Genomic DNA, 57,671 nt, shown 5'->3' with positions numbered 1-57,671 from the left:
TTTTATAATTTTTACTCCAGGGACTCGTTTCAGTATAATCAGTGGGCCCAAAAACAGCCACAATTGGCACATTGTAAGCCGCCGCTATATGCATAGGCCCTGAATCGTTCGTAACAAAAAGACTAAGTCCCCCAATATATTGGCAAAGCTCTTTTATATTGAGCCTTCCACATAAATTTAAAAAATCCGGATGGTCTAAATTTTTTTCTATATCTTTTGCAATTTCCTCTTCCCCGGGACCTCCAAAAATTATCAGTTTATAATTTTTAAAATAGTTTCCGACCTCGGCAAACTTTTCGGGATACCATCTTTTGGCACTTCCGTATGTAGCCCCGGGATTAATGCCGATTGTGGGTTTTGCAAATTCAAAAGGTTTAAAATCAAGTTTTGGATTATATATTTTATTTTCATTTATTATAGAATTTACATATTTTGAATATTTCTCCACCATATGACCTGAAAAGTTATTGTCAAATGTAAAAGACTTTTTTGCTTTTAATCCTAAAACTTTTGAATATAAACTTCCTCTAAAACTTATAAATAAATCGGCACTTGGAATTTTAAAAAACTGCCTAAACCTGTGTTTTCTATCATCTACAATAACCTCATCAAATTTTTCTTTAAAAAGCTCAGTACTTACAAAACTTCCAAAAAGAATAGATTTTTTAGGTTTAAAATATTCAAGAAGCCCCTCTATCGACCCGCTTGCCATTACGGCATCGCCAAGCCATGTTGGAGATTCAATTAAGAGTTTCATTTATAACCTTAAGTGTTTTTTTCACATTTTTTTCTATACTGAAATTTTTTGAGATATCTTTCATTTCTTTTTGTTTTTCTTTTAATATTTTATCATTTTCTAAAAGAAAATTTATTTTTTCAACAACACTTAAATCATTGGGATTTTCCATTACATTAAATTCAGGCAAAATTTCACTTGCCCCGTTTTGCTTTGTTGTAAATACCACACATTCAAAATTCATAGCTTCTAAAACTACATTGCTGAAAGGTTCATATTTTGTAGGAAAAAGAAAAATATCTGCCATAGAATAAAATTTATCCACATCTCTTCTTGGCCCTGTAAAAATTACTTTTTTTTCAACTCCTAATTCTTTAGCATAATTTTTATAATAATTAATTTTTTTTTCTTTCCCCACAACTAAAAATTTAAAATCTCTTTTAATTTTAGAAATAATTTCAAGCGCTTCTTTTACCCCTTTTCTTTTAAAACCACTGCCAACATAAAGAATAATTTTTTCTTGTTTTAAATTAAATTCTTTTTTTATATTACTAAAATCAGCCTTTTCTTTTAAAGGAATTCCGTTATAAATTACTTCTATTTTTTCAGGACTAATATTATAATATTTAATAATTTGATTTTTAACCATATTAGAATTTGCAATAATTTTTTTAGCATTTTTAAACATTCTTTTTTCTATAAAAAGATAGACTAAATGCAAAGGATTAATTGATTTTTTAGTTTCTAAAAACGCTTTGTGTACCCCATCTCCAGCCCTATAAATATCAGGACATGTGATTCTTTCAAGAGAAAAATAAAATTTATTTTTTTTATTTAAGCAAACCTGCAGGTTATACCAAAATGCCTTTAAAAAGCTAGGCATTATTTTAGGACAATTACAATAAATTACTTCATAATCAATATTTTGTTTTTTAAGCTCATTACTAAGTCTTTCCAAATACCTCTCAGCCCCGCCGAAAGGATTTTTTTTAAGACGAAGAAATGTTAGTTTTTTCATCAATTTCCTTAATAAAATCAACTATTTGTTTGGCCCTGTTTTCCCAAGTAAACTGTTTTCCTGTTTCATAAGCATTTTTAGAAATTTTTTCCAATTTTTCTTTTGGCAAAGATAATATATAATTCAATTTATTTAAAAAATCTTTTTTATCACCTGCTTTAAATAAAAAACCATTTACTCCATCTTTTATTATTTCCTTAATAGGTTCAAAATCACTGGCCAAAACAATATTAGAAGTCATTAAATATTCATAAAGTTTGATAGGTGTAGAAAATTTATTATAATGAGAACTAATATTAGGAATTACTGCTAATTTTACTTCATTTAATAAAATATGTTTAATTTCTTCAGGTTTTTTAAAACCTAAAAATTCAATATTGTTAGCAGCTTTATTTAGCAATTCTTTTTTTCTATTTCCATCTCCTATCATTTTAAGTACAATATTTTTTTTATTTAACACATCTACTAAAAAATCAACTCCTTTCCATTTTTGTAAACTTCCAATATAAAAAATTTCTTTAATTGAAGTAAAATCTTTCTTTTTATATTCAAAAAAATCACAACCATTATGTATAACTTTTTGTAAATTTGAAACATTAAAACTATTATTAATTTCTTTTTTTAAACTTTTATTTATAAAAGTAAGCCCTAAAGTATTTTCATAAACAAATTTTTCTATTTCTCCTATTTTTTTATTTTTAAATTGAAAAATTTCATGACATTCAAAAATAACATTAGCTCCATTTTTTATTAAAAATTCTGCTGTTTTTAAATGTCTTACATAAAAATAATCATATTTTTTTATTTCTTTTTTTAGGTTTAAATTAAAAATTTTATTACTTCTTATAATAAATTTTCTTGGCAACTCTTTTAATTTTAAATTACAACTAAGTTCATAAAAATCTAAAACATTATTCTCACTTTTTTCATAAATTAAAGTAGTATCAACAATTTTAGATAATTCACAAGCTGTATTAACAACAGAAATAGCCCTTGCTTTTTTAGATGGCAATTTTTCAGGATATACGTAAGCTATTTTCATCTTTTTCCTTAAATATTAAATAAAGCATAAAATAAAAAATCAAATATTTAAAATTCCTACCCTCAGCTAATCCTCTTACAAAATAATATCCAACAAAAGACACTAATATTGCCAAAGTAAATAAATTTAAATTTTTATATAATTTAAAAATAAAAACTATACTAAAAGCTAAAAAAGCAATTAATCCCAAAATACCTTCTTTATAAAAAATTTGAAGTAAAAAAGGTTCATCAGACCAATAATGAAAGTTATTTCCTTCTTGAACGCCATATTTTTTAGGCGCATGATAAAAATTAAGAAATCTGTTATATTGATAATTATCAGGACCGCCAACCCCTATAAACAAATTACTATGTTTTAGAAAAATTGGCAACCTTGTTTCAACAATTTTATCCCTTCCGTTTGGATTTAACCCCTGATGAATCTTAGTTTGTATTAAATAAGAATTTTTATAAATTAAATATCCGCCCATTATCAATAAAATAAATACAATTCCTAAATAAATAAACATTTTTTTATAATTAAATTTTAAACTTAATACTACTGCAATTAAAAATATTTCAATAAAAACTGTACCCCATGCACCTCTTGCCCCTGTTAAAAATAATTCAAATAATCCAAATAAAAAAATTATACTTAATAAAAGTTTAAAAATTTTATTTTTTATTAAAAACAAAGAAATAAACACAAAAGGAATCAATATATCAAAATATACAGCCGCTATTCTTTCAAGCCTTATAGAAAAATCTAACTTAGGATTAATTTTAATATACTCATACGCAAATTTAAATACATCAAATACAAAAGCACATATTGTAGCAATAAACAATATATTTTTTAATAATTCTTTTTTTTCTACACTTAATGAAACTAACATAAACAAAAATATATTTAAAAACTCAACTCTAAACTCTTTCCATGATGGCAAAGAATTAGAAAAAGAAAAAATAATAGAAATAATAATTGAAATTAAAATAAAACTAAAAAGAATAAAAAGAGTTTTTTCATCTTGGTAATACTCAATATAAATTTTTTTTATTTTATCAAAATTTAAAAACAAATCTATCAAATAAAATAAAACAGCCCCTGATAAACCAATATATTTTATTGGAGTATATCCATTTATTAAAAATACAAATAGAAAAAGGCTTAAAAAAAATATTTTTATATAATCTAACTTATTTTTCAACACCAATCCCCTTTAATAAATTATCTACCGTATTTTCCCATGTAAAATTATTTTTAACATATTCTCTTGTATTAAATGTCATATTCATAGCTTTTAATATTTTTTCTTTTAATTCTTCTTTATTGTTTATTTCAAATAAAAATCCGTTTTCTCCATTTTTTACTATTTCTTTCATACCCCCATTATTGCTTGCAATTACAGGTACTCCACAAGCCATAGCTTCAATTAAAGTTATTCCAAAAGCTTCTTTTCCAATACTTGGTTGAATAAATATATCAGCTATATTTATATATTTATAAAGCTCTTTATTTTCAATCTCACCTAAAAATAAAACTTTATTTTCTACATTTAATTTTTTTGCTAATTTCTTTAAATTTTCTAATTCTTTTCCTTTACCTATTAAAACATATATAAAATTTTCTGGTAATTCAGGCAATATTTCAATTGCTAAATGAAAACCTTTTAATCCAACAATTCTTCCAACACTTAATAAAATTTTTTTATTTTCCAAATTAAATTTTTTACGCATATCGTTTCTAATTTGTTTATCTGCTTTGAATAATTCTATATCAACACCATTATATAAAACTTTCACTTTTCTTTTGTATCTGTTTTCAATTATTTTTTTATTTGATTTACTTACTGCAAACATATAATCTACATATTTTGAAAAAAATTTATCAAATCCATAAAAATCTTCCCCACCGGAAACAAAAACAGTTTTTATTTCAGGATTTATTTTTTTCATAAAATAACATGTAAAAAAATCCAGTGGTTTATGAATTAAAAAAATATCATATTTTTTATTTTTTAAATAAGAATATGCATTTCTAAAAAAACTTACCCTTTCCCACCATTTCCTAAATCTGTTTCCTAAATCAATAATTTTATCTCTTGGAATAAAATCAAACATTTTCAAAGGAATTTCAACATATTTTATATAGTCTCCTTTGCCTGAGATTATTTCTACTTCATGTCCCTGTCTTATTAATTCTTTAGCAACTTCCCAGTAAAAAGTTTCAATTCCGCCAGTTTTTATGGTTGTAGTTATGTTATACATACAAAATTTCATTTTCTGCTCTTTAAATAATTATTTAATTCCTCATATTTTTCAAAAACCTCATTTACATCAATTAATTGCATTGCAGAATTGTCTCTTTGTTTTTTAGGCAATTTTTGGACAAAACTGCCATTTTTTTGAATAACTTTATGAAGTTCTAAATCCTGATAAGGTCCTATAGTTTTTGAATCTGTAGCTGAAAAAAGTGAAACCGTAGGAGTTTTAAGTGCAATCGCCAAATGCATTGTGCCTGTATCATTTGTAATTAACATCTTTAAATTATTTACAATATTTGCTAACTCTATAATATTTGTTTTTCCGCACATATTTACAATATTTTTATTGCCAACATTTTGTATTATTTTATCTCCCAATTTTTTTTCGTTTTGAGTGCCTAATATTACAATTTTTTCATTATTTTTTAATAATTTTTCAGCCAATTTGCTAAATCTTTCAATCGGCCACATCTTATAAACATCAGCAGCCCCTACTTGAAAACCAATATAATTCTTAAATTGTAAATATTCTTTATTTAAAACATTTCCTATTTTCATCTCTTTTTCAATTATTTTTCCACCTATTTTTTTGATTAAATCTAATCTATCTTCTATAGCATGTTGGTTTTTTTTTATAAAATCATACGATAAATATTTTTTTAAATAATTTTTAGTAGGGTGTTTTAAAATATATTCACTGCCACTTAAAACAGCTAATTGTATATCCTGTGGAGAATTTGAATGAAAAATTAAAGTAATTTTTGGATTATATTTTTTTATTCTAAACATTATTTTAAAAAAATCATTATATTTGCCATTATATTCAATTATTTCATCTATATATTCAAAATTTCTAAATAATGGTGAAAAATTGCTTTTTAAAACTGCAATAATTTTATTATTTGGAAAAGATTTTTTAAGTGATTTTATAGCAGGAGTTGATAGTAATGTATCTCCTAATGCGGTATTTGATATAACTACAAAATTATCATTATCATTAATTTTTAAATATTCTATAGATTTTGCAGGAGATAAAAACAGATTAATTATTTTTTCAAACAAACTCAAATATTCTCCTTAATTTTCTCAACAACAATTTCAGGCTCAATATTTCCAGCAATTTTACTTTCATCCTGAGTTACCAAATCTTTATATCCCCAAGGATACCATTTATTCATATTTGTTTTGCCACTAATTGCAATTGTTTTAACTCCAAGAGCAGGTCCTATATGCATAGCCCCGCCATCAAGACTAACAAATAATTTTACATTGCTGATTAACCCGGCTAAATCTAAAAGACTTTCAGTTTTTATCCATTTAGCTTTACTGTTTTCTTCAAGCCATTTTGCATTTTCAAAATCACTTGGTTCTGCTGTAATTATAATATTTTCATCTAATTTATCAATAACTGCTTTAAATTTTTCTTTAGAATATCTATTTTCTTTAATTCTTGAAGAGATGTGAAACAAAATATAATTTTTATAACCTTTATATTTTTTCTTAAAATTCTCAGGCATATAAAAAAACATTTTTTCATCACCTTGTTTAATTCTCAAAGGTTCTAAACATCTATAACAAAATTCAACTTCATGCTCATTTGGATTTGGAATAATGTGATGTGTAAAATTATCCCTGTTTTTAATATCTTTTACACCAATTCTAATTTTAGCTCTACTTATATTACTAAACTGCTCAGCCGAACTTGAATATCCGCTTCTAAAAACAACTGCCGCGTCATATTTTTCAAAAAAAATTTCACTCATAATTTTTATCTTACCGCCTAATGCTTTAATTTTATCAGATAAATTTTTTTTATGCTTTGGTTTTATGTAAACATAAATTTTATCCACAAAAGGATTTTTATTAATTGCTAAAAAATTATAACTGTTTACCACTATATCAATTTGAGCATCAGGATATTTTTTTCTTAAAGCTTCAATAGCAGGAGTTGTGCAAATTAAATCTCCAATATTATCATTTCTAACAAGCAAAATTTTCATTCAGGTTTTACCTTTGAATATAAATATCCAAAAATTGGATTAGAAAAAATTTTTATCTGTTTTTTTAGCCATCTATCATCTTTTTTTATTGCTATTCTTTTTATTTCATCTAAATTATTATCAGCTAAATTAATTCCTCTTTTTGTAGTATAAAAAATTTTAAAATTTTTTTTTACTAACATTATCAAATTATTATCATATTTTCCTCTTGGCCAGCATAAATGTTTTGAATCAACACCAAGCCTATTTTTTAAAATTTCTTTTGATTTTTCAAACTCTTCTTCCCACGAATATTCTTTACCAAAATAAAAATCCCTATGCGAATGAGTATGTGAGTGAAAATCTAAAACATCACTCATTTTTTCTATTTCATTCCAATTTAAAATAACTGATGAAGGATTAATCTGGACTTCTTTTTTAGCCTCATTATGTTTTAGAGGTTTAAATTCTGATTTTTTTTCACTTGCTTTTTCAATCCATTCAGTTACTAAAAATATTGTGGCTTTTAAATTGTATTTTTTTAAAACAGGATATGCAAAATAGTAATTATCCCTCCATCCATCATCAAATGTAATAAAAACAGCTTTTTTAAATTTTTTTTTGCCCTGTTTAAATTCTAAAAATTCTTTGCTTGTAAGAGTTTTATAATTATTTTCTGCTAAAAACTTCATCTGTTTTTCAAAATTTTCTATGCTACTTGCAATAAAACTATCTTTTTCTAAAATATGATGATACATTAAAACCGGCACACTATTCATTTATAATTCTTTTATACAAATTTTCGGTATCTTTAACCATTTTTTGAGTTGAAAAATTATTTTCTATCCATTCTATTGCATTTTTTGAAAATTCATATCTTAAGTTTTTATTCTCTATTAACTTGATTAACTTTTCTCTTAAATCATTTACATTTTCTTTTTCAAACAAAAACCCTGTCTTACCTTCACTCACACACTCTGGAATTCCACCAACCCTGCTTGCCACAACAGGCACACCGCAAGACTGAGCTTCTAAAAGAGCGGTCCCAAGAGCTTCAAGATTTGAAGGCAATACAAAAATATCAAAATTAGGTAAAATTTTATCTATATCTTCTCTATGACCAAGCATCAAAACTTTATTTTCTAAATTATTTTCTTTTATAAAATTTTTAATATTCATCTCCTGCGGACCATTCCCAACTATTACAATTTTTATATTTTCTAAAGGTTTTATAGCCTCTAATAAATCTATATGTCTTTTTGCAGCCCTTAAAACTGCCACAATTCCTATAATTACAGTATCATTATTAATATTATATTCACCTCTTAAATCATAACCGCTAAAAGGTTTAAACTTATCTGTATCAATACCTGTATAAATAACCTCTAATTTCTCTTTTTTAACCCCTACACTTTCTAAATATTCTTTTACTTGTCTGCTAACACAAACAACTTTATCTGATAAATTATAACTTTTTGCACTTTTTATCGGAGTTAAAAGATGTCTTGTGCGAATTACCTTTACACCGCATAATTTACCTACAATGTTTCCAATCCAAGCATCTTTTCCAGAATGAGTAGAAATAATATCTATTTTTTTATTCTTTACAAAATTTACTAACTGATAAATAGTTTTTAAATTATAAATCTTATTTAATTTAAAATCAAAAAATTCACCTCTTATTTCTTCTTGTCTTTTAAATAAAACGCTATCTTTCTCCACTCCCCAAAAAACTTCAAATTCATCTGAGAGATTATTATTAAGCCTGACAGTCCTTTTTTCCTGTCCGCCCCAGCCTTTTGACGATTCAAGTTCAAGTATTTTCATTTACTTCCTCTATATTTTTTTTGATAAATTCAAAATCAAGTCCGCTTATTAAACATTCGCTTATCTTGCTTCCATTACATCCATCCTGCCCACAAGGAGCACAATCCCAATCTACCTGAATAACTCTATGTTTTCCCATTTTTTGAAATCCGTTTTTTTTATTATATCCACTCTCCATTAAATTATTATCCCAAGGCCCCCAATTAAAAGCCCCGCTCGGTCCAAAAAATGCAATTACAGGGATATCGTTGGCCGCACTTATATGCATTATGGCAGTATCAACTCCTATAAAAAATTTAGCCCTTTTATTAAGAGCAGCTGTCTGTTTTAAGCTAAGTTTTCCACTTAAATCAATTGGATTTGTTTTACATAAAGATTTAATATTTTCTATTTTTTTAATTTCTGCTTCAACAGGAGCTGCCGTTAAAACTACCCTTAAATTTAGCTCCTCTTGAATAAAATCAATAATTTTTGCTGAAATTGTATCATCTATACATTTAAAAAGCCATCTGCTCACCGGATGAAAATGAACAAATTTTTTAGGTAAATTAAAACTGTCAATAAACTCATCATCTTTTTTATCCCAAAAAATTTTAACTCTTTTTTCAAAAATTTTTTTATTTAAAATTCTTATAGCATCTAAATTATTCTCTATTATATGTCTCATTAAAGGAGGATTTTGTAATTTATGAGTAAATGTATTTTTTAAAAAGATATTTTTTTTTGGAGAAAATCCTATTTTTATTTTTGCCCTGCTAAATTTTGCAATAAAAGCCCCTCTATCGCCTTCTGTTGTATTTATTATAATATCATAATTTCTAAAACTTCTTAAAAATTTAAATTCTTCTATTATTCTTTTTAGTTTTGGAAGGGATTTAAAATAACTTCTATCATAAGTAAAAATATTATTAATATTTGGATTTAGCGTTAGCATCTCTTCTGTGCCTTTATTTACTACACAATCAATTTGTGAATCAGGGTAATTTAGTTTTAAATTTTTAATTAAAGGAGTTGTAAGTAAAACATCTCCTATGTTTCTAAATTTTATTACCAATATTTTCAATTTTCCATTTTCCATTTTCAATTATCCATTTTTTTAACATATTTCCAAAAAGTATATTCACTATAAAGTTTAGCAATTACAAAGCCACTCCATCCATCAATAAAACCTAACTTTAAAAAGTATATCTTAAAAAAAGTCCAATATGGTGAAAATATGGCTTTTAATTTATTAGGTTTTGCACCAAGGCTTGAGTATCTATTTTGCTTTTCAATAAATTCTTCAACACTCTCATATGCATAGTGCAAAAAATAGTTTTTAAGCTCTCCTACCCTTTCACACTCTACACTTTCATGCACTTTTCTTTCATTAAATTTGCACTTTTCTTTGTTAAAAAGCCTTATAGAATAGTCAGGGAAAAGGCCGCAGTGTCTAATCCATTTGCCAAAAAAATTATTAAGTCTTGCAACTTTATAAGCATTATATTTTGGATTTTTAATAGTTTTTAAAACCTCATTTTTAAGACTTCCAGTAAAGACTTCATCGCTATCTAATACAAACACCCATTTATTCGCAGCTTTATTAACAGCTTTTTGTTTTTGAACTCCAAAACCTTCCCAGTTCTTATCAATAAAAATTTTAGTGTTTTTAAACTTTTTAGCAATTTCTGATGTATTATCGGTGCTTTCATTGTCATAAATAATAACTTCATCGGCAAATTCCACACTTTTTAATACTTCTTTTAAATACTTTTGGGAATTTTTTGTCAAAATCACTACACTTAATTTTTCATCGTGGCCGCTTTTTAAGCAGCCAGATGAGTAAAACCCACTTTTCATTTTACACTCTACATTTTTTATTGTATTCATTTTCATAAAAATGTTTAAATCTTCTATGCATCCAATACCAAAGTTCTGGATATTGTTTCACCTCTTCTTCAATAATTTTTGATTGTTTATCCACGCATTTTTTAATATCATCCGCATAAAAAATTTCTTTAAAATCTATAATCCATTTATCCTTTTCTTTTTCAACAAAACCCATAACAATTGGGATTTTAAATTTCTTACTTAAAAGACATGCCGAAGGTGTATGTAAAACTTTTTTGCCAAAAAAAACTGTTTCCACCCCTTCATTTTCAGCCGTATTCTGATCTACCAAAATTCCAATACTTTTATTGTTTTTTAAATCTCTCATTAATTTTTTAAGAGCGCCTTTTTTATTATAAATTCTAACTCCGAATTTTTCCCTTGTTCTTTTTATTTTTTCATTAAGCTTAGGATTGTCTATATTTCTTACAACTGCGCTTATAGGCGTCACAAAAGCACCTATTGCAGATGTAGCTATTTCCCAGTTACCAAAATGTGCCCCACTGAATATTACAGGCCCTTTATTTAAATATTCTTTTATTTTATCTAAATTTTTAAACTCAATTCTCTTTCTGAGTTCTTCTTTTGAAATAAATGAAAGTTCGATAAATTCAAAGAGATTATTTATAAAATTCTCATAAACTTTTTTTGTAATTTCTTCTTTTTTTTCTTTACTTAATGTATTTCCATATGCCAAATTTAAATTTATGCAAATTACTTTTTTCCTTTTATTGTCCAAATGATACACACTAAACAGAAGTATTTTTTTTAAAAAATCAACAAAGGGCATTGGGGTATATTTAATTATAAATTCTAACATATTAAATCCGTAATAACTTAAATCTTTAAAATTCATCTATTTTCTTTAAAATTTGATTTAAATCCATTTTATCCATTACCATTAAGCCTTTTTTTATGCTTTTTTGCATTTCTACACTTTTAGAAAACTTGTTTTCATAAATTTTGTTATTATATGTACAGCCGTATAAAATCACATTGTTAATATTGTTTGCCCACGCTATAAAGCTAGGACCAGTATCGTTTCCAATAAGTAAATCACACTTATCAATTAATGCTTTTAAAGCATTTAGATTTAAGCTAATCGGCAAAATGTTTGAATTATTTTCAGCCAAAAAAAATGCATCTTTTTTTTCGCTTTCCCCATAATAAGGAATAATTATATTTTCATTTTTAAAATGTTTTGCCAGTTTATCCCATATTTTTAAAGGCGTTTTTTTACACTCCCAGCTTGCCCCTATTATAAAAACTATGTTTTTTTTAGTTTTGCTTAAAAATTCAAACTCTTTATCTTTATAAAACAAAAGTTTTGGATGATTTTTTAAATACTGAGTATCATCAAAGCCGAAAAGATTGATATATCTTCTAATAGCAATTTCGCCTAAAACATCTTTTTTTTCATCATAAAAAAACCTGGCTATTTTCTCCCTTGGATTTTTAAAACCAACCACTATATCACCGACAAGTCTTGCCAAAAGAGCACTTTTAATCAGCCCCTGCAGGTCATATACCCTCTCATACGCATCCATTGATTTAAGTCTTACAAATTCTTTAATATATAAACTTTTTTGTTTTTTTGCTTGTCTTAATTTAACCGGCACAATATTTTCAATAAAAGGATTATATTCTAAAATTTCTTTAAAAACATTATCCACAAAAAAATCAACTTTTTTATTAAGTTTAGGCAAAACAATAAGTGAATGAATTATATCTCCAAGAGAACTGAGTTTTATTATTGCTTCCATTATTTCCTTTTGGTAAAATATGTAAAATTATAACAAAAAGGAAATAAGTGTTTAAATTTTTAAAAGAGTATATGCCTTATTACAAACATTATAAAAAACAGATTTTCTTATCCGTAATAGGAATGATTTTGGTTTCTCTTGCAACTGCCGCAACCGCATATTTAGTAAAACCGGTACTTGATAAAATATTTATAGAAAAAAACATCCGTTTATTATATTTATTACCGTTTGCAATTGTACTTGCCTATTTTTTAAAAGGTGTGGGCTCGGTTTTGCAGCAGTATTATGTAAGCTTCATAGGAGAAGATATTGTAAGGCAAATCAGAGATAAATTTTTAAAGCATATTTTAAGTTTTGACCTGCTCTATTTTAAAAAAACCCACTCAGGAGAGCTGGTCAGCAGAACAATAAATGATATAAACAGAATCCAAGGAGCGGTTAGCCATTCTTTGGCCAATTTACTTAGAGATATATTAATGGCTGTTTTTCTTTTGGCGGTGGTAATATATCAAAACCCGAAATTGGCTTTTTTTGCACTGATTATTTTGCCTTTTATTATTTACCCTGTTAGCATTATTTCTAAAAAACTGAAAAAATTATCCAAAGAAGCTCAGAATCAAACCGCAAAATTAAATAAACACCTAAGTGAAATTTTTAAGAACATAGAAACAATAAAAGCATTTAACGCAAAAAAATATGAAATAAAAAAATTTGAAGAGCTGAATCTCAAATATTTAAAAATAAATCTTAAAACCATACGGACACAGGCTGTTTTGATTCCGGTGTTGGAAACCCTTACCGCGGCAATAGGCGCAATTGTAATTATTATCGGAGGAAAAGAGGTAATTGAAAATCAAATGAGTGTCGGAGCGTTTTTTTCTTTTATGACGGCACTTTTTATGATGACAGACCCGATTAGAAGAATAGCAAACACATATTCAAGATTCCAGGATGCAATTGCCGCAAATGAAAGATTAAAAGAAATATTTAATCTAAAACCTGAAATCATTTCGGGCAATAAAAAATTAAGCTCTATTGAAAAAATAGAATTTAAAAATGTAAATTTAAAATACGGAAACAAAAAAGCTTTACAAAACATAAACTATGAAACAAAAAAACCCAAAATTATAGGTCTTGTAGGGGACAGCGGAGGGGGGAAAAGTTCTTTTGTATCAATGCTTGAAAGATTTTATGATGCAAACAGCGGCGAAATTTTAATAAATGAAAAAAATATAAAAAAATATAATATTTTTGATTTAAGGGGCAAAATTGCCTATATTCCGCAGAATGTTCACATTTTTAACGACACAATTGCCGCAAACATCTCCTACGGAAGAGAAATTAACGAAGAAAAAATAATCGAAGCACTTAAAAAAGCAAATTTATGGGATTATGTAAAAAGTTTGGAAAATGGTATATACACCGTTTTGAACGAAGGAGGAAGCAATCTAAGCGGAGGGCAAAAACAAAGAATAGCAATAGCAAGGGCTTTATATAAAAACCCGGATGTTTTAATTTTAGACGAAGCAACAAGCGCACTGGACAATAAAAGCGAAAAAGTAATAATGGATAGTATTTTAAAACTTAAAGACAAACTTGTTTTTATAGTGGCACACAGATTAAATACCATTGAAAATGCAGATGAAATTTTAGTTTTTAAAAATGGACAGATTGTATGTAAAGGAAAAAAAGAAGAATTATTAAAAAACTGTGAAGAATTTAAAAAACTATACGCTAAATATTAATTTCTTCAAGTCTTTTTATAAGTTTTATAGGGGTCAAGGCATAATTCGGTTCATAATTTCCTGCAACCGAGTGGGCCAAACTTGCATTAATTGTAGCATCAAGCAAACTTTCTCCCTGAGCCAATAAACTTCCTATCATTCCGGCCAAAACATCTCCGCTCCCGCCTTTTGCCAATGCAACGTTTCCAAGAGGGTCAATAAAAAGTTTTTTATTATGCACAATTATTTTGTTTGCGCCTTTAAGAAGCAATACAACTCCGGGATATTTTTTACTGAATTCCAATGCCAAATCAAACCTGTTTTTTTGAATTTCTTTTACGCTGTATTCTCCAATACCGGTTAATTTAAGAAGTGATGAAAACTCTTTTGGATGAGGGGTTAAAACAACATCTTTTTTTAAAAATTTTAAAATCTCTTTTTTATAAAACATATCCGCATCTATTATCATCGGTATATCAAGTTTTGCAATTTCTTCAAGCTCATCATCAAAATAATTGCCAAGCCCCATACCAAATGCAAGTGCTGAGAAATTTTCAATATGGTGTGTCTGCATAATTTCATAAGGGGCATTAACCTCTTTATGAGTGACTAAACTAACAAGTCCGCACCCGAAATTAAATGCGGCCATACCCGCCATTATTGAAGCGCCTTTTTTCTCTCCGCATAAAATACCTAAATGGCCATAACTTCTTTTGTGAGTATTTTGTTTATTTCTAAAAGGAAGTTTTAAGTCATTTTTTTCCAAAACAAAAAAACTGCTTTTTTCAATATAGTTTGAAAAAGAAACACCCAAATTTGCTATTTTAATCTCACCCACATAATCTTTTGCCATGTCTGAATATAAAGCTAATTTTTCAGCACCCATTGTAACGGTCACATCTGCCCTGAAAGACACAGGTCTTAAATTCCCTTTATCATCAATTCCGGTTGGGATATCACAGGCTATTTTAAAAGAATCCATTTCATTCATATTTTCAACTACATCCGCTATCCCGTCATCTAAATCCCTTTTTAACCCGCTTCCAAAAATTGCATCCACCAAAACATCAGCTTTTTTTATCTTTTTACTGACTTTCCCGCCAATTCTTAAAAACCTTTCAAGCTGGAGTTTTGCCATGGCGGATTTTGCATTTAGGGGTAAAAACAGATTAACCTTATAATCCCCTAAAAGGATTCTTGCAAGTGTTATCCCGTCTGCCCCGTTGTTTCCGGGACCAGAAATTATAGTTACACTGCTTCCTTTCTCAAATCTTTTATATATTTCAAGAGCCATTTCGTAAGCTGCGTGTTCCATTAAAATATCTTCTCTCAAGTTATATTTTTCATAACATTTTTTATCCAAAAAATAGACATTCTCAAACACTTCTCTCATCACTCTCTCCTTAAAATTTTCTCATATATAAAATCGACAAAAGGGTTTTCACTGAATTCCGATTGAATTTTATCCCTGTTTTTTTCAGCCCAAGCCATAAAATCATTTTTACCGTCATATTTTGAAAAAAATTCCTTAATTCTTCCGGCTTTACTTAAACTTATAAAGCCGTATTGCAATTTAAGTTCTTTTTTGAGAGCCTCTTTTGGAGATTCGCCTTTAAGTATTCTATAAAATGTTGCAACAAACCCGCTCCTGTCAGCCCCAGCCTTGCAGTGAAAAAGAAGGGGTTTTTTGTTTTTATTCATTAAAATATCTTTTAATTTTTCCATCTCTTCTATTTTGGGAAGTGTTCTTGATGAAATTGGAAGCTCTATATATTCAACCCCTAATTTATCGCATATTTCTTTTTCTTTTTTATATAAATAATTATCGCTGCCTCTTAGATTTATTACAGTTTTTATATTATATTTTTTAATTATTTTTTTAAGCCTCCAGGGAAGTATCTGGGCGCTTCTGTAAACGCCTTCGTCAATTTTGTGAAAATTATTCCAAAACAGATTTATAAAATTATGTTCTTCTGTTAAAATTTTGATAATTTCTTTCATCTTTTCCTATACTTTAACGCTTTTAATAAATCAACTTTTTTTATTTTATCTCTTTTATCTAAATTTGCAATGGTTTTTGCCACCTTTAATAAATTAAATTCGCTTCTTTTAGAGAGTGCAAAATTTCTTTTGGCTTTATTTAAAATATCATAAGCTTCGTTTTCTAAGTCAAATTGATAATTTTCTTCTAAATTGGCATTAAATTTACCTTTTTGCATTTCAAATGCAGTTAAAACCTTCTCAAACATCTCTTTGCTTGAAATTGTATCTTTTGAGTCGTCTTCAATCATCTGATGATATATTTCAATCCTGTCATAAAGAGGCTCGCTTATCCTGTTTTTATACCTTCTGATTTCAAGGTCCGTGCATCTGCATTCTTTAAGAGGACTTAACAAATTTCCGCAGGGGCATGGATTCATAGCCGCCGCAAATAAAATATCCGTTTCATACTCTATTTTTGAATTTACCCTGCTGATTAACACTTTTTTATCCTGCAGTGGAAGACGCAGATTTTCCAAAACATCTTTTTGAAAATAAGGAAGCTCGTCAAAAAACAAAATCCCCTTGTTCGCAAATGCAATTTCCCCAATTTTAGCCCCCCTGCTTCCGCCTCCGAATATTGCTGCTTTTGTAGATGAATAATGCGGCGCTCTATAAGGCCTGACAGGCTTAAATGTAACTTCTTTCCCCTCAAGTGAATTATATTTTTCAACTTCAAGTATCTCTTCCAGACTCATAGGAGGCAGAATATATTTCATTCTGTTTATTATCATAGATTTACCGACTCCCGGACTTCCCTCAAACAAAATATTATGAAACCCAGCCGCTGAAATCAAAGCCGCTTCTTTTGCCTCGTTTTGACCTATTACATCTTTAAAATCCTCTTTAAATTCATTTAAATAGTAATATTTTTTACCGTTAATATTTATCGAGTCATAATTTAATTCACTTTTTTCACTTTTTTTTGGAGCAAATTCTTCAAACTCTTTTATATGCGAAAAAGCATATATTTCAATTCCTGGGATTTTAGACACTTTACCTGCACTCTCAAGCGGAATTATCACTTTTTTAGGCTTTAAAGATAAAATTATAGGAAAAATTGTATTTGTATCTTTAAGTTTACCGTCAAGCCCAAGCTCGCCCAAAACCAAAAATTCTCTCAAATCAATATCTTTTTTATGATACAGAATACTTAAAGCTATCGGCAAATCAAAATGGCTTCCCTCTTTTTTTAGAAATTCTAAGTATTTACTTAACAACTCAATTAAAAAGAACTCCTTAAATAAGGCAAATTTTAGTAGTAAATAATTAACCATATCCTATTAACTTTTAAATAATATTAACTATTAGAATGATACAAAAAAAGAAGACAAAAAACAAATTAACAATAATGATAATTAATTAAAAATAAATTGACGAATTTAACAACTATAAAAAACTTATCTATCATTTTTAATTTGACACATATAAATAATTATGCAATAATTGCACATACAGTTAACATTTATGCTAATTAAGGAACGTCGATGAAAATAATTCAAATAAATCCTTATGATAAAAAGATTGAAATAGCTAATTTAGAAGATATTGATAATAATTTCTCAAAAAATTTAGAAAAAGAGGCAAAAGAAGTGGAAGAAGGTATTAAAATCGTAGCTCATCCTATAATCGGAGAAGAAAGAAATGGATTTTTTTATTATGTTACGCAAGAAGGAAAGGCAGGGAGTATATATACTTTTAATGGTATAGGAGTAGTTTTTGGAAAAATTAGTGAAAAAGTGATTGAAGAAATAAAAAGGAAAATTGTATGGTAATATTCAATTTTCATTTTTATAAATAAAAATTAAAGGAAGAATTTTATGAATTTAATAAATTTTAATGACAAATTAAAACTTTTTTTTAAAAGCTCTGAAAATATGCAGGAAATAGAAAATAATAATATTCATTTAATAGTAACTTCTCCTCCATATTTTAATTATGTAGATTATAACAATGAAAATGGAATAGGAACAGAAAAATCATATGAAATATATCTAAACAATTTAGAAAAAGTATTTAGAGAATGCTATAGAGTATTATGTAAAGGTGGAACCATTGCAATTAATATAACAAATATGAAATCAAGAATTAAAATAGAAAAAAAAAGTTTCTTATACCCTATTGTTCCTGATATTATCAAAATTATGCAAAAAATAGGATTTATTTTTTTTGATGAAATCATTTGGGTAAAAGGTAATGCAAATAATGGTGCTTTAAAAGGGAAACCTTTATTTGGTAGCTATCCATATCCTCCAACTCCTAAAATATTAGACAGTATTTTTGAAAATATTTTAATTTTTAGAAAAGAAGGAAAGCGTAAATCTATGCCAAAAGAAATCAAAGAAAAATCAAAATTATCGAAAGAAGAATGGAGAGAATATACTAAAGGTATATGGTTTATAGAACCAGACAGAAAAGCAAAACATCCTGCTACATTTCCTATAGAAATACCAAAAAGATTAATCAAACTTTATTCTTTTGTTGGAGACAATATATTAGACCCTTTTGCAGGAACTGGAACTTCATTAATTGTTGCTTATAATCTCAACAGAAACTCATATGGATATGAACTTAATCCTGAATTTAAAGAAGAATTTTTAGAAAAATTCAACGAATACTCTCAAAAAACATTATTCTAACTCAAATTTTTCAAAATTATCTAAATTTAATTTCTCTTTTTCTGTCTTTTCTAATGCTATTATCAATTTAAATTTTTTTCCTATATTAATAACAAACATTTTTCCAATTAATTTTTTGAAATTTTCAGTTACAAAATTATTTAATTTTTCATATGAATTAAAAATTTTAGAATAGAAATTATACTTGCTATTTAAAAATTTAATAAAATCTTCTCTAATTTTTTCTTTAAAATTAAAATTAATATCTTTATTTAAAGCAAATGATTTCAAAATATATAAATAATTTACCTTATAATGTAAAATATAAAAAGTATCTCTATCAAACAGCCTATTTGGAAAATGATAAAATTTATAATCATTTATCATTTTCCATTTTATATCACAATAACTAACACTTGTTATCTTTTTATATGGAATATATCCTTGAATAAAAAAATTTGGTGTAATATTATACCCTTCTGTTAAATCATCTCTATACAAAATATTTTCTTCATATTCAGTAGAATTATTAATCTTCTCTATATGGTAATTAATAATATTCCTTGCATATGTAACTTGCTTATATATTGAATACTCACCAATTTTATCATCTGTATAATATTTAGAATCAGCAATATAATATATTTTTTTGTTTTTATCAATTAAACTATTATATAAAAATAAATGGTCAACCAATTTGCCATCTTTTTGATTTTTTAACTTTTCAATTTCTTGATTTTTATCCGAAATCAATGAATCAACCATTTTTTCAAAAATAATGTAATAATCTTTAGTTAATATAAATTCATTTTTTAAATTTTTCTTTGATTTTTTATGTATATTATAATAGTTTTCTAATAAATTATATAATTGTTTTAGCTTATCAGAAAAATATTTATATTTTATTAACTTTAATATTCTTAAAATATTCTTTTTTATTCTTTTAAATTCTTTAGGAGAATAGACAAAAAAATCTTTTATAATATCTGGTATTGTGAGATTTATAAAATATTCTTTATTTAAATAATAAATAGTAGAATAAAAAATTTTCAAAAGTTTTTCATCTTTATCAATAATTTTTTTATTATTTACAAAAGAAATGTAAATTGGTTTTTTATTCGATATAAAAGGAATAGTTTTTAAAATTGTTTTATTCCAATTAGTTTTACTGCTACTTTGATGTTCTAGCAATATTTGTTGAGCATAACTAAAAAGAGTCTCTTTATTTTTTTTATAAAAATCAATTAAACTTATAATAGCCTCTAAATGAGTAAATTCTTTCTCTTTTAAATTACTCTCAATAAATGAAAAATTACATTTATTTTCCTCATTATTTATCCTCTTTAAACTTTTAAAAAACAATATAATAAAATTATATAATTCTTTCTCTTCAATTAAAATACCATCCAATAATTTAGGTAATATAAAAAAATGTTTATCACTTCTACTTTCATAAAAATAACCAACTTTAATAACTTTTTGATTATAATACAACTCTTCTGGTACATTTTTTATTTCATCATTTGTTAATGATTGATTCTCATATAAAATTATTAACTTTTTCATAATTATTCTATACTACTGTTTTCACTTAATTCATTAATTTCCAAATTTTTTAAAATTTTTATTACTTTATCAGAATCTATTGTTGACGTTTCTGTATTAAACAAATCTTCAAAAATAATATATTTATCATCTATAATAAATATATTTTCCTCTTCATCTTTAAATACATCATTCCATAAATAAAACAATACCTTATTTACAAATAGTTCCTCATCAATTATTTTTCCATTTAAAGGTTTCACAAACCAGTTACCTAATTGTTTATCAGAAGAACCTGTAACATCCAAAATTTTTTTATTAACTTTTTTGATAAAATCTAACCATTCGAATTTGTTACCTCCAATATCTATTATAAAAGCACTTTTTTCATCATTATAATTGATAGGAATATGTTCCCAAATCCATCTTCTTTTAAAAGCACTATCCATTGGGAATAAAGATTGGTCTGAAGTATTCATAGTTGCTAATATAATTAAATTATTAGGAAGTTTTATTTTTCCTTCTTGTATAGCTGGATGAGTAAAATCTTTAAATTTATTTAACAAATAATATTTCATTTCTTCATTTATATCAATTGAATACTTACTAAAACCATTCTCATCTCTATCTAATAATTGAAAAATATCTCCAAAAATACTTGCACAGTTGCCTCTATTTATTTCTTCTATCACTAAATAAACCTCTTCATCCATATGTTCCCACGCATATTCATATGCTTTTAAAAATACTTGAGGAATAAATTTATATTCTATCTCTTTCTTTTCAGTAACGGGTTTAAACCCTCCAACAAAGTTATGATAGTCATATTCTGGATGAAATGTTGTCCTAAATACTTTTTTGTTTTCTGTTATTTTGTCTACTTTAAAAGATTTTCCAGTCCCTGGGGCTCCATATATTATTTTATTATAACCTTTTATATTATTTTTTGGTATTAAAGTTAAATTTTTATTTTTTTCCTTAAACATATATTGATTATAAAGTGATTCAAAAGAAGACAAAGAGCATAAAAATTCTATATCAAAAATTTCACTTTCTTTTTTCAAATCATAAAGCAGTGTTTCATACATATATACTTTTTTTCTAACAATATTAATATATTCATCTTTAATAGTTATTCGACTATGAGATGTATCAAAATAATAAATATTTTCCAATACTCTATTAAATCTTGTTTCTTCAAAATCAACGTGCGATATAAAATTCCTCTTAAAAATTTCAATGAAATTTTCCTTTACCCTATTTTCTCTTATTAACAAATAAGTATCAATAAATTCTTCATATTTTTTTGAGGTAGCCAAAAAAGTTTTAAATTCATCCAAAGAAATACTATACTTTCCTAATGTATCTCCTACCATTAAGATTATTTTATATGTAAACATAATAGGATGAATTTTAAAATCTCTTCTCTCTTGTGTTCTTCCATCAACAATTTTATTCCAAATAAATACTTTTTCAACTTGATTAACCATTATCTCTTTATAAAGATCAATATTATCAAAGTCATCTTTAGTAAGATTTTCTATTTCAATAAATACTTCGGAAGGTATACTATCTTTATATTCTCTCCCTTCTGTTTTACATAATAACCCATACCAAAAAGCATTATTGAGTTTTCTATAATTAGGATTTTCTTCTGGATTTATATTTCCTCTAAAAAATTCTTTTATAGTTTTACATAAACTAGGTATATATAAATCTTGTTTTGTAATGTACCAATATTGTTTAGAAGTTAAACTCTTTCTTTTTTTTAAAACTTCACTTAATAACATTTCTATTCCTTTTTCATTAAATTACTACATATTTATTCCTATAATTTAAAATATATTCTTTCTCTTCATTAGAAAAATTAAAAATTTGAATCAATTCTTTATCTATATCTTGAATAATATCATAACATTTATTATGTTTATAAGCATATTTAGTTTGTTTTGTTCCAATAAACTCTTTTTTCTCTTCTAATTTTTTTTCTAATTCTAAGTATAAATCAATTAACCTTTTTTTTGACTCTTCATTTATGCTAGGTATTGAAAATAATTCCAATTCTTTATTTGTTAAATGCCAACCATCTGATGTTATTTCCCAAAAAATAAAAAACAAATTTGAATTAAGAATAGCCCCTATCATTTTAGCAATTTTATCATCATTAAAATAATAAACTTTATACTCTGAAGATAATTTTTTAGTAAAAGTTTTAACCCATAAATATAATCTCTGACTTATATATAATTTCCCTTGTCCATTAGATTTTTTTAAACTCAACAAAGAAGTTTTTTCATTAACAACTTTATCAAAAATAGACTCTTCTATTTTATTTCCTATTTTAGGTAGAAAATATTTAAATTTATATTTATTATTAAAATAATTCAACTTTTCTATAGAATCAAAAGATAATTCGTGTTTATTAAAATGAATATATGAGGTTGTATAAAGTTTATTTACATTAAAATCATCTTTTTCAACAAATAAAACATTAATTTTTTGATGAGCACCCACAAATAAAGAAGATGGTCTATCTGCAAATGATGATATATAAATATTAGAAGATTGATTTAATAAATAATCACGAATATATTTCATTCTTATAGTTGAAATAAAAGAAATTGGAACTACCATTCCCATAATTCCTTTATCGTCTAAACAATTAAAACTTTTTTCTAAAATCAAAGAATATATATTACCACACTTAATAGTTTTAAATTTTTGAAGTTTTTCTTTGTCATCTTTATTTAATTCAAAATATGGTGGATTACCTAAAATACATTGAAATTTTATTTGTTCACTTCCCTCTAAAAAATCATTGTTTGTAAAATTTTTATATATTTCTGCTAATAAAGTTTTATCAATATTATTTTCATTAAAATATAATTCAAATCTAAAAAATAATAAATCTAAAGCAATTTTATCAATGTCATTACCAAATAAGTGTTTTTTTATTATCTCCGAATCATTAATATCTAAATCTAATTTTTTATATATTCGTTTTAGTTCAATTAATGCAGCAAAAATAAAATTACCACTTCCACAGGTTGGGTCAAAGATTTTAAAATTTTGTAATATATTTATTATTTTTTTTTTAGAATTAACATCATTTAATAGTTTATAAAACTCTACTTCAATTTTAGATAAATTAATTAAATCTTCTTTTTGAAAATTTGTATATAAATTTAATTTTTTTAAAAAATATAAATAAATTGAATATCTTGTTATATATTTTGTTAAAAATACAGGAGTATAATACGCACCAATTTCTTTTTTATTAATTAATTTTTCAAAAACTTCTCCTAAAACTTTATTATTTATATTTAATTTATAAAGTTTTAAAAATTTATCAAAATTCTTTATTTTATTTTTTATCTCTTTTTCGTAATTTTTTAACGATATATTTTTTCTTTCTATTACTATTTGTTTAATAATAACATTTATAAAATTAATACTTTCTTCTTCAGAAAAATTTAATTCTTTTTGTAGAGTATTCATTAAATTTATATATTTTCTATAAAAACTATTTACCAAATTCATTGTTCTCCTTAACTCTAAACTTACAAACCCTCTCTATCTCTTCCACACTACTTAAATACTTTTTAGCTTTATCTCTCCCAACACTATTGCTATTTGGAACTAAAAAGCTGATAATTTTACCATCAGGTCTAAATATAATCTTATACCAATAAGCTGGAATATTTACATTATGTCTTTTTTTACCAAGTGTTCCTAAGCTTCCACAAACTCCTGTAATAACTCTTATATCTTTATACTTTCTTGCTTGTATCCTTACAAACTTTTCTATTTTAGCCCATAATCTGCGGTTTAATTGTGGTTTTTGTGGTGCAATATTACTCATAAGGAATGTTTCTTTTTGAATAGCACGATTATAATCAAACACTGCATTTGGAGCTAAATGCCCTCTGTCAAATCCTGTTCTACTATAATCTTTACTATAACTCCTGCATTTAGTAGGTAGATTGTAATCTGGTCTAAATCTTAAAGACTTTCTTGATAAATTTTTTGCATCAATTAAATTTCCATCTACTTTGTAAACAACTAATATTGGAGTTTTCCATTTGCAAGAGTAGCATATATCAAATGCTTTTTTATGGAGTATTTTATCACAATGAATGTCAATATTGTAGTTTGGTAGATATTTTGAAGTAAAAGCGAATAAGAAAAATGGAATTAATAAGAGTAGCTTTTTCATTATTTTTTCTTTAATTTATCAATAAAATTTATCACTTCATTTTGTAAATTTTCTACATTTTCCTCAAACTTTTCAGGCTCAATTAATTGCATCATTTCTTGAGTTTCATCAAGCATTACAAAAGCATAAATCTTGCCAGTTTCTATTTCTAATGCATAATTCTCTTTTAAATGAGTAAATTTTTCTATAAATTCTTCTTTTGTTATAACTTTTTCCATGCAATTTACCCCTTAAAAAACTTTTCCGCTAACTCCTATAACTCTTCCGATTATTTTAACCTCATTAGGTTCAACCGTTATCTTGTCATAATATTTATTTTCTGAAATTAATTCTATCTTATGTGTAATAGGGTCTAAAACCACTCTCTTTATAAAAAGCCCTGAATTATTAGTAGAAACTGCATAAATGCCAGATTTACTTATATCAGTTTTTCTTGTATCTATATATGCTATTGCTCCATCCTCAATAATAGGACTCATAGAATCCCCAATTACATTAATAGCTTCTATATATTTTTCGTCTTCTTTTGTTAATCCTAATGCTTTTGATAAGTGCTCATCAATTTCAATTTCTAAAAAATCTTCATTGCTATTTTCAGCACCACCACCAGCAGAAGCTAAAACATTTGCTCTATACTTAATTCTTAACTTTTCTTCATCTATTTTTAAATTCTTTCCAAATAAAATCCAATCTAAACTTATTTCTTCTCTTTCGCAAAAATCTATAATCTTTTGAAAAGGAATAGAATTATTTTTTTTCAAACGAGATAAAGACTCAGGAGTAATATTTAAATATTCTCCTATGTCTTTATCATAAATATATTCTTTATTTTCTTTATCTTTTAAATAACTTCTAATTCTTTCAAGAATATCTGTCATATTCATTACATTCCTTCTCATATAGGCTTTTTATTTATAATTATAGCCTATATTATTGTTAAAATTGTTAATTATTTGAGTGTTCTCTCCAATTTTTCTTAGAAAATCTGTTAATAATTTAGGTGAATGTTTGATATTTTGATAATAGTTCATTATATAATCAACAGCTTTTTTCTCATCAGTGATAATATCCTGTATATCTGTATTTTTATCCTGCAGAGCCAACTTCATTGCTTTAATTGTTAAAACTTTAATACCATACACATTAGGGGAAGTTTGTAAAATTTTAGCATTATAGTAATTTTCTAAATATGCTAAAACATTTGGAATATTTGCTGCTCCTATTAATTTTTTATTCTGAATTGGGAAATTTTTCTCAATAGACTGATTTTGTTCTTTTTGTATTCTGTTTAAAATTTCATACCAACCATAAATTTCTTCCATTAAAAGCTCTAAATCATCAACTTTTGACTTGTCTTTTGAAAGATTATACTCTTCAACTTTCTGATAAAAATTTAATACAGCATTATTAGCTCTAAATATTACTCCATCAATAAAATAAATTCCTGTTATAAAATATGGACATAAAGAACATTTTTTCTCTCTACCATCAGGACAAGCTACATTAGGACATATTCCTCCTGCAACTGGTATCCAATTTAAAGGAGAAATTTTAGCAATATCTTCTATTGAATTAACTTTAGCAGTTGATTTTGAACTTTTTTTAACTTCTGGAGTAAATAAATTATTCTTAGATAAAATACTTTTTAATTTATCAGGATTGTTTTCATCATAATTAGGCAATATTTCTTTTTTTATAAATTCATCAGTATTTTCTTCTAATTTTGAAGGATTATCAAACATAATTTTAAGTTCTGCACTTTTTAATAATCTTCTTTTATCCTCATTAGTGAGCTTATTATAAACATTTAGCATAATGTTTGGATTTGTATGCCCTGTAAGTATCATTACAACATTAATGGGCAATCCTGCTTCTAAATATCTTGTAACACCTGTAACTCTAAAAGTATGAATATCGTAAATGGTTTTAACATAATTATCAATAAATTCATTAGTTGCATTATTTAACTCTTCTACACTTTCAAAGAATTCTTTATTTAATTTTTCTTTGCCTTCTTCTGTTAAATATACAAAATGAATATTTTTATTTCCTTTGTCAGCCAATTCAATCCTATATTGAGCTAATAATCTTTTTAAATAAATTAAATGTATCTTTTTATCGAGTGGCTTTAAACTTAAGGGTTGAATAAAAAGAGGTTCAATTTTACCAAAAGGAGAGTTTTTATCATACTCATAAAGAGGTAAATTAGGATAATATTCTTTATGCCATTTTAAAAAGTCATTAAAAATTTCTAACCCTCCAAAAACAAAAGGTATTTCTTGCAAATAATCCCTATTTCTATTTTTATCCGTATTTATAACAATTTTCTCAATTTTTCCTTCATTGTTTATAAGAAAACTATTTTTTCTACATAAGTTTCTAATTTGAGAGCCTCTGATTGGAATATATAAATGCAATAAAATCATCATAGGCAAAACAGGATATACATCGTGTCTCCACCAGTTTATATCAGCTTTTTCTTTGCTCCATTTAGTAGGCTCAAAAGGAGGTCTGTTTATTAAAATATCAACTAAATCCCTCATCATATCTGCACTAAAAGGTATTCTGGGAGTTTCTTTAATTTTTTTTCTTTCTTTAGGAATCATTTTTTTTATATAGGGACTTAAATATCCTATGTATCCTAAAAATACTGCAATATCTTTTATAATGCTATTGCTTCTTTTGCCTTTTAATTCAGCAATATAATTTATAAAATTATCTTCTTTCATAAAATTAAACATATCATCAAATGTTTTTTGCAATAAAGTACAGTTACATTTTTTTTCAATCAAATAATCAATAAAAGTAATCAAATGACTTCTTTTTATTGCAATAGTGCTTTTTGCAAGTTGTTCTTTAATGTCTAAATAAGCAATATACTCAATAAAATCTTTTTTCAATGGATAAAAATTAGAACATTTTTCTGCTAATTCTTCTACTTTTTTATAAAACAATAATTCCTTAGGAAATAACTCATTAGTAAATTCATAAGGTGTCTTTAAATCAACTCTTCCACTTTCAATCAGGGCATAAACTATAAAGTTTAAGCTATTTTTATACCATTTCTTTTGAGCAGTATTTAAATCGCTATTTTCAATAAGCTCTTTAACTTTCAAAAGGTCTTCATTTTTGACATTTGTAATATATCTCCAATTTGTTGCTAATAATATATAAAAAGCATTTCTAAAGAGTGGAAATTTATCATATAATTTTGCATAATTATACAGGGCATTTACAACTGGTATATTATATTCTCGCATAAGAAATTCAAAGTCTGCTTTTCTTTGAAATCTCTTTTTATTATTCAAAATCAAAGGATATAATAATTTGCCTTTTGCCCATTGTTCTATAAAAAACCTGTCAATTAAATGTTTATAAGAGTAGCCTGTTTTTGTTTTGATTTTTTCATTGGACAATAATATATTAATTAAATCCAAATAGTTTAATTTGATTTTATATTTACCATCTTCAAAAATATCTAAAATCTGATATTCCCCGCTTAACATTACTAATTCTTTAACAAAATCATTCAATTCCATTAAAGAAATTTTGCCTTCTTTAAATAATTTCAAGTCTTCTTTTAATCTTTTATCTGTTTTTATATCTTTATTCATCAATTCTTTTATGGAAAATCTTAACCAGTCCACTGCTAAAGTATCCAAAGCCGTCTCTTCTACAATAAAAGCATTTCTATTATTTATAGAAATATTAGAAATAGTTGAAGAATCTGCCATTATTCCTTTTGAAAAATCAATTTTTCCCGATAAAGAAGAAAAACCTTTTATTATTTTAATGTTCATATATTAATCCTTTAAATGAAAATTAGAAGAAATAAATAATTAAATTAATTATTAATAAGTTTTAAATGCTCTTTATTTAATAAAGTAGTCCCATAAAGTGAAATTTTTATATCTCCATCTACATTTTCTATTAGCTCAACCTTAGCCAATGTAGAAATTACACCTTTTAATAAAGCTTTTAAATGTTTATTTTCTTCTTTAATTTTTAAACAATCTTCTTCTAAAGGAGGTATATTAGAAGAAGATTTATCAATTAAAGAAATGTTCGCCAACTGGTCTTCTAAAATTTTAATTTTAATTTTTAATTCTTCATTTTTCTGTCTTTCTTGGTAAAGCTTTAATTCCAAATCCCCAAAACTCATATGATTAGTATTATTAGGTTTGTAATTAGTCAATTCAGCTTTAGCTCTCAAAATCATATTTTTGTAGAGCTTATTTTTAGAAAGAGCCGCAGGAGTTAAGCCTTTTTCACCATTTTCAGGGTTTGCAATTTCATAAGTAGTTCGTGAAACACTATTAATACTTATAGTGCCTCCTACTTTTTTTAAATAATCAATTGCTCTTTGCACTAATTTTGAATTTGTTTCTTGTTGTTTTTGTTTATATTCTTTTAAATTGTTATTTTTCATTTTTTAGTCCTTATATAAAAGTCTGCTTTTTTCTTTTAAAAGCTGTTTTTTAGTTTCAATAGACATACTGAAATATACTAAGGTAGAAGATAAATCTGAATGTCCCATTGCTTCTTGTGTTGTATAAATAATTCTTTCATCTCCTGTTTTAGCGTAAATTTCAGCCCAAAAATGTCCAAACATATGTCTTAGCGAATGCAATCCTAAATCAAGGATACTTTTATCTGCACCATATTCAAAGACAAGCTTTTTTAAAATACTTTTAAATCTATTGTAAATTTCTTTTTGATGAACTCTTTTTCCAGTTTTTCTAACAAAAATAAAAGGATGTCTTGGATTTCTCAAATATTCTGGTAAAAAATCTGATGAATTTGTATATTCTATAAGCGTTTCAAAAAATAACTTTTTATATTTATCTTCATTTATCCAATACAAAGGCTCATGATTTAAAGGTATTGGATACTTAAATTGAAAATCTTGAGCATTGTGTGGAGAAGTTTTTTCTGCATCAATTCCATATTCTTCTAATAACCATTTTTTTCTATTATAACCCCTAAAATCTTTCTCATCACTTAAAGGACTTATTAACCATACCTCCTGATTTTCATAATCGATATCATATAATGTCAAATTTAAAGCTTGTCCTATTCTTGCTCCGCAAGCACCACAAAGTAAAAAAATCAATCTTTCTCGTGGTTTTGCTAACTTTAATAATAAATCATAGTATTCTAATGGAAAATATTTAATATCCTGTTTAGATTTAACTATTTTATAATCTTTTATCATATCTCTTTTCTTACCAAAATGCTCAAGATATATACCAGACTTATGAATTTCTATTCCGTCTAAACCACCTTTATTTCTTATAAAACTTTCATAAAACTTATTAATAACCTCCTCATTTCTTAACTTATGAGTTTCTTCCATAAAAAAGAAATAACTTTTTATACCTGCTAATTCTTTATTTATTGTAAGTTTCTTTAAAGGATTAACTTTTAATATTTCAATTTCATACTCTTCATTGTTTTCAAAACTAACTATTTTTTCTTTTATTTCAAAACCGTTCAATAAAGCTTCTCTATATCTACTTAAATAAAAAGCTAAATTATTTTCTTTTGGAGGATTATATAAACTCCAAATCCAAAATCTTTCCATTGAATTTACAAAACTTTTAACTGTGTTAATTCTTAAATTTTGTAAATGTTTAAGCCAATAGCTCCATTCACAAGACTTGTATAACGAAACAACTTTTTCATTAAAATAAGTTGCAATTATTGTGCAATCATTTAACTTAATTTTCAAATAGTTACCTTTTCTAATAACTTCTCCAAAAATAATTCTATCAGAATGTTAAGTATATATCAAGTAAATTTATCAAAAAAGATAATCTTTTATTAAATTTATTATAAATTAAGTCAATAGTTAACTATACTTAGAATTATTAACTATTACAATTTAAAAACTTTAAAAAAGTATAGATTATTAAAATAGTTAAGAGTTTAAGGAAGATATTTACTTTCTATATAAGTTAATAGTTAATAGAAATAATATACTTAGAACAAATCCGCCGGAGATAATGAAATAGTGATTTTAAGAGGCGGAAATTCGAAATCGTTGTTAAGCAGGGCGGACTTTACCCTTTCTTTGCTTTCCTGAATTGACTGGCTTGTAAGCCCGACAATGGAAAATCCTGGAAGAGCTTTTGTAAAAGAGCTTTCGACTTCCACTTTTTGGGCACCAAATCCTTCAAGTGTGGCCGAATTTATTTTTTTCGTTTTTGTTTTAATAGTTTTTTCCACTCTTTTTCAAACTTCTTTCTTTTTATATAATCCAGTCTTTCTACAAACAGATATCCGTCCAGATGGTCTGTCTCATGCTGAAATGCAACGCTGAGTAGCCCCTCGGCATCCCTGATATGCTCTTTTCCGAATCTGTCAAAATATTTAACTTTAACATTTGCATATCTTTCAACTTCGTCAAAATAATCCGGAACGCTGAGGCAGCCTTCCGTATCTTTTTGGCTTCCTTCCCAAAGTAAAAATTCAGGATTTATTACTTCTATTTTAGAATTTTCACTCTGTTTTCCTTCTTCATCCCCGATATCAATTATTAACGCACGGATTGGAACCGCCACCTGAATAGCGGCAAGCCCGACACCGTTTTTAACAATCATAGTTTCATACATATCATCCAATAATTTATGAAGCTCGCCATCAAATCTTTCAACAGGTTTTGAAATCTGTTTTAAAACTTTATTCGGATATGTAACTATATCAAGCACTGCCATCAATCTACCTTTCCAATGGAATATAATTCTTTATTGCTTTCAGCTTCTTTTAGGGTATTTAACGCTTTAAATATAAATCTTTCCACATCCCTGTTTTCCTTAAGCTCTACTATACCGGCCACAATTTTAAGCGTAAGTTCTTCACCCTCTAAAAAAACAGAGGTATTTAACAACGTATCTGAAAGTCTTTCAACTGTTTTTTGCGCCCCTATCACATCGGTATGTTTAAGAAGCATTGAAAAAATATTTTCTTCGAATGTAGCCACAATATCTGTTCTTCTTGACGTTTTAAGCATTATTTTAGCCAGACTTCTGTTGATTAAGACACGCGATTTTTCAGAATTGAGTTTACTCAAAATATCATCTTGTATTTTAACCATTATAAGAGAACTGGTATGATGAAATTTATTTATTAAATTAAGTTCTTTCCTAACTTCATTTAAAAAATAATTTTTATTATATATACCGTATCTCGCATCAAAAACAGAATTACTTTCGATATCTTTTAAAACCTCCACATTCTGGGAATATAAATTTTTAATCTCTTCAACTTCCCTGTTCAGGCGCTCATCGATTATTTTTAAATTGTTTTGAAAACCGTTTATCAATTTTATTAAAGCCTTGTTGTTGGTTATGTGGGCTGTTTCTTTAAGCTGTAAACCAAGCAGTTCTTTTAATTTTTTAGTAATTTTATATGTCAGCGCAACATGGTTTAAAAGCTCTTTTGAATATTTAAAAGCGTTTTTAAGTTTTATTTCAAATTCCAAATCTTTTTCTAAATCATTACTCTCTTCCAAAGATATTAATTCATAAACCTGTTTTCTGAATGCTTCATTTTCGTTGTCCAGCTCATTAAAAAAATAAACTTTATAATAATACGGAATGGGGGGGACCCCGTCTGAGATAAGATTGTCAAATACCCTTTTTGCAAAATTTTCCAATGAATTATTAGAAGAATTTGAAACATTCTGGGTTACATATTTATCTTCTTGTTTATTTAGCATTAATCTCTCTTTTTAAGCACTTTGTCAACAAGCCCGTATTTCATAGCCTCCTCGGCATCCATAAAGAAATCTCTTTCAGTGTCTTTTTCTATTTTTCTAAGGCTCTGGCCTGTATTTTCAGCCAAAATTCTGTTAAGTTCTTTTTTCATCCTTAAAATTTCTTTTGCATGAATTTCAATGTCAGTTGCCTGACCCTGGGCTCCTCCCAAAGGCTGATGTATCATAATTCTTGCATGAGGGAGCGCAAATCTTTTTCCCTTGGCACCGCTGCTGAGTAAAAACGCCCCCATGCTTGCCGCCTGCCCCATACAGATGGTTACTACGTCAGGTTTTATATAATTCATGGTATCATATATTGCCATACCGCTTGTTACAACCCCTCCAGGTGAATTGACATATAAATAAATATCCTTTTCAGGATTCTCGGCTTCAAGGAAGAGTAACTGTGCCACTATAATGCTTGAAACATGGTCGTTAATTTCTCCCTGGAGCATAACAATTCTGTCTTTCAAGAGACGAGAATATATATCATACGCCCTCTCGCCCCTTCCCGTTTTTTCAATTACTGTAGGTATTAATATACTCAATTTTTATCCTTCACTTGATAATTTATCATCAAGAAGTTTGTTTAATAACTTCTCTTCAATCATATTCATTTTTATTACAGGTAATAAATTGTTTTCCTGATAATATTTTATTACATCCTGAGGATTTTGCCCCTGCATTAAAGCTTCATAATAAATTACCTGGGAAAGTTCCTGATCGCTAACATCAACATTTTCTTTTTTGGCTATGGCATCAACCAAAAATGTAAGTTTTACCCTGTCTTTTGCTTCAGGAAGCAGTTTTTCCCTGAGTTCTTTAACTTTTTCAGGATTTTCCTGAAGTTCTTTAATTTCAGCAGGACTCATTTTTGAGGCTTCCTGATTAATCATTATTTCAAGTTCTTTTTCAACAACGGCCTCAGGCAAATCTATTTCGTATTTTTTAACCAGACATTCAAGTATTTCGTCTTTTTTTGGTCCGAAAGCTTCGACTTTTTTTCTGCTTAAAATAAGCTCTTTTACATGATTTTTAAGATTATCAAAAGTGGCGTCTTCTTTATTTAAATATTTTTTAGCCAAATCGTCATTTATTTCAGCCGGAATTTTTTCCTGAATTTTTTTAAGTGTTACTTCAAATTCAGCCTCTTTGCCCGCTAATTCTTTTGCACCGTAATTTTCAGGGAAAGTCACTTTTATTTTTTTACTCTCTCCCACTTTCATTCCGATAATCTGTTCTTCAAATCCCGGAATAAAAGAATTGCTTCCAAGCTCAAGAGGATAATCCTCGACACTTCCGTTTTCCATTTCTTTTCCGTCAATAAAGCCTTTAAAATCAATTACCGCTATATCGCCTTTTTCGGCAACTTGCTTTTCGCTGTCTTTTACTTCAGCCATGCTTTTTGCAATATTTTCAAGTTCTTCGTTAATTTCTTCTTCGCTTACTTCTATTTTTTCAATTTCAGGAACACATTCTTTGTAACCTTCTATTTCTGCTTCTGGCCTTGAATATACTTTAATTTCAACTTCTATTTTTTCTTCGCCTTTTTCAAATTTCACCACATCAGGCTCCGCAATCATATCTTTAATTCCGAGCTCTTTTAAACCTTCATTTAAAACATCTCTTACGGCTTCACTTACTGCATCGTTTTCAATATCGCTTGCATACATTTTTTTAACAACTTTTACGGGAACTTTTCCCGCTCTGAATCCTTGAACTTTAGCTTTTTTTGCAATTTGTTTGGCAATTTTGTCTTTTTTTGCTTCCAAATCTTGATTTTCTATGTTTGCTTTTATTATACTATTAGCAGAATCAATTTTTTTTGCTTCAACCATACATTATCCTTTTTTAAAGTGTATAATACCATAATTTTATAATTAATTGAAAGGAAACGATGCCGCTTAAAAATATCAAATCGAAAATTGGCTCTAAAAAATTATCCCTTCCGTTTGGAACGGTAAAAAAAATAAATTCCACCAATCTTATAGCCGTAGGACTTAACCCTTCTATAGGGGATATTGTAAAAATTGTCTCATCCAATAAGGAAATGCTCGGGATGGTAACAAGCCTCGATGAAAAATCTTTTGTGGTAACGCCTTTTAGTTTTTTAGAAGGTTTTAAAACAGGGGACAAGGTATATATTGACGAAAACGGAATGAAAATTCCTGTTGGGGAGGGGCTGCTTGGAAGAGTGGTTGACCCGTTTATGAATCCTATTGACTCCCTCGGTAAAATAAATTTTGAAACAAAATATCCTATAATGAAAAAACCTATTTCCCCCCTTAAAAGAGGCATGATAAATGAAGTCTTCTCAACCGGGGTTAAAGCGATAGACGCTCTTTTAACCTGTGGAAAAGGCCAAAAAATGGGTATTTTTGCCGGAAGCGGGATTGGTAAAAGCACACTCATGAGTATGATTGTAAAAGGAAGTGATGCCCAGGTTAAAGTAATAGCCCTGATTGGCGAAAGGGGGAGGGAAATCCCGGAATTTATAGAACATAATTTAAAAGGGGATTTGACGAATACGGTAATTATAGCGGCAACAAGCGACGATTCAGCCCTTATGAGAAAATACGGGGCGTTTAGCGCCATGGCGGTGGCGGAATATTTTAAAGACCGTGGGAAAGACGTACTCTTTTTAATGGACAGTATAACGCGTTTTGCCATGGCTCAGAGGGAAATAGGGCTTGCCCAGGGGGAACCGCCTACAAGCAAAGGTTATCCTCCAAGCTCAATTATTCTTTTACCGCAATTAATGGAGAGGGCTGGAAAAGAAAAAGGAAAAGGCTCTATCACTGCATTTTTTACAGTATTGGTGGAAGGAGACGACACTTCGGCCGACCCTATAGCGGACCAGGCCAGAAGCATACTCGACGGACACATTATTTTAAACAGGGAACTGACAGACAGGGGGCTATATCCTCCAATAGACATTCTTTCTTCAGCCAGCAGGGTAATGCCGAATGTGGTAGATAAAGAGCATATAAATTTTGCGCAAAAATTTAAATATCTCTATTCAATGCTCAAAGAAAACGAAGTGTTAATCAGAATCGGTGCATATCAAAAAGGAATTGACCCTGATTTAGATGAAGCCATTGACAAAAAAGAAGCCATGGAAAACTTTTTAAGACAAAATCCCGATGAATTATACAAATATGAAGAGATTATTAATCAGCTAAAAAGCTTGTTATAATTTGAAAAAATGAGGAGAAATTAAATGTATTTAAATGATTTAATTTCTATTTTTAATAATCAAAACTACATCGGTGTAATGATATACCAAAAAAATATAATTTATTCAAATAAAAAATTTCAAGAAATTTCAGGATATTCTCAAAATGAATTAAAAAATTTCTCCCCAGAATCAATATTTAAATTAAATAAAAAAAAATATGAAATTTTAAATACTATAAAAAAAAGATTAAACGGAGAATTTTTTTCAAAAACATATGAAAGTTTGCAAGTTATAAATAAAAACAATGAATTTAAATTAGTAAATATTTATTCTCAGACAATAAAATTAAACGATTCGTTTGCAGGTCTAATTTATGCAATAGATATTACAGAAGAAATAAAAAAGGAAAATTTGCTTGAAATTTTAAAAAATATAAATCAAATTATAATAAAACTCTCTTCTAAAGATGAAATATATAAAAACGTTATGGAATCTTTTTACAATCAAAAAACATTTGATTTTGTATGTATTGCCACAAAAAATGAAAATTTTACAAAAATGGAGTTGAAATACTGCAAAGGAGATTATAAAAAAGAGTTTTTAGAGTATTTAGCAGAAATTTTTGAAACCGACCCAAAATATTCAGACAAATGTATGGCTACACAATATATTCTTAAAAATCAAATAATGATAATAAATGATATAAATTCAGTTAATTTCCCAAATAAAAAATTACTAAAACAATTAATTGACAATAATTTTCATTCAGCATTATTTATACCAATTTATAAAAACGGCAAAATGGACGCAGGCATTGGTTTATGCGTAAAATACAAAAATTATTTTAATAAAGTTTGTTTATCAATTTTTAAAGAGATAAAAGAAGACATTGAATATGCCATTAAAAAAATAGAAGATTACACTCTTCTTGATTTACTAAAAGAAGCCATTGACAAAACTTATTCATGGATTGTTATTACAGATGAAAATGCAAATATTTTATATACAAATAAAAGCGTTGAAGAAATAAGCGGTTATAAAGCAGAGGAACTTTTAGGAAAAAATCCAAGAATTTTTAAATCAGGCTTTCATTCTATCAGATATTTTAAAATCATGTGGGACAAATTAACATCAAACATCCCTGTTGAAACGGTTATAATTAACAGAAAAAAAGATGGAAATTTATTTTATTTAAAAGACAAAATAATACCTGTTTTTTCACATGAAGGGAAAAAATATTATATTTCTTTGGGTGAAGACATAACAAAAGAAAAGATTTTAGAAAAAAAATTAAAAGAAGATTTTTTAACAAAACTGCCAAACAGAAACGAATTTATATATAAAATTTTAAATTCTATTGACAAAAAAAACAGATATGCCTTATTATTAATTGATTTAAAAGATTTTAAAATATTTAACCAGTTAAACGGTATTGAACAAGGCGATTATATTTTAAGAAAATTTGCTGAATTTTTAAAAACATTTTTCCATACAGAAGATATTATAGCAAGAATAGGAGCAGATGAATTTGCAGTTTTTATAAAATATAAGTCTTTAGACGAAATTCTTTCAATAATTAAAAATTTCAACACAAAAATAAAAACTTTAGAAGAGTTTCAAAACAAAATTGCTGTCAATATAGGCATTGCTCTATATCCCAATGATGATACCGACATAGTAAAATTATTAGATAAAGCTTATTTAGCACTAGAGCTTGCAAAAGAAAAAGGAGAATTTACATACGAATTTTTTTCTTCACAAATCAACGAACAGATTTTAAAATATACACAAACCAAAAATCTTTTAAAAACCGCTTTAAAAAACAAAGAATTTATATATTATTTTCAACCGTATGTTGATTCAAAAAATTTTAAAATAGTTGGAGCCGAAACATTAATTAGAATAAAACATGAAAATAAAATTATTTATCCAAACGAATTTATTGATTATGCCGAAAACAGCGGATTTATAAAAACAATAGAAAAACAGATGTTTCCAAAATTTTTAGAATATCTGCAACAGATAAACATACCCCTTTCTTTTAATATTTCAGGTAAATCCTTAACAGATGAAGAGCATATTAAAAATTTATTTAAAAAAATACACAATTTACCTATAAATATAGAATTAACTGAAAGGGAAATAGCGGGAGATATTGAATATACCAAGAAAATATTCAATTATTTTAAAAATAAAAAATTCAGACTTTCAATTGACGATTTTGGAACGGGTTATTCATCGTTTAGTTATTTAAAAGATCTGCCGGCTGATTATTTAAAAATTGATATATCTTTTGTAAGAAACATAGAAAACTCAAAAAAAGATTATGCCATTGTTGAAACAATTATTGATTTTGCCCATAAATTTAATATGAAAACAATAGCCGAGGGTGTAGAAAACATTAACCAGTTAAAACTGCTCCAAAATGCCGAGTGTGATTATATCCAGGGATTTTATTTTTATAAGCCTATGCCTTTTAATGAATTTAAATCTCTTTTATAAGCCCGGAAGGGCTTAAAGAGGAGGTAATTATTAAAAACTTTTAAGGAGGTGAAATTGAGCTAAAATTATATCAGAAAAAGCTTAAAGTTAGCTTAATTTTTTCGGCACTGACTAAATAAAGTGAAACAATTGCAAATTTGAGTGAAGAAAAAGTGTTAAAAAAAGCATTTTGTTTGAGCGTAGCGAGTTAATGCTTTTTAGCTTTTGCGAAAAGGAAAAAATTTGCACTTTTTGTTGAACTTATTTAGCCAGTGCCAATATTTCTAAAAATTTATCGCTTTTTATTACATATTTATTATTCATAAAATAAAATTCAAGCTTGTAAGAATGAAGCATAAGCCTTTTTGCCCCGGTTGTTTTAATTCTCTCTTCTTCGCTTATCTGTTTATTTAAATATCTGTCGGCAAATTCATTGCCCACCCCGTATAACGGATCCCCCACAACCGGATGGCCTATACTGAAAAGATGCACCCTTATCTGATGCTGGCGGCCTGTTAACAAATCACATTCAACAAGTGTGTTGTCTCCTATTTTTTTAACGGGCATTATAATGGTTATTGATTCTTTACCCTCGGGATGAATCATTACTTTAACTTTTATATTTTTATCTCTGTTTGCCAAAATAGGTTTTTTAATAGTCATAATTTTATCCAAATGCCCCCTAATTAGGGCCAGATAACTTTTTTTTATTTCTTTGTTTTGAAAAGAGCGTTTTAAAACGCTCTCGGCAAATTTATTTTTACTCGCCATCACCAGCCCGCTCGTTTCTTTATCAAGCCTGTGGACCAAATTTGCATCTCTTCCCCACAAAGCCCTTACATCATCCAGCAAGCTTTTGGTATTAGCCAGCTTTTTTGGATGAATAGCAACGCCGCTTGGTTTGTCAAAAACTGCAAAATGGGTTGTTTCAAAAACAGGTTTTAGTCCGTAACCGTTGGGCTCGAACACTATGGCTTTAAGAATACCGCTGCCTCTTGCTGATTTTTCAGTAACTCTTTTTCCGTTTAAACTGACCCTGCCCCTGTCAATCGCTCTTTTGGCTTCACGCATGCCAAATCCGAGTTCAATTAAAAAATCAAGTATTTTTTGATTTTCAATTTCAAATTCTTTAACTACAAAACCCATAATTATCCTAATGTAAAATTGATAATGGAAAATGGATAATTATTTTTCTTTATTTTCATTTTTTTCTAATTTTTCATTATTTTTACCCTCATTTTCCATTTTACATTTTATATTATCCATTTTTTTTTCATTGGAGCTTATCATATCTGAAAAATCCCTTGTATTTCCTGTTGCCGTAAGTTCATCAAGACTTGTCAGGGAGCTTTTTATATCGTTTACTTCACCGCTTACTTTATTTTGAAGCTCCTGAAGCTGTTTTTTATATTCTTCCATTTCCGTTTTCATCTCTTCAAGTTCCAGCTCTCTTCTGATATCAGCCGTTGCGTCCCTCCACATTTTTTTTATTTTTATAAAAAGTCTTCCCAAATCCCTCATGGCATCCGGAAGTTTTTCCGGTCCCAAAACAATAATGGCTATAACCGCCACAAATAAAATTTCGCTAAAGCCCATATCCGGCATAATTTATCCTTTTATTATTACTACTCACAACCACGCCGCTTTGCAAGCGGCCGGGCAAGCTCACTACTCACTATGTACTATATTATTGTATAATTGTATCAAAAAAAAGGATATATATGGTTGAAAGATATGCCAGGAGTGAAATGAAAAAACTGTGGAGCCAGGAAGCTAAATACGGCGCATGGCTGGAAGTTGAAAAAGCGGCGGTAAAAGCATGGAACAAACTGGGTTTAATTCCGGATGTTGATGCAAAAAAAATTATTGAAAATGCAAAATTTGATATTAAAAGAATTGAGACAATAGAAAAAGAAACAAAACACGATGTAATAGCATTTTTAACAAGCGTGGCTGAAAGCCTGGGAAAGGAGAGCAGATGGGTCCATTATGCCCTCACCAGCTCAGACACTATTGACACGGCAACAGCCCTTCAAATGAGAGATTCTCTTAAAATAATTATTGATGATGTTAAAATGGTAATGGAAAGTATCAAAAAAAGGGCGCAAGAGCATAAATATACGTTAATGGTTGGAAGAAGCCACGGAATTCACGGGGAGCCAATTACTTTCGGGCTTGTTTTATCCATCTGGTATGAAGAAATGAAAAGACACCTTAAAAATTTAAAAGAAACACTTGAAGTTATCAGTGTCGGAAAATTAAGCGGCGCTATGGGTAATTTTGCCCACGCTCCGGTTGAGCTTGAAGAGCTTACATGTGAATTTTTAGGTCTTAAACCTGCCCCTATTTCAAATCAGGTAATCCAGAGAGACAGATATGCGCGCCTTGCTTCATCTTTGGGACTGCTCGCAAGCACAGTGGAAAAAATAGCGGTAAATATAAGACATTTTCAAAGAACGGAAGTTTATGAAGCGGAAGAATATTTTTCAAAAGGTCAAAAAGGAAGTTCCGCAATGCCGCACAAAAGAAATCCCGTTCTTAGCGAAAATATTACAGGTTTAGCAAGGGTTATCAGAAGCTATACTATTCCTGCAATGGAAGATGTCGCCCTTTGGCATGAAAGAGACATAAGCCACAGCTCGGTTGAGAGATTCTGGCTGCCGGACGCATTTGTTACCACCGATTTTATGCTCCACAGACTAAATAATATTATTGCAAATCTTTTGGTATATCCGGAAAATATGATGAAAAACCTTAATTTAACGGGAGGGCTTGTATTTTCTCAAAGAGTTCTTTTAGAACTTCCCAAAAAAGGAATAAGCAGGGAAAACGCTTATAAAATAGTTCAAAGAAACGCAATGAAAGTATGGGAGGAGCTTCAAAAAGGAAAAAAACCAATCAATGACAAAGGTGAGAGCCTGTTTTTGGAAAATCTGCTTAAAGACGAAGATTTAAAAAAAGTTATGAGTAAAGATGAAATAAGAAGTCTTTTTGATTACAATTATTATACGAGAAATGTAGACAAAATTTATAAAAGAGTGTATGGAAGTGAAAAGTGAAAAGTTAAAAGTTGAATTAGTTAATTTTTATACAACCGATGATTATAAAAAAAATTTAGAAAAAGTTATTAATATAATAAAAAATTCCTCTTCCAATTTTCTTCTTTTTCCGGAAGTCTGTTTAACCGGATTTGATTATAAAAACTGGAAAAAAGCTAATGAATTCGGTAAATTTGCAATAGATGAACTTTCAAAAATAAATAAAGCTTTTGCTCTGAGTATTATTTTAGAAAACAAAAACTGTTTTTGTTTTTTTGACAACGGTCTTGTTTACAAAAGAGCCAAATATAATCTTTTCGGATATGAAAAAAAATTTTTTGAAGCAGGCGAAAAACCGGATGTTTTTGAATGGAGAGGTTTAAAAATAGCAAGTCTTATCTGTTTTGAAATCAGATTTACCCAGTATTGGGAAAAATTTAAAGGCATTGATTTGATTTTAGCTCCTTCAAGATGGGGAAAAGAGAGAATTGAGCACTTTAAAATTCTTAATAAAGCCCTGGCTCTTTCCTCCCAGTCCCAGGTATTGGCGGTAAACAGTGCAAATGAAAAGCCTTACGGATGCAGTTTTGATGCTTGGGGTGAAGGTGTTGAATTTAAAAACGAAAAAATAATCACTTTTATTGATTTGGAAAAAAACCAAAAAATCAGAAAAAAACTTGACATAGGAATAAAATGAATCATATATTAGCAGATAAATTAGCCGATTTTGTAAATTTTTCACCCGCTATTTACAAAGCATTCTGTGAAATTGACAGAAAATTTTTTGTGCCTGCCGGCTTGGAAAAACATACTTATGAAATCACCCCCCTTCCTCTTGATAACCAATCTACAATTTCATCCCCTTTAACCATTGCAAAAATGACCTGTCTGCTTGAATTGGACAGAACTGACAAAATTTTGGAAATAGGCAGCGGAAGCGGATATCAGGCGGCAATTTTAAGCAAAATTGTAAGACGCGTTTTTACAGTTGAAAGAATCTGCAGACTTGTTAAAGAAGCAAAAAAACGGTTCGAAGAAATGAGACTCTTTAATATAAATATAAAATGTGATGACGGAAGAGCTGGCTGGAGAGAATTTGCCCCTTATGAGAGAATACTTTTTTCCGTTGCAACAGAAGAGATACCGGAAGAATTATTAACTCAGCTTGATAATAACGGTTTTATTTTAGCCCCAATTAATAAAGGTAATAAACAAATAATTACAAAATTTTATAAAAATGGAAAAAAAGAAGAAATTGAGTCCTGTGAATTTGTCCCTTTGAAAAAAGGGATAATAAAATAGTTTTGCAACCAAGTTGCATTTTTGATATAATTTCAACATGTGTGAAAAGTTATTAAATCTTAAAAAAACAGAGTTAAAAATAGCTAAATTGTTACAAAAAGGTATTTGTTCTGCAAAAGAGTTGCAAAAAAATTTAAATGTAGATAAAGCAACTGTTTACAGAAACATACATTCCTTACTAAAAAAAGAGATAATAAGAGAAATAAAAAACAGCGAGGGCATTAGTTTTTATGAAATAAACTGTAAAATTCACAATCCTATTCATCCCCATTTTGAATGCAAAATATGCAAAAAAATTTACTGCCTGAATGCTTTAAAGCCTGAAGATGTAATAAGTCTAACCAAATATACGGATTTTGAAATAGATTCAATTGAAATTAAATTTAAAGGAATATGCAATGAATGCAAACAATCAATATAAAATAGAAAATGGAAAATGGAAAATTATATTTTTATTATTGCCAATTTTTAGTTTTGCCTTAAATATTTCAGTAACGGTATTGCCTCAAAAAGGCGTTGTTAAAGCTATTGCCGAAGAAAAGGCCAATGTTTATGTAATGGTACCTCCCGGAAGCAGCCCTGCAACCTATTCAATAAGTTTTAAAGAGCTTAAAAACATTAAAAATTCAGATGTTTATTTTACAATCGGAGTGCCTTTTGATAAAAAATATATAAACAAAATTAAAGAAACAAATCCAAATATAAAAGTGGTATATTTTGGAAAATATTTAAATAAAGAACCCAACCCGCATATATGGCTAAGCCCTGCTAAACTACAGCTTGAAGCAAAAGTTGTTTTAGATGAATTAATTAAAGCAGATCCAAAAAACAAAGAATTTTATTTAAATAATTATATAAAATATATTAATTCCTTAGCTGCTTTGGAAAAAGAAGGATTTTTAAATATAAATCAAAAATCATTTATTACATTCCACCCGGCATTTTATCATTTCAGCCAGGATTTTCACATAAAAGAAGTTGCTCTTGAAAAAGAAGGTAAAGAACCAAGCTTTTCATATCTTAATAAAGTGTTGAAAACAGCAAAAGAAAATCATATAAAAACAGTAATAATTTCACCGGAATTTCCTAAAAAATATGCCGAAATCATCGCTCAAAAAATAAATGCCAAAACTTATGTGATAAGTCCTTTGAATGAAGATCCGAGATATACCATTAAAGAACTCATTAAAGCCCTTAAATGAAAGCGGTTGAAATAAAAGAGCTTTTCTTTAAATATAATAGTGAATGGATATTGAAAAATATTAATTTAACTCTTGATGATAAAGAGTTTTTAGCTATTATCGGGCCAAACGGAGGTGGAAAAACCACCCTTTTAAAACTGATTTTAGGATTTTTAAAACCAGATAAAGGGGAAATTAAAATTTATAATAAATCCCCGCTTTCAGCCAGAAATTTAATAGGTTATGTTCCCCAATATACAACCTTTTCCCTTGATATTCCAATAACCGTTTTTGATATAGTGCTTCAGGGAAGAGTTAAAAAAGGTAAATTTTTTTATTCAAAAGAAGACAAGGAAAAAGCAGTAAATATCCTTAAAAAATTAAAAATAGAAAATCTTAAAAATAAAAAAATAAGCGATCTCTCAGGAGGCCAGAGGCAAAAAGTCTTAATTGCAAGGGCACTTGTCACCGAGCCTAAAATTTTAATAATGGATGAGCCTACAAGCGCAATAGACATAAACGGACAAAAAGAAATTCTTGATTTAATAGAAAATATTAAAATAACACGTATTGTTGTTAGTCACGATATTAAAATATTATTTAAAGAAGTTGATAAAATAGCTTATATTAATAAAACTGCCGTAATTCACGAAGGTCCAAAACTTAATATTCCAACAGACAAGCATTTTTGTGAAGTAGAACTTATGGATTTTTTAAAGGAAAAAAATGTGGGATTTAATAAGTAATTCAGTATATGCAGGAATTCTTCTTAGCATTGCAATTGGAATAATAGGCTCACTGATAGTTATAAACAAAGCTTCAGCAATTACCGGAAGTATTGCCCATGGAAGTTTTGGAGGAATAGGACTTGCAATTTTTCTTGGGAGTTCCGTACTTTTAACAACCACTGTTTTTGCCATTTTTTTAACACTGATTTTGGCATTTATTTCCATAAAATATCCCCATAGGCTTGACAGTTTTTTAGGTGTTATCTGGGCGCTTGGAATGAGTTTGGGAATTTTATTTTTATCCTTGGCTCCAGGGTATCATTCAGACGTGTTAAGTTATCTGTTTGGAAATATTCTACTTGTTGATTCAAATGATTTAAAATATATGATAGGAGTTGATTTTATTTTGTTAATTTCTATAATTTTTTTATATAACTATTTTCTTGCAATGAGTTATGACAGGGAATTTTTATATTTAAGGGGGATAAACGCAAATATTATTTATACACTGTTTTTAATTCTTACGACTCTTAGTATTGTAATGAGCGTAAGAGCCATTGGAATTATATTGGTTTTAGCTCTTTTTACAATTCCGCCTCTTATAGCCGAAAGATTTACAGATAAATTTTATAAAATGATTATTTTAAGTGCTGTTTTAGCCGCAGTTTTTACAACCGCCGGAATTTTTATAAGTGCAAAATACGACATCGCCCCAACCCCTGCTATTGTAATTATTGCAAGTATCGGACTTTTTTTGAGCCTTTTTAAAAAGAATTAAGAAACTCCTCTCCCCTCTCATACCCCATTTCAAACAAATCGTCAAAATTTTTAAATGAACAGAGCTTATAATCTGAAAGTCTTTCATCGGTTATATAAAAATTACACTTTTTAATGCTGCCCTCTGACGAAACCCTCCATGAAAGATAAAACATTCTTTTTAAAATTCCAAAAAAGCTTTTTTTAAACTCTTTTTTTAAAGGAAACAAATCAACCCCGACAATTATCCCCTCTTTAAAAACACCGACAGGCAGGTTTTCCTTAATCCCCCCGTCAACCAAAAAAAGATTATCCAGCTCAACCGGAGGGAAAAAAGGCATTATGGCACTTGAAGCCAAAACAGCCTTTTTTAAATCACCTTTTTCAAAGTAGATAATTTTTCCGCTGTTTAAATCGAGTGCATTTACATATGTTTTAATGTTAAGTTCTTCAAAAGTTGAAAGTGGAATAAATTTTTTGGCAATCTCTGAATTTATATCTATTTTAAAAAAGCCTTTAGTAAGAGAATTGAATTTAAAAACTTTTTTAAACGCTTTTGATTTTAAAAGTTCAAGCTGTTTTTGAGGTTTTACCCCGCATGCATAACTTGCACCGATTAATGCACCTATACTGCTGCCTGAAATTGCATTTATATCTATCTTTGAATCAATAGCTTCCAAAAACCCTAAATGAAAAGCCCCTCTGAAGGCTCCGCCTGAAAGTGCCAGATTAATTTTCATAATTTAACCATTCAATTATTTTCCATTCCCCCTCATACGTTTCAACCAAAGCAGTGCAGGATTCCACCCAGTCCCCGCAGTTCATATAATCAATATCCCCTATTTTTCTTATTTCAGCTTTATGAATATGCCCGCAGATTATACCATTATATTTATTTGTTTTTGCATACTGCGCCAATACATTTTCAAAATCGGTTATAAAATTGACAGAAGATTTGACATTGTCTTTCATATATTTTGAAAGTGACCAGTATCTGTTTATTCCACAGATTTTTCTGATTCTGTTAATCGGGTCGTTTAAATGAAGCAGAATTTCATAGCTGTAATCTCCAAGGATTGAGAGCCATTTTTTTGTCATAGTTATAGAATCAAAAAAATCACCGTGTGTAATATAATATTTTTTACCGTTAATTGCATCATATTCAGCCTCATTTAAAATATGGATTCTCTCCCCCAATACCACTGGCAAAAAAGGCCTTAAAAAATCATCATGGTTTCCGGTGATATAATAAACTTCTGTTCCTTTTCTTGCTTTTCTTAAAAGTTTTTGAATAACATCTGAGTGGGACTGAGCCCATTTTATTTTTCTTTTTAATGCCCAACCATCAATTATATCACCAACAAGATAAAGATTTTCAGATTCATTTTTCCTCATAAATGAAAGAAGTTTTTCTGTCTTTGAATATTTTGTCCCTAAATGCACATCGGATATAAAAATTGATTTATATTTCATTGCTCATTCCCTGAAAATACACGGAAAATTTTCCGTGATTTTAATCGTCATCGTCTATATGGCTGCTTTTTATAACATATTTTGAAGGATAAGGCGTATTATAGCCTTTTGCAGAATACCAAATCATTTTATTGAGCAAATCATCATTTGCTGAATTATCCATTTTTGTATCCAATTTTGATGCTATTTGAGACCATTTACGAGCCAATCCACTTAACTCATCAGGTTTTGGAGTCATATTATCAAGAGGTATCTGGTTTTTAACATTCGTATAAGGGGTGAAATCAGGTTTATTTGTAAAACAGCTGTACATAACAGGGGCAGTTGCGTCATTAATATTCATAGGAGGAATTCCTAAAATTCTTTCTATAGTATGCAAAACCGATAACTGTGTATAAAAAGTATGAATTACCTGGTGTTTTTTTGAATAAGGGCTGATAACCCATGCAGGACCTCTGTATGAAGAAACATGGTCCCAGCCGTCCTGGGTATCGTCTTCCAATACAAAAATTACAGTATCTTTCCATATAGGGCTGTGCGAAACGGCTTCTACAATTCTCCCCAAAGCCAAATCATTATCCGCAACCATTGACGCAGGTGTCGGATATCCAGGTTTTAGATGAGAAGTATGGTCAGCCGGAAGAGCCATTATGGTAAAATCAGGGAAATTACTGTCAGTTGCTTTTTTAATATCTTTAATAAATGCGTCCGCCCTTATCTCGTCAGGTATTCTGTGATGATCATATCCCGGATATGTATTTGAAGTATATTTTGCAATATTGTTTAAAGATACATAATTTTTAAACGGTATTGAAATTCCATTCTTATAATCAGTGTAAAACTGTTTCCATATTGAATATTTTGGAACATCAGCCTGAACATTTTCACCGTAATTTTTAAAAGTATGTCCGTGGAAAAGAACATCATCCCAGATATATCCTGTTTTTGGTGAAACCATCGCATCCAAAATTACATGAGGATATCCCCTGAACCAGCCTCTTACATTTTTTTCCACATAATCATCCACAAATGCACTATCACTCCAAGGATGTCCTTCGGCCGAACATTTGCCTACATCATAAAAATTATCCAAAAGTCCGAATTCACGTGCTAATTTATGCATATTAGGAGTAACTTTTTTACCGAATACCGTTAAATAAGCTTCCCCGTTACCTTCTTTCATATCACCTAAAACCTGGTCATACGTTCTGTTTTCTTTTATAATATAAATAACATGCTTAAATACAGAAGGTTCCCCGAGTCTTTCAGGAACCGGAACAGGTTTAACATTTTTTCTCGGAGGAAGCATAGATTCTTCGATTGCTTTTTTAAGTTTTCTATATTGCATATTGGTCTTAACCTGATTTGTCCAGTATTGTAAATCCTCTTTTTCAAGCTCAGGCAATTTTATATCAGAAATATATGCAAATTCTCTGTGTGTATTGTAATACCCAGCAGTTGAAATGTTTTTTCTTCCTTTTTGAGGATAATTCAATTTGAAGTGTTTGTCATTTTTATTTTGAGTTGTAGCTCTTGAATAAAGCCCTTCCGTATCGGCTACATATAACTTTTCCCCGTCTTTTGAAACATCAAGCCCCCCAGGATACGCACCTGTTGGGATAAGTCCGATTACTTGATTATTACTTAAATCAATTACACTGACACAATTAAGGTTTCCATCCGCCACAAAAAGAAATTTTTCATCTGGGGACAGCGCCAGGGCATCAGGAGAAAATCCGTAAGGAACCCTGTTTGGTGAAACACCTATATTTTCAATTTTATAAGTTTTTGTGTCAATAACCGAAACAGTATCGGAGTTTGCATTTGCCACATAAACTTTGCTTCCTTCTTCGTTTGAAATAATGTCATTCGGATGAAGCCCCACGTTTAAGGTTTTTATTACATTGCCGTTTTCATCCATAACGCTTACAGTGCCGCTTGCCGCACTTTCACTCATGGAATCAACCTTTATAAATCCTGCTTTTTCATCATTCCATCCGCCTTTTGAAACAATGTCATTATACGGATTGGCTAATTTCCCTCCCCAGTTTGTAACAAAAATTTTCTTATTGGCAATTGCCAAGCCGTATGGGAAATTTCCTTTTGTCCCTTTTTCCCAAACCAATTTTTTTGTGGCCACATCTATTTTTGCTACTTTATCAGCACCGTTAAGTGTAACGTACATATATTTCCCGTCTTTTGAAAATTTTATATCGTTAGGAAGTGCGGGTCTGCCGTTTTCTTTATCAAAATGATAAAATTTACTTATTGCCGCATTTGTACCTGTTAAAGCGGCTTCCAGAATATCTCCCAAACTTGTTGTCCAGTAAATATGTTTTCCGTCTTTTGAAAAAGCAATTCCCGAATACATATTACCTGAATGTTTTTTAGATAAAAAAGATTTTTTAAGATTAATTTCATTTATAACTTTATCTGTTTTTGTATCAATCAATGTTAAATAAAACCTCCCCTCAACCGCAAGTATTTTCCCATCCGGCGAAAGCCTGCAGTCCATTGCATGCTGCTCTATGTCCGCAGTTCCGTATTTTATTAATTTGCCTGCGGGTGTTAACCTATCTCCGGTCGGTGCAAAATATTCATTTTGAACATTTTTTGATTGTCTGTCCAAATTCATATTGTTTGCACATCCGCTCATCATTATCAAACCAATTGATAACATCAAACCGTATTTTCTAATTTTCATTCCCTCTCCTTAAAAGTTTTTCAAAAGAAAGTATAGGAAATTAAAATAACATTAAAATAACAATTAAAGATATCTTTTTTTCTTTTGCGGCTTAATGGTAGAAATATCAACCAATACAAAACTGTCAATACAATTGTTAAAATCCTCATCCACATTGTAATCTATAAAGCTGGCTCCTTCTCTTTCGCATAAATCAGTATATTGCTTATATAAAGTAGGAATAGAAGTATTATAGTAATTTAGATAGCTTCTTAAAATATTAAAATCTTCTTTTAAACCGCCTTTAAAAACAGAATTAAATTCTTCCAATGAATTTTTTGAAACAATAAAAGGATTTTTTGCTTTTACTAAATGTTTGTTTTTTCCATAATATTTATCAAAATAATAAATTATCATCTCCTGGGCAAAAAGAGGAATTTCAGTGCTTAAACTCACAGGCCCGAAAAGATATCTAATATTATTTTTACTTTTAATATAAGCACCTATTCCCTGCCAAAGTAAATCAAGCGCCCTGCTGCCCCAGTATTTTGGTACTACAAAACTTCTTCCAAGTTCTATTGCATTCGGTAAAATTTTTATAAACTCATCACCGAATTCATACAAAGTATTGGTATAAAACCCTTTTTCTTTAAATTTTTTATATATAAACTCTCCATTTCCTATTCTGTAAGAGCCCACTATTTCAAGTTCATCTTCATTCCATAAAATTATATGGTCATAATAATAATCATACTTGTCTTTATCTTTTCTTTTACCTGTCCCCTCGCCCACTTTTCTGAATGTATATTCCCTTAGCCTTGCAATCTCTTTTAAAATAACACTGTCTGGAGAATATTTATACAGATATATAATTTTTCCATCGGTTGTTTTTCCTAAAACTTCGCAGCGCTTTAATTCATCTTTAAGCTCTTTTTTATCAACAGGATGAATAATCGGTTTTTGAGTTTGGTAAACTTCCTTTTTATTTTTTCCAATTTTATAAAGATGTTTTTTAAAAAGTTTTACCTGATATTGTTCATCAATTTTATTATCAAAACTATCAAACGGGATTAATTCTCCAATTTTAAATTCAAGATGCGAATTTTTTTTCTTAAACATTTCATTAAATAAAAGAAGAGAAGATAAATTTTTATTAATCAAAGACATACTGTAAAATATTTTGGAATTTTTAGCTTTTATAAAAACAGGTAAAATCGGGGCTTTATTATGTTTTGCAAAATGTAAAAATCCTTTATGCCATTTGCCGTCCCTTATTCCTGTGGGAGTCGGCCTTGAAACTTCACCCGAAGGAAAAATTATTACAGCTTCCTCATTATGAAGGGACTTATTAATGTTTGATAACGAAGCTTTTGTAATTTTATTGTCAAAATTATCAACCCCTATTAGAATAGATTTTAACTGTTCAAGTAACAACAAATTATTTGCCATAACCTTTATATCTTTTCTGACCTTCTTTACCAAATCAATAAGACAAAATGTATCTAAAATACCCGTCGGATGATTCGCGATAATTATAATCCTGCCGTTTACGGGAATATTCTCTATCTCAGATACTGTATATTTATAAGAGAAATTTAACTTCTCAAGCGCTTCCTCAATGAAAGTAAAAGGCTCTTTTTGGGGAAATTCTTTTAAAAATTCGTCAATTTCATTTTTATGGACAATTTTGTTTATTGTTTTAATTACACCTTTAGAGACAGGTTTTGGAAGCTTTTTTAACTGAGGATATTTTTTAAGACTGTTTTATTAATATTTAACATAAAACCTCCATTTTTTCATTATTTTAAAATGTTAAAATAACATTCAAATAACAAAAAGGAAAAAAGTGTATTTAGTTACTCAGGAAAGATTAGGTAAAATGAAACAAATTTTAAACACAAGACAGCGGGATTTAAGGGTTTTTATGGATTATGTCTATTCCGCCCACAATCTCTCGGCAATTGTCAGGACCTGCGATGCCGTAAATATAGGAAAACTTTATTACAGGCACCAGAAAAAAGTAAAATTAAACAATGATATAACTATGGGTGCCCATAACTGGATATTTAATGAATATATTAACGATATAGAAAAATTTTATCAGGATATTAAAAAAGAAGGCTATCAGGTGGTAGTTACCATGCTTGATGAAACTTCTGTTGATTTTAGAGAAGTTGATTATACAAAACCTACTTTAATAGTTCTTGGCAACGAAGTTGATGGTGTAAGTGATATTTCAATTAAATATGCAGATAAAAAAGTGATTATTCCAATGTATGGAATGAGTCAGAGTCTTAATGTATCTGTGGCAAATGCAGTAATGCTGTATGAAGCCCAGCGTCAGAGACAGGCAAAAGGAATGTATAACAAACCTCAGCTGCCACCTAAACTTATTCAAAAAACCCTTAAAAAATGGGCTTATGATGATATTATTGAAAAAGAACTAAGGAGGGTGAGACATAAAAAATCTAAAATTCAATAATTCTACCGACTCCGCCCGGTATAAAATTTTCCCCATAAGTTTCTTTAAACATCCCTATTGCCAAATCACCGCTGCAATGAGTTGGTGTTACATATTCAACCCCTAAATTTTTAAGTTCATTTATAACTTCAGCAATTTCTTCTTCACTGCTTCTCATTAAATGAAATCCTCCAAGTGCATAAAGCACCGGTTTATTTAGCATCTCAATTGCTCTTTTTACAATATTTACAATCCCCGGATGCGCACAGCCTGTAACAACTATTGAAAACTCTCCTTCATCAATTACAAGGCTTTGTTCACCAATTGGATGCATAACTCCGGTTGAATAAAAATTATCAAAAAGTTTAGTGGGATATTCATTAATAACTTTTACTTTTTTGCTTAATTTTTTTAAATCCCTTATATATAATGCTGATAATGAATCCGGTAAAAACATTGTTAAATTTCTGTTTATATCAACCACAGAATCAATTCCTCCTATGTGGTCCCAGTGAGGATGTGAAATAAAAAGATATTCAAGTTTTTTTATATCAAATCCCATTTTTGAAATATTCCTGATTAGCGCCCTTCCGTTAGAACCTGTATCAAACAAAAAATTATCATTTATAATACATCCAAATCCCCAAAAACTCTCTAATTTTTCATTTGCCCTGTAATTATCAAAAACTATACTGAATCTCATTTTCTTCCCCTTATAACCTTAAATGCCCCGCCGTTGCAACTTTTTATTTCAAAACTTAAATTATCTAAACCCTCTCCGTATAAATTTTCCACACATTCAAATTCACTAAATCCGGCTTTTTGAAGTAAATCAATTATATCATCTTTTGTAAAAAAGATAGCTTCTTTATAAAATTTAGACTTAAATTTATTTTTTTCATAAAACATGCCAAGAGGAGAGTTTAAATCTACAAAAGCTACAATTACAAACCCGCCTTGTTTCAATGCTTTATATGTGTTTTGAAGCGTTTTAAGTGGGTCTTTTACAAAACAGATTGTTGTTACAATCAAAGCAAAATCAAACTCTTCCTCGAAATCCATCTCCTCAGCTGTAATATTAATTACTTCAATGTCTCTTTTTTTGGCGATTTCGCTCATTTCTTTGCTTGGTTCAATCCCAACTTTAATGCCAAGAGGTGCTGCAAACCTGCCGGTTCCCACCCCTATTTCAATACCTTTTCCCTCAGGCAATAATTCTTTAATTGTTTTTAACTCCTCTTCATAAATTTTTGTATGTTTTTCAAACCATTCTTCGTAATCTTTTACTAAATTATCAAAAAGCATTTGTTATTCCTTCACCATAGAATTAAAGCATTCCTGCAATTCTTTTATAACTTCCATATTTGGTTCTAAAAAAATTCTGTTACCTATTTTTTTCATTTTTATTAAATTGGCTTCTTTTAATTCTTTTATATGTCTTGAAATAGTGGGCAGTGAATATTCAAACTGTTCGGCAATAACCCCTACACACAAAGCCTGGGAAATAATATCATCTTTTCTGGCTTTTTTGTTAATTCCACAAACATAAGGTTTTCTTAAAATATTTAAAAAAATTTCAAGCCTCGTCTTATGGCCCAGGGCTTTAAAAGCCTTGACTTTTTCTTCAAGCGTCAACATAAAAATCCTTGATTTTTTTTATAAAAGATTATACCATACGCTTTAATATTTAGCAAAAAAGCTAAATAGCTAAATTAGTAAAAAGGAGCGGATATGAATCAAAAAATTTTATTTATTTTCAACCACGAACCATATGACGGCAGTGATATTGCATGGAACGGGTTAAGACTTGCCAAAACATTGTTTGAAAACGGAAATGATGTCAGAATTTTTTTAATGAATGATTCTGTGGATATGGCAAGGGAATGTTACAAAAAACCTGAAACCTATGATACGGATTTAGTTGCAATGCTTAAAGAGATGTATCAAAACGGAATAAAACTAAAAGTTTGCGGAACATGTCAGGCAAGATGCGGAATTTATAAAAACCAGCCATATTTTGAAGATACCATAAAAGCTACGATGCAAGACTTGGCAAAATGGGTGGAAGAATGCGACAAAGTAATAACTTTTTAATTTCTTCTTCTGCCAATTTTAACCCAAAAGGGAATGTAACCCTACAAAAAGCAAAAACAAAATAAATAAAATTCTAAGCCAGAGTTTTGGCATTTTATGAGACATCCATGCCCCTATATAAGTGGAAGCCATAGAAATTGGGGCCACAAATAAAACAGCCGGAAAATATACATATCCAAGCGTCCATTGAAAATGGACTTTATTAAAACCCAGAAAAATATACATTAACATTCCGATTATTCCAAGCGGCAGTATCAATGCCGATGTAGTGGCTGTCGCTTTTTTAATGTCAATTCCGTATTTTAACAAAACAGGTGTTATAAAAGCTCCTCCTCCTATTCCGAACATTCCGGATTTTAATCCCATGACAATTCCTATAACCATTTTTACAACAAAAGGAATTTCTTTTTTTTCAAATTCTTTTTTTAATTTATATTTTTTAAATGTATTTATAATCATATTGATACATAAAATTAATATAACCAGTCCGAAAAATTTTTCAAGCAGTTTTGAAGGAAGATAGGTTGCTATAAGAGCCCCTATAATATTAAAAGGCACAATATATAAAATTAATGTTTTAAAAAGTTTCCAATCAATTCTTTTTTGTTTTTGATAAGAAATAATATTTCCTACAACAGTTAAAGAAACAATTGCCAAAGAAGTGCCTGAGACAAAATGCATATACTCATTATGAAACAGTCCAAAATGTTTAAAAATCAGCAAAAGCCCGGGTACGATTACCAAACCCCCGCCGATTCCCAATATGCCCGCAAGTATACCTGTGATAATACCTAATATTATATAATATAAAATCATAAAAAGCCTTATTTACAAATTAGGTTATTATACTAAAAATTTCTAAATTCTACAGGAATGGAGGAAATTATTTGCGAACGGTCAAGTTTTCTTTTTTGAGGTCCGATATTTCCAAGAGTTTCTTTTTCACTTTCAAAAAAATTCTGAAGATAATACGTTTTTTTATATCCCAAATCATACAAAACATCAATAATTTTGTTTATATCTTTTTCATTCAGTAAATCAGTATGCACGGTAGTTCTTACTTCAAAGTCAATATTGCTTTTTATTAACATTTCAAGTGTTTTTTCAAATTTATCATAATATCTGTTTTTGGTAATCTGTTCAAATTTTTCAGGAGGGGCTTTAAAATCAAGTGCTATGTAATCCACTAAATTATTTTCAACCATTTCTTTAATTATTTCTGTATTAATACCGTTTGTATCGAGTTTGATTTCAAAGCCCATATCTTTTATTTTTTTAGCAAAATTTATTAAATTTGGATAAAGCGTGGGGCATCCCCCGGTAAATGTCACTCCGTCAAGCAACCCTGTTCTTGTTTTTAAAAATCCGATTATTTCATCTTCTTCAATTCTCTTTTTACCGAACACAACATCTTTATTGTAACAATAAGGGCATCTCATATTACATCCGCTAAACCACAATATGGCACAAAGCCTTCCGGGAAAATCAAGGGATGAAAATTTTTGAATGGAATAAATTCCGTTCATTAACTTTCTTTAAAATATTTTCTTTCTCTGTGCTCCGCCTTTTTACCTATATTGAAACTCTCAACAGGTCTGTGATATCCCATAACCCTTGTATAAACCATACATTTTTGTCTTTTTTCTTTTAATTTTTCCAAAATTTCTTCTTTAGATAATTCTTTTACTTTCATATTCTCTCCTTTTTTAGATTAGTCATCGATTTTATATTTTCCTTCTTCAATTTCCCTTAAAAGCTCTTCATCACAATAAGGACAGTATTCATGTTCACCCGCTATATATCCGTGTTTTGGACATACACTAAACACAGGCGTTATTGAAATATAAGGCATTCTAAAATTAGAAATTGCCTTTCTAACCAGCTTTTTAGCAGCTTCGGGTGAGCTTAATTTTTCACTCATATATAAATGCAATACCGTTCCCCCCGTATACAAAGTTTGCAAATCATCCTGCAGACTTAGGGCTTCAAAAGGATCGTCTGTATAATTTGCAGGAAGCTGGGATGAATTCGTATAATAAGGCGCATCTTCATACCCCGCCTGAATAATATTTGGAAATCTTTTTTTATCTTCTTTTGCAAACCTGTATGTTGTCCCCTCTGCCGGAGTCGCTTCAAGGTTATATAAATTTCCTGTAATTTCCTGATATTTTATAAGCTTATTTCTCATAAATTCAAGCACTTCTTTTGCAAATTCCACTCCCCAAACAGTTGCTATATTTTCCCTATCACTTGTAAAATTTCTTATCATTTCATTTATACCGTTTACGCCGATTGTGGAAAAATGGTTGTTAAATCCCGGCAAATATCTTTTTGTATAAGGATAAAGCCCCCTGTCATACATTTCCTCTACAAATTTTCTTTTCTTTTCCAAGGTTGATTTAGCCAAATCCATTAAATATTCCAATCTTTCAAGTAACGCTTCCTTATCGCCTTTAAACAGATACCCAAGTCTTGCCATATTGATAGTTACAACACCTATACTTCCTGTCATTTCGGCACTTCCGAAAAGCCCGCCGCCTCTTCTTTTAAGTTCTCTCAAATCGAGCTGAAGCCTGCAGCACATACTTCTGACCGCTCCGGGCTCATAAGCATTTGGATTTCTCACCCTGTTTCCGTTTTCATCTGTAATATACTGACTACCTATAAAATTTTGAAAATAACTACTTCCTATTTTTGCGGTGTTTTCCCAAAGAGCCTTAGCAGCAGGTGAATCCCAGTCAAAATCTTCGGTAATGTTTACCGTAGGGATAGGAAAAGTAAAAGGCTGGCCTATTGCATCACCTTCTGTCATTACCTCATAATAAGCTTTTATAATTTCCTGCATTTCGGGCTCGAAATCTTTATATGTGGCATCTGTCAGTTTTTTGATATTGGGGTTCCTTTTTTGTAATTTTTTCAATAATTCTTCATCTTCCATACCTTCAAGCAAATGTTTATTGTTTCTTGTCGGTATCTGGTCTTTCAAATCATCCGGAACCGTAAAATCTATGGTAATGTTTGTAAAAGGACTCTGTCCCCACCTTGCAGGAACATTAAGATTATATACAAAACTCTCAACCGCCTCTTTAATTTCATTAAATTTCAGTTTATCTTTAAACACATAAGGGGCCAGATATGTATCAAAACTGCTGAATGCCTGAGCTCCGGCCCATTCACTCTGAAGTATTCCAAGAAAATTCGCCATCTGTCCAAGAGCACTTCTGAAATGAGAGGGCGCCTTGCTTTCCACCCTTCCCCTTACTCCGTTAAACCCTTCATTTAAAAGATTCCTTAAACTCCAACCCGCACAGTATCCGCTCAGACAGTCCAAATCATGTATATGATAATCCCCGTCTCTGTGGGCCCTTCCCTCTTCGGGAGAATATACCTTATCAAGCCAGAAATTAGCAATAACTTTTCCTGCGGTATTATTAATAAGTCCTGCATGTGAATAACCCGTATTGGAATTGGCGTTTATTCTCCAGTCCTGTTTATTAATATACTCTTCGATTGTTGTATTGCAGTTTATATATGTAGCATCTTTATTTAATAAATTTTCTCTTTGAAGTTTATGCAAATGCCGATAAAGCATAAAATTTTTCATTACATCAAAATATCCGTGTTTATAAAGAGATTTTTCTATTAAATCCTGAATATATTCGACTTCAGGTGTCTCTATTTCTTTAATCTGTTCAATTACTTCATTAAACACATGAGGGTCATATTTAACATTTGTGGCATCAAAAGCCTTAATTATCGCTTCTTCAATTTTATAAGGGAAATAGTTTTGATAACTTCCGTCTCTTTTTATTACTCTTTTCATTTTTCAGCCCTTGGAGTTTTTAAAATTATACATCTATAAACTTAATAAAAGCTTAAAAAAGCCCGGGATTACCGGACTCTTTTTGTCCTAAA

General features: G+C 28.7%; 55 protein-coding genes and 1 pseudogene (1 of these 56 running past the window's edge). 14 read left to right on the top strand and 42 right to left on the bottom strand.

Going from position 1 to position 57,671, the window contains the following annotated elements:
* The 13 genes in view from waaF to DZ68_RS0104350 are tightly spaced (at most 2 nt apart) and all read right to left on the bottom strand, a layout consistent with a single transcriptional unit that may run on beyond the window.
* On the bottom strand, window positions 1-757 hold the 5' portion of the coding sequence (gene waaF / locus DZ68_RS0104410; RefSeq protein ID WP_024787440.1) for a lipopolysaccharide heptosyltransferase II. The gene continues 131 nt to the left of window position 1, outside the view; only the first 757 of its 888 coding nucleotides appear in the window; its start codon is at window positions 755-757; its stop codon lies off the left edge, out of view.
* On the bottom strand, window positions 741-1,754 hold the full coding sequence (locus DZ68_RS0104405) for a glycosyltransferase family 4 protein (RefSeq protein ID WP_024787439.1): 1,014 nt from the start codon (window positions 1,752-1,754) through the stop codon (window positions 741-743). Before DZ68_RS0104405 ends, waaF begins: the two co-directional genes overlap by 17 nt.
* Window positions 1,726-2,796 carry a glycosyltransferase family 4 protein gene (locus tag DZ68_RS0104400; protein ID WP_024787438.1) on the bottom strand — a complete coding sequence of 357 codons (1,071 nt, stop codon included), beginning with the start codon at window positions 2,794-2,796 and terminating at the stop codon, window positions 1,726-1,728. The genes DZ68_RS0104405 and DZ68_RS0104400 overlap by 29 nt, the downstream gene beginning before the upstream one ends.
* Window positions 2,771-3,985, bottom strand: coding sequence for an O-antigen ligase (locus DZ68_RS0104395; RefSeq protein WP_156920218.1), 1,215 nt, complete (start codon window positions 3,983-3,985; stop codon window positions 2,771-2,773). The genes DZ68_RS0104400 and DZ68_RS0104395 overlap by 26 nt, the downstream gene beginning before the upstream one ends.
* Window positions 3,975-5,057: a glycosyltransferase family 4 protein gene (locus tag DZ68_RS0104390; protein WP_024787436.1), complete on the bottom strand. Its 1,083-nt coding sequence runs from the start codon at window positions 5,055-5,057 to the stop codon at window positions 3,975-3,977. Before DZ68_RS0104390 ends, DZ68_RS0104395 begins: the two co-directional genes overlap by 11 nt.
* On the bottom strand, window positions 5,054-6,109 hold the full coding sequence (locus DZ68_RS0104385; RefSeq protein WP_024787435.1) for a glycosyltransferase family 9 protein: 1,056 nt from the start codon (window positions 6,107-6,109) through the stop codon (window positions 5,054-5,056). The genes DZ68_RS0104390 and DZ68_RS0104385 overlap by 4 nt, the downstream gene beginning before the upstream one ends.
* The gene (locus DZ68_RS0104380) at window positions 6,106-7,041 is read right to left on the bottom strand and encodes a glycosyltransferase family 9 protein (RefSeq protein ID WP_024787434.1); all 936 of its coding nucleotides are present in this window, start codon (window positions 7,039-7,041) and stop codon (window positions 6,106-6,108) included. Before DZ68_RS0104380 ends, DZ68_RS0104385 begins: the two co-directional genes overlap by 4 nt.
* Window positions 7,038-7,799, bottom strand: coding sequence for a polysaccharide deacetylase family protein (locus DZ68_RS0104375; RefSeq protein ID WP_024790786.1), 762 nt, complete (start codon window positions 7,797-7,799; stop codon window positions 7,038-7,040). Before DZ68_RS0104375 ends, DZ68_RS0104380 begins: the two co-directional genes overlap by 4 nt.
* Window positions 7,792-8,847 (bottom strand): glycosyltransferase family 4 protein, encoded by a 1,056-nt coding sequence (locus tag DZ68_RS0104370; protein WP_024790785.1) that lies wholly within the window; start codon window positions 8,845-8,847, stop codon window positions 7,792-7,794. The genes DZ68_RS0104375 and DZ68_RS0104370 overlap by 8 nt, the downstream gene beginning before the upstream one ends.
* Entirely contained in the window at window positions 8,834-9,925 is a 1,092-nt protein-coding gene (gene rfaQ / locus DZ68_RS0104365; RefSeq protein ID WP_236617350.1) for a putative lipopolysaccharide heptosyltransferase III, read from the bottom strand. The genes DZ68_RS0104370 and rfaQ overlap by 14 nt, the downstream gene beginning before the upstream one ends.
* A 2-nt stretch (window positions 9,926-9,927) precedes the next feature.
* Window positions 9,928-10,686 (bottom strand): glycosyltransferase family 2 protein, encoded by a 759-nt coding sequence (locus tag DZ68_RS0104360; protein ID WP_051428246.1) that lies wholly within the window; start codon window positions 10,684-10,686, stop codon window positions 9,928-9,930.
* Between the two features lies 1 nt (window position 10,687).
* Window positions 10,688-11,572, bottom strand: a complete 885-nt coding sequence (locus tag DZ68_RS0104355) for a lipid A biosynthesis lauroyl acyltransferase (protein WP_024790783.1) — start codon at window positions 11,570-11,572, stop codon at window positions 10,688-10,690.
* A complete protein-coding gene (locus DZ68_RS0104350) occupies window positions 11,562-12,479 on the bottom strand; it encodes a glycosyltransferase family 9 protein (RefSeq protein ID WP_024789601.1) in 918 nt (305 codons plus the stop codon). Before DZ68_RS0104350 ends, DZ68_RS0104355 begins: the two co-directional genes overlap by 11 nt.
* Before the next feature lie 47 nt (window positions 12,480-12,526).
* Here DZ68_RS0104350 and DZ68_RS0104345 point away from each other — a divergent pair, with 47 nt between their 5' ends.
* Window positions 12,527-14,224 (top strand): ABC transporter ATP-binding protein, encoded by a 1,698-nt coding sequence (locus DZ68_RS0104345; RefSeq protein WP_024789600.1) that lies wholly within the window; start codon window positions 12,527-12,529, stop codon window positions 14,222-14,224.
* Here the strand turns inward: DZ68_RS0104345 and DZ68_RS0104340 are convergent.
* Genes DZ68_RS0104340 through DZ68_RS0104330 form a run of 3 tightly spaced genes read right to left on the bottom strand, consistent with a single transcriptional unit; the run spans window position 14,214 to window position 17,520 of the window.
* Window positions 14,214-15,596: a bifunctional ADP-dependent NAD(P)H-hydrate dehydratase/NAD(P)H-hydrate epimerase gene (locus tag DZ68_RS0104340; RefSeq protein ID WP_024789599.1), complete on the bottom strand. Its 1,383-nt coding sequence runs from the start codon at window positions 15,594-15,596 to the stop codon at window positions 14,214-14,216. The two genes, DZ68_RS0104345 and DZ68_RS0104340, sit on opposite strands and share 11 nt — an antisense overlap.
* On the bottom strand, window positions 15,596-16,204 hold the full coding sequence (locus DZ68_RS0104335) for a tyrosine-protein phosphatase (protein ID WP_024789598.1): 609 nt from the start codon (window positions 16,202-16,204) through the stop codon (window positions 15,596-15,598). Before DZ68_RS0104335 ends, DZ68_RS0104340 begins: the two co-directional genes overlap by 1 nt.
* The gene (locus DZ68_RS0104330) at window positions 16,201-17,520 is read right to left on the bottom strand and encodes a YifB family Mg chelatase-like AAA ATPase (protein ID WP_084023936.1); all 1,320 of its coding nucleotides are present in this window, start codon (window positions 17,518-17,520) and stop codon (window positions 16,201-16,203) included. The genes DZ68_RS0104335 and DZ68_RS0104330 overlap by 4 nt, the downstream gene beginning before the upstream one ends.
* 210 nt (window positions 17,521-17,730) lie before the next feature.
* On the opposite strand from DZ68_RS0104330, the gene DZ68_RS0104325 reads away from it, so the two are divergent.
* Both DZ68_RS0104325 and DZ68_RS0104320 read left to right on the top strand, forming a co-directional pair.
* On the top strand, window positions 17,731-18,018 hold the full coding sequence (locus DZ68_RS0104325) for a hypothetical protein (protein ID WP_024787423.1): 288 nt from the start codon (window positions 17,731-17,733) through the stop codon (window positions 18,016-18,018).
* Between the two features lie 45 nt (window positions 18,019-18,063).
* Window positions 18,064-18,882, top strand: a complete 819-nt coding sequence (locus tag DZ68_RS0104320) for a site-specific DNA-methyltransferase (RefSeq protein ID WP_024787422.1) — start codon at window positions 18,064-18,066, stop codon at window positions 18,880-18,882.
* On the opposite strand, the gene DZ68_RS0104315 is transcribed toward DZ68_RS0104320, so the two are convergent.
* From DZ68_RS0104315 to tig, 14 genes are all read right to left on the bottom strand, one after another.
* Window positions 18,874-20,427: an LlaJI family restriction endonuclease gene (locus DZ68_RS0104315; protein ID WP_024790781.1), complete on the bottom strand. Its 1,554-nt coding sequence runs from the start codon at window positions 20,425-20,427 to the stop codon at window positions 18,874-18,876. The two genes, DZ68_RS0104320 and DZ68_RS0104315, sit on opposite strands and share 9 nt — an antisense overlap.
* Window positions 20,428-20,429: 2 nt before the next feature.
* Entirely contained in the window at window positions 20,430-22,196 is a 1,767-nt protein-coding gene (locus DZ68_RS10440) for an McrB family protein (RefSeq protein ID WP_024787419.1), read from the bottom strand.
* Between the two features lie 16 nt (window positions 22,197-22,212).
* On the bottom strand, window positions 22,213-23,946 hold the full coding sequence (locus DZ68_RS0104305; protein WP_024790780.1) for a DNA methyltransferase: 1,734 nt from the start codon (window positions 23,944-23,946) through the stop codon (window positions 22,213-22,215).
* Complete coding sequence (locus DZ68_RS0104300) at window positions 23,930-24,622, bottom strand: DNA/RNA non-specific endonuclease (protein ID WP_024790779.1); 693 nt, start codon at window positions 24,620-24,622, stop codon at window positions 23,930-23,932. The genes DZ68_RS0104305 and DZ68_RS0104300 overlap by 17 nt, the downstream gene beginning before the upstream one ends.
* Window positions 24,622-24,840, bottom strand: coding sequence for a hypothetical protein (locus tag DZ68_RS0104295; protein WP_024787416.1), 219 nt, complete (start codon window positions 24,838-24,840; stop codon window positions 24,622-24,624). Before DZ68_RS0104295 ends, DZ68_RS0104300 begins: the two co-directional genes overlap by 1 nt.
* Before the next feature lie 12 nt (window positions 24,841-24,852).
* On the bottom strand, window positions 24,853-25,506 hold the full coding sequence (locus DZ68_RS0104290; protein WP_024787415.1) for a LexA family transcriptional regulator: 654 nt from the start codon (window positions 25,504-25,506) through the stop codon (window positions 24,853-24,855).
* A 24-nt stretch (window positions 25,507-25,530) separates the two neighbouring features.
* The gene (locus DZ68_RS0104285) at window positions 25,531-28,422 is read right to left on the bottom strand and encodes a site-specific integrase (RefSeq protein WP_024790778.1); all 2,892 of its coding nucleotides are present in this window, start codon (window positions 28,420-28,422) and stop codon (window positions 25,531-25,533) included.
* 44 nt (window positions 28,423-28,466) lie between these two features.
* Window positions 28,467-29,051 carry a hypothetical protein gene (locus tag DZ68_RS0104280; RefSeq protein WP_024790777.1) on the bottom strand — a complete coding sequence of 195 codons (585 nt, stop codon included), beginning with the start codon at window positions 29,049-29,051 and terminating at the stop codon, window positions 28,467-28,469.
* 3 nt (window positions 29,052-29,054) lie between these two features.
* Window positions 29,055-30,353 carry a tyrosine-type recombinase/integrase gene (locus tag DZ68_RS0104275; protein ID WP_024790776.1) on the bottom strand — a complete coding sequence of 433 codons (1,299 nt, stop codon included), beginning with the start codon at window positions 30,351-30,353 and terminating at the stop codon, window positions 29,055-29,057.
* 251 nt (window positions 30,354-30,604) lie between these two features.
* Window positions 30,605-30,850: a magnesium chelatase domain-containing protein gene (locus tag DZ68_RS10015; RefSeq protein ID WP_024790775.1), complete on the bottom strand. Its 246-nt coding sequence runs from the start codon at window positions 30,848-30,850 to the stop codon at window positions 30,605-30,607.
* Entirely contained in the window at window positions 30,814-31,338 is a 525-nt protein-coding gene (def, locus tag DZ68_RS0104265) for a peptide deformylase (RefSeq protein WP_024789595.1), read from the bottom strand. The genes DZ68_RS10015 and def overlap by 37 nt, the downstream gene beginning before the upstream one ends.
* Window positions 31,338-32,342 (bottom strand): diguanylate cyclase domain-containing protein, encoded by a 1,005-nt coding sequence (locus DZ68_RS0104260; RefSeq protein WP_024790774.1) that lies wholly within the window; start codon window positions 32,340-32,342, stop codon window positions 31,338-31,340. Before DZ68_RS0104260 ends, def begins: the two co-directional genes overlap by 1 nt.
* The gene (gene clpP / locus DZ68_RS0104255; RefSeq protein ID WP_024790773.1) at window positions 32,342-32,929 is read right to left on the bottom strand and encodes an ATP-dependent Clp endopeptidase proteolytic subunit ClpP; all 588 of its coding nucleotides are present in this window, start codon (window positions 32,927-32,929) and stop codon (window positions 32,342-32,344) included. The genes DZ68_RS0104260 and clpP overlap by 1 nt, the downstream gene beginning before the upstream one ends.
* A gap of 3 nt (window positions 32,930-32,932) precedes the next feature.
* Entirely contained in the window at window positions 32,933-34,219 is a 1,287-nt protein-coding gene (tig, locus tag DZ68_RS0104250) for a trigger factor (protein WP_024790772.1), read from the bottom strand.
* A gap of 59 nt (window positions 34,220-34,278) precedes the next feature.
* Between tig and fliI the strand changes: the two genes are divergently transcribed.
* Together fliI and DZ68_RS0104240 are read left to right on the top strand one after the other, a co-directional pair.
* The gene (gene fliI / locus DZ68_RS0104245; protein ID WP_024790771.1) at window positions 34,279-35,577 is read left to right on the top strand and encodes a flagellar protein export ATPase FliI; all 1,299 of its coding nucleotides are present in this window, start codon (window positions 34,279-34,281) and stop codon (window positions 35,575-35,577) included.
* Between the two features lie 24 nt (window positions 35,578-35,601).
* The gene (locus DZ68_RS0104240; RefSeq protein ID WP_024790770.1) at window positions 35,602-38,061 is read left to right on the top strand and encodes a GGDEF domain-containing phosphodiesterase; all 2,460 of its coding nucleotides are present in this window, start codon (window positions 35,602-35,604) and stop codon (window positions 38,059-38,061) included.
* A gap of 240 nt (window positions 38,062-38,301) precedes the next feature.
* Here DZ68_RS0104240 and DZ68_RS0104235 read toward each other — a convergent pair whose 3' ends face one another.
* Both DZ68_RS0104235 and tatB read right to left on the bottom strand, forming a co-directional pair.
* Window positions 38,302-39,186, bottom strand: coding sequence for an RluA family pseudouridine synthase (locus tag DZ68_RS0104235; protein ID WP_024790769.1), 885 nt, complete (start codon window positions 39,184-39,186; stop codon window positions 38,302-38,304).
* A gap of 39 nt (window positions 39,187-39,225) precedes the next feature.
* Window positions 39,226-39,645 carry a Sec-independent protein translocase protein TatB gene (gene tatB, locus DZ68_RS10010; protein ID WP_024787399.1) on the bottom strand — a complete coding sequence of 140 codons (420 nt, stop codon included), beginning with the start codon at window positions 39,643-39,645 and terminating at the stop codon, window positions 39,226-39,228.
* 116 nt (window positions 39,646-39,761) lie between these two features.
* Between tatB and purB the strand changes: the two genes are divergently transcribed.
* Genes purB through DZ68_RS0104195 form a run of 7 tightly spaced genes read left to right on the top strand, consistent with a single transcriptional unit; the run spans window position 39,762 to window position 45,067 of the window.
* Window positions 39,762-41,099, top strand: coding sequence for an adenylosuccinate lyase (gene purB, locus DZ68_RS0104225; RefSeq protein ID WP_024790768.1), 1,338 nt, complete (start codon window positions 39,762-39,764; stop codon window positions 41,097-41,099).
* The gene (locus tag DZ68_RS0104220; RefSeq protein ID WP_024790767.1) at window positions 41,083-41,775 is read left to right on the top strand and encodes a carbon-nitrogen hydrolase family protein; all 693 of its coding nucleotides are present in this window, start codon (window positions 41,083-41,085) and stop codon (window positions 41,773-41,775) included. The genes purB and DZ68_RS0104220 overlap by 17 nt, the downstream gene beginning before the upstream one ends.
* Window positions 41,772-42,380 (top strand): protein-L-isoaspartate(D-aspartate) O-methyltransferase, encoded by a 609-nt coding sequence (locus DZ68_RS0104215; protein WP_024790766.1) that lies wholly within the window; start codon window positions 41,772-41,774, stop codon window positions 42,378-42,380. The genes DZ68_RS0104220 and DZ68_RS0104215 overlap by 4 nt, the downstream gene beginning before the upstream one ends.
* A 37-nt stretch (window positions 42,381-42,417) precedes the next feature.
* Window positions 42,418-42,801 carry a Fur family transcriptional regulator gene (locus DZ68_RS0104210; RefSeq protein WP_024790765.1) on the top strand — a complete coding sequence of 128 codons (384 nt, stop codon included), beginning with the start codon at window positions 42,418-42,420 and terminating at the stop codon, window positions 42,799-42,801.
* Window positions 42,779-43,582, top strand: coding sequence for a metal ABC transporter solute-binding protein, Zn/Mn family (locus DZ68_RS0104205; RefSeq protein ID WP_024790764.1), 804 nt, complete (start codon window positions 42,779-42,781; stop codon window positions 43,580-43,582). The genes DZ68_RS0104210 and DZ68_RS0104205 overlap by 23 nt, the downstream gene beginning before the upstream one ends.
* Complete coding sequence (locus DZ68_RS0104200; protein WP_024790763.1) at window positions 43,579-44,307, top strand: metal ABC transporter ATP-binding protein; 729 nt, start codon at window positions 43,579-43,581, stop codon at window positions 44,305-44,307. The genes DZ68_RS0104205 and DZ68_RS0104200 overlap by 4 nt, the downstream gene beginning before the upstream one ends.
* The gene (locus DZ68_RS0104195) at window positions 44,288-45,067 is read left to right on the top strand and encodes a metal ABC transporter permease (protein WP_024789583.1); all 780 of its coding nucleotides are present in this window, start codon (window positions 44,288-44,290) and stop codon (window positions 45,065-45,067) included. Before DZ68_RS0104200 ends, DZ68_RS0104195 begins: the two co-directional genes overlap by 20 nt.
* On the opposite strand, the gene DZ68_RS0104190 is transcribed toward DZ68_RS0104195, so the two are convergent.
* The 4 genes from DZ68_RS0104190 to DZ68_RS10005 all read right to left on the bottom strand — a co-directional run bounded on the left by DZ68_RS0104190 (window position 45,054) and on the right by DZ68_RS10005 (window position 50,896).
* Window positions 45,054-45,785, bottom strand: a complete 732-nt coding sequence (locus tag DZ68_RS0104190) for a patatin-like phospholipase family protein (RefSeq protein WP_024787392.1) — start codon at window positions 45,783-45,785, stop codon at window positions 45,054-45,056. The two genes, DZ68_RS0104195 and DZ68_RS0104190, sit on opposite strands and share 14 nt — an antisense overlap.
* Window positions 45,775-46,518, bottom strand: coding sequence for a UDP-2,3-diacylglucosamine diphosphatase (locus DZ68_RS0104185; protein WP_024790762.1), 744 nt, complete (start codon window positions 46,516-46,518; stop codon window positions 45,775-45,777). Before DZ68_RS0104185 ends, DZ68_RS0104190 begins: the two co-directional genes overlap by 11 nt.
* Before the next feature lie 40 nt (window positions 46,519-46,558).
* A complete protein-coding gene (locus DZ68_RS0104180) occupies window positions 46,559-49,222 on the bottom strand; it encodes a bifunctional YncE family protein/alkaline phosphatase family protein (RefSeq protein WP_024790761.1) in 2,664 nt (887 codons plus the stop codon).
* 63 nt (window positions 49,223-49,285) lie between these two features.
* Entirely contained in the window at window positions 49,286-50,896 is a 1,611-nt protein-coding gene (locus DZ68_RS10005) for a lysophospholipid acyltransferase family protein (protein WP_369792402.1), read from the bottom strand.
* 151 nt (window positions 50,897-51,047) lie between these two features.
* On the opposite strand from DZ68_RS10005, the gene DZ68_RS0104170 reads away from it, so the two are divergent.
* The gene (locus tag DZ68_RS0104170) at window positions 51,048-51,683 is read left to right on the top strand and encodes a TrmH family RNA methyltransferase (protein ID WP_024790760.1); all 636 of its coding nucleotides are present in this window, start codon (window positions 51,048-51,050) and stop codon (window positions 51,681-51,683) included.
* On the opposite strand, the gene DZ68_RS0104165 is transcribed toward DZ68_RS0104170, so the two are convergent.
* From DZ68_RS0104165 to DZ68_RS0104155, 3 genes are read right to left on the bottom strand one after another with little or no spacing between them, the layout of a single operon-like run.
* On the bottom strand, window positions 51,670-52,365 hold the full coding sequence (locus tag DZ68_RS0104165; protein ID WP_024790759.1) for an MBL fold metallo-hydrolase: 696 nt from the start codon (window positions 52,363-52,365) through the stop codon (window positions 51,670-51,672). The genes DZ68_RS0104170 and DZ68_RS0104165 overlap by 14 nt on opposite strands.
* Window positions 52,362-52,967, bottom strand: coding sequence for a class I SAM-dependent methyltransferase (locus DZ68_RS0104160; protein ID WP_024790758.1), 606 nt, complete (start codon window positions 52,965-52,967; stop codon window positions 52,362-52,364). Before DZ68_RS0104160 ends, DZ68_RS0104165 begins: the two co-directional genes overlap by 4 nt.
* Window positions 52,968-52,970: 3 nt before the next feature.
* On the bottom strand, window positions 52,971-53,300 hold the full coding sequence (locus tag DZ68_RS0104155) for a helix-turn-helix transcriptional regulator (protein ID WP_024790757.1): 330 nt from the start codon (window positions 53,298-53,300) through the stop codon (window positions 52,971-52,973).
* A 93-nt stretch (window positions 53,301-53,393) separates the two neighbouring features.
* Between DZ68_RS0104155 and DZ68_RS0104150 the strand changes: the two genes are divergently transcribed.
* Window positions 53,394-53,756 carry a DsrE/DsrF/TusD sulfur relay family protein gene (locus DZ68_RS0104150; protein ID WP_035908145.1) on the top strand — a complete coding sequence of 121 codons (363 nt, stop codon included), beginning with the start codon at window positions 53,394-53,396 and terminating at the stop codon, window positions 53,754-53,756.
* Window positions 53,757-53,774: 18 nt separating this feature from the next.
* Here the strand turns inward: DZ68_RS0104150 and DZ68_RS0104145 are convergent, their stop codons facing one another.
* From DZ68_RS0104145 to DZ68_RS0104130, 3 genes and pseudogenes are all read right to left on the bottom strand, one after another.
* Window positions 53,775-54,572, bottom strand: coding sequence for a sulfite exporter TauE/SafE family protein (locus tag DZ68_RS0104145; RefSeq protein WP_024787385.1), 798 nt, complete (start codon window positions 54,570-54,572; stop codon window positions 53,775-53,777).
* A gap of 32 nt (window positions 54,573-54,604) precedes the next feature.
* Window positions 54,605-55,282 carry an anaerobic ribonucleoside-triphosphate reductase activating protein gene (locus tag DZ68_RS0104140; RefSeq protein WP_024787384.1) on the bottom strand — a complete coding sequence of 226 codons (678 nt, stop codon included), beginning with the start codon at window positions 55,280-55,282 and terminating at the stop codon, window positions 54,605-54,607.
* Window positions 55,282-57,579: pseudogene (locus DZ68_RS0104130) on the bottom strand (ribonucleoside triphosphate reductase). The gene DZ68_RS0104140 and the pseudogene DZ68_RS0104130 overlap by 1 nt, the downstream one beginning before the upstream one ends.
* Window positions 57,580-57,671: the final 92 nt, after the last annotated feature.

It is taken from the genome of Lebetimonas sp. JS085, from assembly GCF_000523295.1.
Classification (GTDB): Bacteria; Campylobacterota; Campylobacteria; order Campylobacterales; family Nautiliaceae; genus Lebetimonas.
The sequence above is the reverse complement of the archived record's forward strand: the minus strand, read 5'-3'. Positions and strand labels throughout refer to the sequence as shown.

Excerpts from the sequence above, each read along its gene's own strand:
- DZ68_RS0104185 (WP_024790762.1), bottom strand. The coding sequence starts at position 46,518 with ATGAAATATAAATCAATTTTTATATCCGATGTGCATTTAGGGACAAAA.
- DZ68_RS0104360 (WP_051428246.1), bottom strand. The coding sequence starts at position 10,686 with ATGAAAAGTGGGTTTTACTCATCTGGCTGCTTAAAAAGCGGCCACGAT.
- DZ68_RS0104290 (WP_024787415.1), bottom strand. The coding sequence starts at position 25,506 with ATGAATATGACAGATATTCTTGAAAGAATTAGAAGTTATTTAAAAGAT.
- DZ68_RS0104165 (WP_024790759.1), bottom strand. The coding sequence starts at position 52,365 with ATGAGATTCAGTATAGTTTTTGATAATTACAGGGCAAATGAAAAATTA.
- DZ68_RS0104295 (WP_024787416.1), bottom strand. The coding sequence starts at position 24,840 with ATGGAAAAAGTTATAACAAAAGAAGAATTTATAGAAAAATTTACTCAT.
- DZ68_RS0104340 (WP_024789599.1), bottom strand. The coding sequence starts at position 15,596 with ATGAGAGAAGTGTTTGAGAATGTCTATTTTTTGGATAAAAAATGTTAT.
- DZ68_RS0104280 (WP_024790777.1), bottom strand. The coding sequence starts at position 29,051 with ATGAAAAATAACAATTTAAAAGAATATAAACAAAAACAACAAGAAACA.
- DZ68_RS0104315 (WP_024790781.1), bottom strand. The coding sequence starts at position 20,427 with ATGAAAAAGTTAATAATTTTATATGAGAATCAATCATTAACAAATGAT.
- DZ68_RS0104140 (WP_024787384.1), bottom strand. The coding sequence starts at position 55,282 with ATGAACGGAATTTATTCCATTCAAAAATTTTCATCCCTTGATTTTCCC.
- DZ68_RS0104330 (WP_084023936.1), bottom strand. The coding sequence starts at position 17,520 with ATGGTTAATTATTTACTACTAAAATTTGCCTTATTTAAGGAGTTCTTT.
- DZ68_RS0104300 (WP_024790779.1), bottom strand. The coding sequence starts at position 24,622 with ATGAAAAAGCTACTCTTATTAATTCCATTTTTCTTATTCGCTTTTACT.
- DZ68_RS0104370 (WP_024790785.1), bottom strand. The coding sequence starts at position 8,847 with ATGAAAATACTTGAACTTGAATCGTCAAAAGGCTGGGGCGGACAGGAA.
- DZ68_RS0104355 (WP_024790783.1), bottom strand. The coding sequence starts at position 11,572 with ATGAATTTTAAAGATTTAAGTTATTACGGATTTAATATGTTAGAATTT.
- DZ68_RS0104205 (WP_024790764.1), top strand. The coding sequence starts at position 42,779 with ATGAATGCAAACAATCAATATAAAATAGAAAATGGAAAATGGAAAATT.
- purB (WP_024790768.1), top strand. The coding sequence starts at position 39,762 with ATGGTTGAAAGATATGCCAGGAGTGAAATGAAAAAACTGTGGAGCCAG.
- DZ68_RS0104235 (WP_024790769.1), bottom strand. The coding sequence starts at position 39,186 with ATGGGTTTTGTAGTTAAAGAATTTGAAATTGAAAATCAAAAAATACTT.
- DZ68_RS0104195 (WP_024789583.1), top strand. The coding sequence starts at position 44,288 with ATGTGGGATTTAATAAGTAATTCAGTATATGCAGGAATTCTTCTTAGC.
- DZ68_RS0104260 (WP_024790774.1), bottom strand. The coding sequence starts at position 32,342 with ATGCTAAATAAACAAGAAGATAAATATGTAACCCAGAATGTTTCAAAT.
- DZ68_RS0104380 (WP_024787434.1), bottom strand. The coding sequence starts at position 7,041 with ATGAAAATTTTGCTTGTTAGAAATGATAATATTGGAGATTTAATTTGC.
- tatB (WP_024787399.1), bottom strand. The coding sequence starts at position 39,645 with ATGCCGGATATGGGCTTTAGCGAAATTTTATTTGTGGCGGTTATAGCC.
- DZ68_RS0104215 (WP_024790766.1), top strand. The coding sequence starts at position 41,772 with ATGAATCATATATTAGCAGATAAATTAGCCGATTTTGTAAATTTTTCA.
- tig (WP_024790772.1), bottom strand. The coding sequence starts at position 34,219 with ATGGTTGAAGCAAAAAAAATTGATTCTGCTAATAGTATAATAAAAGCA.
- DZ68_RS10440 (WP_024787419.1), bottom strand. The coding sequence starts at position 22,196 with ATGTTATTAAGTGAAGTTTTAAAAAAAAGAAAGAGTTTAACTTCTAAA.
- DZ68_RS0104325 (WP_024787423.1), top strand. The coding sequence starts at position 17,731 with ATGAAAATAATTCAAATAAATCCTTATGATAAAAAGATTGAAATAGCT.
- DZ68_RS0104150 (WP_035908145.1), top strand. The coding sequence starts at position 53,394 with ATGAATCAAAAAATTTTATTTATTTTCAACCACGAACCATATGACGGC.
- DZ68_RS0104375 (WP_024790786.1), bottom strand. The coding sequence starts at position 7,799 with ATGAATAGTGTGCCGGTTTTAATGTATCATCATATTTTAGAAAAAGAT.
- def (WP_024789595.1), bottom strand. The coding sequence starts at position 31,338 with ATGGCAGTGCTTGATATAGTTACATATCCGAATAAAGTTTTAAAACAG.
- rfaQ (WP_236617350.1), bottom strand. The coding sequence starts at position 9,925 with ATGGAAAATGGAAAATTGAAAATATTGGTAATAAAATTTAGAAACATA.
- DZ68_RS0104155 (WP_024790757.1), bottom strand. The coding sequence starts at position 53,300 with ATGTTGACGCTTGAAGAAAAAGTCAAGGCTTTTAAAGCCCTGGGCCAT.
- DZ68_RS0104390 (WP_024787436.1), bottom strand. The coding sequence starts at position 5,057 with ATGAAATTTTGTATGTATAACATAACTACAACCATAAAAACTGGCGGA.
- DZ68_RS0104400 (WP_024787438.1), bottom strand. The coding sequence starts at position 2,796 with ATGAAAATAGCTTACGTATATCCTGAAAAATTGCCATCTAAAAAAGCA.
- DZ68_RS0104320 (WP_024787422.1), top strand. The coding sequence starts at position 18,064 with ATGAATTTAATAAATTTTAATGACAAATTAAAACTTTTTTTTAAAAGC.
- DZ68_RS0104200 (WP_024790763.1), top strand. The coding sequence starts at position 43,579 with ATGAAAGCGGTTGAAATAAAAGAGCTTTTCTTTAAATATAATAGTGAA.
- DZ68_RS0104220 (WP_024790767.1), top strand. The coding sequence starts at position 41,083 with ATGGAAGTGAAAAGTGAAAAGTTAAAAGTTGAATTAGTTAATTTTTAT.
- DZ68_RS0104190 (WP_024787392.1), bottom strand. The coding sequence starts at position 45,785 with ATGAAAATTAATCTGGCACTTTCAGGCGGAGCCTTCAGAGGGGCTTTT.
- DZ68_RS0104240 (WP_024790770.1), top strand. The coding sequence starts at position 35,602 with ATGTATTTAAATGATTTAATTTCTATTTTTAATAATCAAAACTACATC.
- fliI (WP_024790771.1), top strand. The coding sequence starts at position 34,279 with ATGCCGCTTAAAAATATCAAATCGAAAATTGGCTCTAAAAAATTATCC.
- DZ68_RS0104160 (WP_024790758.1), bottom strand. The coding sequence starts at position 52,967 with ATGCTTTTTGATAATTTAGTAAAAGATTACGAAGAATGGTTTGAAAAA.
- DZ68_RS0104350 (WP_024789601.1), bottom strand. The coding sequence starts at position 12,479 with ATGGAAGCAATAATAAAACTCAGTTCTCTTGGAGATATAATTCATTCA.
- DZ68_RS0104180 (WP_024790761.1), bottom strand. The coding sequence starts at position 49,222 with ATGAAAATTAGAAAATACGGTTTGATGTTATCAATTGGTTTGATAATG.
- DZ68_RS0104285 (WP_024790778.1), bottom strand. The coding sequence starts at position 28,422 with ATGAACATTAAAATAATAAAAGGTTTTTCTTCTTTATCGGGAAAAATT.
- DZ68_RS0104210 (WP_024790765.1), top strand. The coding sequence starts at position 42,418 with ATGTGTGAAAAGTTATTAAATCTTAAAAAAACAGAGTTAAAAATAGCT.
- DZ68_RS0104145 (WP_024787385.1), bottom strand. The coding sequence starts at position 54,572 with ATGATTTTATATTATATAATATTAGGTATTATCACAGGTATACTTGCG.
- DZ68_RS0104405 (WP_024787439.1), bottom strand. The coding sequence starts at position 1,754 with ATGAAAAAACTAACATTTCTTCGTCTTAAAAAAAATCCTTTCGGCGGG.
- DZ68_RS0104305 (WP_024790780.1), bottom strand. The coding sequence starts at position 23,946 with ATGAATTTGGTAAATAGTTTTTATAGAAAATATATAAATTTAATGAAT.
- DZ68_RS0104335 (WP_024789598.1), bottom strand. The coding sequence starts at position 16,204 with ATGAAAGAAATTATCAAAATTTTAACAGAAGAACATAATTTTATAAAT.